42 protein-coding genes (1 of these 42 running past the window's edge) are annotated in these 46,502 nt (G+C 56.7%); 11 read left to right on the top strand and 31 right to left on the bottom strand.

What is annotated here, in order from left to right:
* Both tgt and queA read right to left on the bottom strand, forming a co-directional pair.
* Nucleotides 1-238, bottom strand: partial view of a tRNA guanosine(34) transglycosylase Tgt gene (gene tgt, locus C5687_RS00835; protein WP_025756203.1) — the 5' portion only. Its footprint begins 890 nt before the window's first position; the window shows 238 of its 1,128 coding nt (coding positions 1-238); it begins with the start codon at nt 236-238; its stop codon lies off the left edge, out of view.
* Nucleotides 239-293: 55 nt separating this feature from the next.
* A complete protein-coding gene (gene queA, locus C5687_RS00840; RefSeq protein WP_104556240.1) occupies nt 294-1,364 on the bottom strand; it encodes a tRNA preQ1(34) S-adenosylmethionine ribosyltransferase-isomerase QueA in 1,071 nt (356 codons plus the stop codon).
* 91 nt (nt 1,365-1,455) lie between these two features.
* On the opposite strand from queA, the gene acpH reads away from it, so the two are divergent.
* Nucleotides 1,456-2,037 (top strand): ACP phosphodiesterase, encoded by a 582-nt coding sequence (gene acpH, locus C5687_RS00845; RefSeq protein ID WP_095441159.1) that lies wholly within the window; start codon nt 1,456-1,458, stop codon nt 2,035-2,037.
* Between the two features lie 127 nt (nt 2,038-2,164).
* Nucleotides 2,165-2,767 (top strand): peroxiredoxin, encoded by a 603-nt coding sequence (locus tag C5687_RS00850; RefSeq protein WP_008503347.1) that lies wholly within the window; start codon nt 2,165-2,167, stop codon nt 2,765-2,767.
* A gap of 42 nt (nt 2,768-2,809) precedes the next feature.
* On the opposite strand, the gene C5687_RS00855 is transcribed toward C5687_RS00850, so the two are convergent.
* The 7 genes from C5687_RS00855 to phoB form a co-directional block, all read right to left on the bottom strand.
* The gene (locus tag C5687_RS00855; RefSeq protein ID WP_104556241.1) at nt 2,810-4,195 is read right to left on the bottom strand and encodes a DUF3999 domain-containing protein; all 1,386 of its coding nucleotides are present in this window, start codon (nt 4,193-4,195) and stop codon (nt 2,810-2,812) included.
* Complete coding sequence (locus tag C5687_RS00860; RefSeq protein ID WP_104556242.1) at nt 4,192-6,807, bottom strand: DUF2339 domain-containing protein; 2,616 nt, start codon at nt 6,805-6,807, stop codon at nt 4,192-4,194. Before C5687_RS00860 ends, C5687_RS00855 begins: the two co-directional genes overlap by 4 nt.
* A gap of 91 nt (nt 6,808-6,898) precedes the next feature.
* Nucleotides 6,899-8,716 (bottom strand): maltodextrin glucosidase, encoded by a 1,818-nt coding sequence (malZ, locus tag C5687_RS00865; RefSeq protein ID WP_104556243.1) that lies wholly within the window; start codon nt 8,714-8,716, stop codon nt 6,899-6,901.
* A 163-nt stretch (nt 8,717-8,879) separates the two neighbouring features.
* Nucleotides 8,880-10,253, bottom strand: coding sequence for a proline-specific permease ProY (gene proY, locus C5687_RS00870; RefSeq protein WP_045285210.1), 1,374 nt, complete (start codon nt 10,251-10,253; stop codon nt 8,880-8,882).
* Between the two features lie 80 nt (nt 10,254-10,333).
* Entirely contained in the window at nt 10,334-11,653 is a 1,320-nt protein-coding gene (gene brnQ / locus C5687_RS00875; RefSeq protein WP_104556244.1) for a branched-chain amino acid transporter carrier protein BrnQ, read from the bottom strand.
* A gap of 409 nt (nt 11,654-12,062) precedes the next feature.
* A complete protein-coding gene (gene phoR / locus C5687_RS00880; protein ID WP_047957865.1) occupies nt 12,063-13,358 on the bottom strand; it encodes a phosphate regulon sensor histidine kinase PhoR in 1,296 nt (431 codons plus the stop codon).
* A 21-nt stretch (nt 13,359-13,379) separates the two neighbouring features.
* Nucleotides 13,380-14,069 (bottom strand): phosphate response regulator transcription factor PhoB, encoded by a 690-nt coding sequence (gene phoB, locus C5687_RS00885; RefSeq protein ID WP_008503265.1) that lies wholly within the window; start codon nt 14,067-14,069, stop codon nt 13,380-13,382.
* 187 nt (nt 14,070-14,256) lie between these two features.
* Between phoB and sbcD the strand changes: the two genes are divergently transcribed.
* Together sbcD and sbcC are read left to right on the top strand one after the other, a co-directional pair.
* Nucleotides 14,257-15,462 (top strand): exonuclease subunit SbcD, encoded by a 1,206-nt coding sequence (sbcD, locus tag C5687_RS00890; protein WP_104556245.1) that lies wholly within the window; start codon nt 14,257-14,259, stop codon nt 15,460-15,462.
* Nucleotides 15,459-18,590, top strand: coding sequence for an exonuclease subunit SbcC (sbcC, locus tag C5687_RS00895; protein WP_104556246.1), 3,132 nt, complete (start codon nt 15,459-15,461; stop codon nt 18,588-18,590). The genes sbcD and sbcC overlap by 4 nt, the downstream gene beginning before the upstream one ends.
* Nucleotides 18,591-18,688: 98 nt before the next feature.
* On the opposite strand, the gene mak is transcribed toward sbcC, so the two are convergent.
* The gene (gene mak, locus C5687_RS00900) at nt 18,689-19,594 is read right to left on the bottom strand and encodes a fructokinase (RefSeq protein ID WP_032672414.1); all 906 of its coding nucleotides are present in this window, start codon (nt 19,592-19,594) and stop codon (nt 18,689-18,691) included.
* A gap of 123 nt (nt 19,595-19,717) precedes the next feature.
* Between mak and rdgC the strand changes: the two genes are divergently transcribed.
* Complete coding sequence (gene rdgC, locus C5687_RS00905) at nt 19,718-20,632, top strand: recombination-associated protein RdgC (RefSeq protein WP_025756213.1); 915 nt, start codon at nt 19,718-19,720, stop codon at nt 20,630-20,632.
* A 40-nt stretch (nt 20,633-20,672) separates the two neighbouring features.
* Here rdgC and ppnP read toward each other — a convergent pair whose 3' ends face one another.
* From ppnP to C5687_RS00930, 5 genes are all read right to left on the bottom strand, one after another.
* On the bottom strand, nt 20,673-20,960 hold the full coding sequence (gene ppnP, locus C5687_RS00910; protein WP_008503270.1) for a pyrimidine/purine nucleoside phosphorylase: 288 nt from the start codon (nt 20,958-20,960) through the stop codon (nt 20,673-20,675).
* 71 nt (nt 20,961-21,031) lie between these two features.
* Nucleotides 21,032-21,709 (bottom strand): AroM family protein, encoded by a 678-nt coding sequence (locus C5687_RS00915; RefSeq protein WP_008503271.1) that lies wholly within the window; start codon nt 21,707-21,709, stop codon nt 21,032-21,034.
* 237 nt (nt 21,710-21,946) lie between these two features.
* Nucleotides 21,947-22,138, bottom strand: a complete 192-nt coding sequence (yaiA, locus tag C5687_RS00920; RefSeq protein ID WP_008503272.1) for a protein YaiA — start codon at nt 22,136-22,138, stop codon at nt 21,947-21,949.
* A 44-nt stretch (nt 22,139-22,182) separates the two neighbouring features.
* Nucleotides 22,183-22,707 (bottom strand): shikimate kinase AroL, encoded by a 525-nt coding sequence (gene aroL, locus C5687_RS00925; protein WP_047957861.1) that lies wholly within the window; start codon nt 22,705-22,707, stop codon nt 22,183-22,185.
* Between the two features lie 144 nt (nt 22,708-22,851).
* Nucleotides 22,852-23,310: a YaiI/YqxD family protein gene (locus C5687_RS00930; protein WP_047957860.1), complete on the bottom strand. Its 459-nt coding sequence runs from the start codon at nt 23,308-23,310 to the stop codon at nt 22,852-22,854.
* Between the two features lie 97 nt (nt 23,311-23,407).
* Here C5687_RS00930 and proC point away from each other — a divergent pair, with 97 nt between their 5' ends.
* A complete protein-coding gene (gene proC, locus C5687_RS00935; protein WP_025756217.1) occupies nt 23,408-24,217 on the top strand; it encodes a pyrroline-5-carboxylate reductase in 810 nt (269 codons plus the stop codon).
* Nucleotides 24,218-24,233: 16 nt separating this feature from the next.
* Here proC and adrA read toward each other — a convergent pair whose 3' ends face one another.
* The 6 genes from adrA to C5687_RS00965 form a co-directional block, all read right to left on the bottom strand.
* Nucleotides 24,234-25,337 (bottom strand): diguanylate cyclase AdrA, encoded by a 1,104-nt coding sequence (gene adrA / locus C5687_RS00940; RefSeq protein WP_104556247.1) that lies wholly within the window; start codon nt 25,335-25,337, stop codon nt 24,234-24,236.
* A gap of 102 nt (nt 25,338-25,439) precedes the next feature.
* Nucleotides 25,440-25,760: a phosphate starvation-inducible protein PsiF gene (gene psiF / locus C5687_RS00945; protein ID WP_047957859.1), complete on the bottom strand. Its 321-nt coding sequence runs from the start codon at nt 25,758-25,760 to the stop codon at nt 25,440-25,442.
* Nucleotides 25,761-25,849: 89 nt separating this feature from the next.
* Entirely contained in the window at nt 25,850-27,265 is a 1,416-nt protein-coding gene (gene phoA / locus C5687_RS00950; RefSeq protein ID WP_104556248.1) for an alkaline phosphatase, read from the bottom strand.
* Between the two features lie 99 nt (nt 27,266-27,364).
* Nucleotides 27,365-27,625 (bottom strand): anti-adapter protein IraP, encoded by a 261-nt coding sequence (gene iraP, locus C5687_RS00955; protein ID WP_045285202.1) that lies wholly within the window; start codon nt 27,623-27,625, stop codon nt 27,365-27,367.
* 181 nt (nt 27,626-27,806) lie between these two features.
* Nucleotides 27,807-28,994, bottom strand: coding sequence for a multidrug efflux MFS transporter (locus C5687_RS00960; RefSeq protein WP_104556249.1), 1,188 nt, complete (start codon nt 28,992-28,994; stop codon nt 27,807-27,809).
* Between the two features lie 168 nt (nt 28,995-29,162).
* Nucleotides 29,163-29,846, bottom strand: coding sequence for an extensin-like domain-containing protein (locus tag C5687_RS00965; RefSeq protein WP_104556250.1), 684 nt, complete (start codon nt 29,844-29,846; stop codon nt 29,163-29,165).
* 103 nt (nt 29,847-29,949) lie between these two features.
* Between C5687_RS00965 and ddlA the strand changes: the two genes are divergently transcribed.
* Nucleotides 29,950-31,050, top strand: coding sequence for a D-alanine--D-alanine ligase (gene ddlA / locus C5687_RS00970; RefSeq protein ID WP_047957856.1), 1,101 nt, complete (start codon nt 29,950-29,952; stop codon nt 31,048-31,050).
* Here ddlA and C5687_RS00975 read toward each other — a convergent pair.
* Nucleotides 31,047-31,283: a DUF2754 family protein gene (locus C5687_RS00975; RefSeq protein ID WP_025756225.1), complete on the bottom strand. Its 237-nt coding sequence runs from the start codon at nt 31,281-31,283 to the stop codon at nt 31,047-31,049. The two genes, ddlA and C5687_RS00975, sit on opposite strands and share 4 nt — an antisense overlap.
* A gap of 249 nt (nt 31,284-31,532) precedes the next feature.
* On the opposite strand from C5687_RS00975, the gene C5687_RS00980 reads away from it, so the two are divergent.
* Nucleotides 31,533-31,832: a DUF2755 family protein gene (locus C5687_RS00980; RefSeq protein WP_025756226.1), complete on the top strand. Its 300-nt coding sequence runs from the start codon at nt 31,533-31,535 to the stop codon at nt 31,830-31,832.
* On the opposite strand, the gene C5687_RS00985 is transcribed toward C5687_RS00980, so the two are convergent.
* The 3 genes from C5687_RS00985 to C5687_RS00995 all read right to left on the bottom strand — a co-directional run bounded on the left by C5687_RS00985 (nt 31,829) and on the right by C5687_RS00995 (nt 34,809).
* On the bottom strand, nt 31,829-32,926 hold the full coding sequence (locus tag C5687_RS00985) for a DUF1615 domain-containing protein (protein WP_025756227.1): 1,098 nt from the start codon (nt 32,924-32,926) through the stop codon (nt 31,829-31,831). The genes C5687_RS00980 and C5687_RS00985 overlap by 4 nt on opposite strands.
* Before the next feature lie 14 nt (nt 32,927-32,940).
* Complete coding sequence (sbmA, locus tag C5687_RS00990) at nt 32,941-34,161, bottom strand: peptide antibiotic transporter SbmA (protein ID WP_059385573.1); 1,221 nt, start codon at nt 34,159-34,161, stop codon at nt 32,941-32,943.
* Between the two features lie 114 nt (nt 34,162-34,275).
* On the bottom strand, nt 34,276-34,809 hold the full coding sequence (locus tag C5687_RS00995) for a cysteine hydrolase family protein (RefSeq protein WP_059385572.1): 534 nt from the start codon (nt 34,807-34,809) through the stop codon (nt 34,276-34,278).
* Between the two features lie 203 nt (nt 34,810-35,012).
* Here C5687_RS00995 and ampH point away from each other — a divergent pair, with 203 nt between their 5' ends.
* The gene (gene ampH, locus C5687_RS01000) at nt 35,013-36,173 is read left to right on the top strand and encodes a D-alanyl-D-alanine-carboxypeptidase/endopeptidase AmpH (RefSeq protein WP_045285196.1); all 1,161 of its coding nucleotides are present in this window, start codon (nt 35,013-35,015) and stop codon (nt 36,171-36,173) included.
* Between the two features lie 2 nt (nt 36,174-36,175).
* Here ampH and C5687_RS01005 read toward each other — a convergent pair whose 3' ends face one another.
* Both C5687_RS01005 and C5687_RS01010 read right to left on the bottom strand, forming a co-directional pair.
* Complete coding sequence (locus C5687_RS01005; protein ID WP_104556251.1) at nt 36,176-36,748, bottom strand: helix-turn-helix domain-containing protein; 573 nt, start codon at nt 36,746-36,748, stop codon at nt 36,176-36,178.
* 144 nt (nt 36,749-36,892) lie between these two features.
* Nucleotides 36,893-39,649 (bottom strand): autotransporter outer membrane beta-barrel domain-containing protein, encoded by a 2,757-nt coding sequence (locus C5687_RS01010; protein ID WP_104556252.1) that lies wholly within the window; start codon nt 39,647-39,649, stop codon nt 36,893-36,895.
* A gap of 431 nt (nt 39,650-40,080) precedes the next feature.
* Between C5687_RS01010 and hemB the strand changes: the two genes are divergently transcribed.
* Together hemB and olsF are read left to right on the top strand one after the other, a co-directional pair.
* Complete coding sequence (gene hemB, locus C5687_RS01015) at nt 40,081-41,055, top strand: porphobilinogen synthase (protein ID WP_025756233.1); 975 nt, start codon at nt 40,081-40,083, stop codon at nt 41,053-41,055.
* A 72-nt stretch (nt 41,056-41,127) separates the two neighbouring features.
* A complete protein-coding gene (gene olsF, locus C5687_RS01020; RefSeq protein ID WP_047957850.1) occupies nt 41,128-42,828 on the top strand; it encodes a bifunctional ornithine lipid synthase OlsF in 1,701 nt (566 codons plus the stop codon).
* A gap of 79 nt (nt 42,829-42,907) precedes the next feature.
* On the opposite strand, the gene tauD is transcribed toward olsF, so the two are convergent.
* Genes tauD through tauA form a run of 4 tightly spaced genes read right to left on the bottom strand, consistent with a single transcriptional unit; the run spans nt 42,908 to nt 46,320 of the window.
* Nucleotides 42,908-43,759, bottom strand: coding sequence for a taurine dioxygenase (gene tauD, locus C5687_RS01025; protein ID WP_095441177.1), 852 nt, complete (start codon nt 43,757-43,759; stop codon nt 42,908-42,910).
* Nucleotides 43,756-44,583: a taurine ABC transporter permease TauC gene (tauC, locus tag C5687_RS01030; RefSeq protein ID WP_047957848.1), complete on the bottom strand. Its 828-nt coding sequence runs from the start codon at nt 44,581-44,583 to the stop codon at nt 43,756-43,758. Before tauC ends, tauD begins: the two co-directional genes overlap by 4 nt.
* Entirely contained in the window at nt 44,580-45,347 is a 768-nt protein-coding gene (gene tauB, locus C5687_RS01035; protein ID WP_104556253.1) for a taurine ABC transporter ATP-binding subunit, read from the bottom strand. The genes tauC and tauB overlap by 4 nt, the downstream gene beginning before the upstream one ends.
* Before the next feature lie 10 nt (nt 45,348-45,357).
* Nucleotides 45,358-46,320, bottom strand: a complete 963-nt coding sequence (gene tauA, locus C5687_RS01040) for a taurine ABC transporter substrate-binding protein (protein ID WP_025756238.1) — start codon at nt 46,318-46,320, stop codon at nt 45,358-45,360.
* Nucleotides 46,321-46,502: the final 182 nt, after the last annotated feature.

Genomic DNA, 46,502 nt, shown 5'->3' on the forward strand with positions numbered 1-46,502 from the left:
TGAAATCATGCAGATCGCCGTGGAGCTTCATGATCTCCTGGCCCGGGCGCAGCCACAGGTGGAAAGTATTGCCGAGGATAATCTGCGCGCCAGTGGCTTCCACCTCTTCCGGCGTCATCCCTTTGACGGTGCCGTAGGTGCCCACAGGCATAAACGCGGGGGTTTCCACCACGCCGCGATCAAACACCAGGCGGCCGCGACGCGCGCGGCCATCGGTGGTATCGAGTTCAAATTTCATTTTCTTTCCTCTGTGCCAGAAAAACAGTCCAACACATTATTCCGGTGCCGCGGACTTATTCCCCGACACGCTCATTCAAAGCCAGCGGATTGTACGTGATAAACATCGCGTCCCCGTAGCTAAAAAAGCGATATTTTTGTTCTACCGCAGACTTGTAGGCATTCATTGTATGCTGATAACCCGCAAACGCGGAGACCAGCATAATCAGCGTTGATTCAGGCAGATGGAAGTTGGTCACCAGCGCGTCAATCACTTTGTACTGATAGCCCGGATAGATAAAGATCTGCGTATCGCCAAAGAACGGCTCGATAAGACCGTTTTTCGCCGCCTGCGCGGCACTCTCCAGTGAGCGCACCGAGGTCGTACCGACCGCAACGACACGGCTACCGCGCGCTTTCGCCGCCAGCACCGCATCCACCACATCCTGCGGCACTTCAGCATATTCAGAGTGCATGATGTGATCTTCGATGCTGTCCACGCGCACCGGCTGGAAGGTTCCCGCCCCGACGTGCAGCGTCACAAACGCCATCTCAACCCCTTTCGCGCGCAGTTTTTCCAGCAGGGGTTCATCAAAGTGCAGGCCTGCCGTCGGCGCCGCGACCGCACCGGGCTTCTGGCTGTAGACGGTCTGGTACAACTCGCGGTCGGCCTCTTCGTCCGGACGCTCAATGTACGGCGGCAGCGGCATGTGGCCGATGGCGTTCAGAATGTCGAGCACGGAGCGCTCGTCGTTAAACTCCACTTCGAACAGCGCGTCGTGTCGCGCGGTCATGGTCGCGTTGATGCTTTCATCATCACCCAGCAACAGTTCCGTACCCGGCTTCGGCGCCTTAGACGCGCGAATATGTGCCAGAATACGTTTATCATCGAGCATACGTTCGACCAGCACTTCAATCTTGCCGCCGCTGGCTTTACGGCCAAACAGGCGCGCCGGGATCACGCGGGTGTTGTTAAAGACCAGCAGATCGCCAGGGTTGAGCTTGTCGAGCAAATCGGTGAAAGTACCGTGCGTCAGCTCGCCCGTTGGCCCATCCAGTGACAGCAAACGACAGCTACTGCGCTCAGGCATGGGGTAGTGAGCAATCAGGGATTCAGGTAGTTCAAAGGAGAAATCGGCGACGCGCATGACGTATACTCGTGACTTAAAAACAGGCGGCATAGTCTAGTGCTCACACCCTTTTGCTGCAACAACTAGCCGCCCCGGACAAATAAAACGCATGAATTTTCTCGCTCACCTGCATCTCGCTCACCTCGCTGACAGCTCCCTTTCCGGTAATTTGCTGGCCGATTTCGTGCGCGGCAACCCCGCTGAAAACTATTCCCCTGAGGTGGTCGACGGCATTTTTATGCATCGCCGCATCGACGTTCTGACGGATAACCTGCCGGAAGTGACCGAGGCCAAAGGGTGGTTTCGCCCCGAAACGCGCCGCGTCGCGCCGATCACGCTCGACGTGATGTGGGATCACTTCCTGTCGCGCCACTGGGGACAGCTGTCGCCGGAGATGCCATTGCCGGAGTTTGTACGCTACGCCCATCAGCAGGTGTCGATTATTCTGCCCGACTCGCCGCCGCGCTTTGTGAATCTCAATAACTATCTGTGGTCAGAACGCTGGCTGGAGCGCTACCGCGATATGGACTTCATTCAGAATGTGTTAAACGGCATGGCGAGCCGCCGCCCGCGGCTGGATGCCCTGCGCGACTCCTGGTATGACCTGGATGAACATTACGACGCGCTGGAAACGCGTTTCTGGCAATTTTACCCGCGCATGATGACCCAGGCGAAAAGCAAACAGCTCTGACAGATTTCACATTGATAGGTAAAAGCTGGCGGAACGATTGTTACCACCTCTTTGTCTTATCCCTGAACACTCTCTATACTGGCTCGCGTTGCGTTCCAAATAACCTTAGTATCTACAGGAGAATCATATGGTTCTGGTAACTCGTCCGGCTCCGGATTTTACAGCTGCAGCAGTTCTGGGCAACGGTGAAATCGTTGAAAACTTCAACTTCAAACAGCACACCAACGGTAAAGCGACCGTTCTGTTCTTCTGGCCAATGGACTTCACTTTCGTTTGCCCGTCTGAACTGATCGCGTTCGACAAACGTTATGAAGAATTTCAGAAGCGTGGCGTAGAAGTGGTTGGCGTCTCCTTCGACTCTGAGTTTGTACACAACGCATGGCGTAACACCCCTGTCGACAAAGGCGGCATCGGTGCGGTGAAATACGCAATGGTTGCGGACATCAAACGCGAAATCCAGCAGGCTTACGGTATCGAACATCCGGACGCTGGCGTTGCACTGCGTGGTTCTTTCCTGATCGACGCAAACGGCATCGTGCGTCACCAGGTTGTGAACGATCTGCCGCTGGGTCGTAACATCGACGAAATGCTGCGTATGGTTGACGCGCTGCAGTTCCACGAAGAGCACGGTGAAGTGTGCCCGGCTCAGTGGGAAAAAGGAAAAGAAGGTATGGCTGCTTCTCCAGACGGCGTAGCAAAATACCTGTCCGAGAACGTATCCAGCCTGTAATCGGCACGGTTTACGAGAAGGCCCGCTAATGCGGGCCTTTTTTTATGCCTTACGCTGCGTCTCTCGCCAGATGCGCCAGGCCATGCCCGCCAGCAGAACGACACCCGCAATCAGCACGCCCCAGACCAGTAGCGTGTTCATCCTACTTTCCCGCTCGGCCGCGGACGTGGCGGTTAAACGCCCCTCGCCGCCTAATGCGACATTATCCTGAATGTCAGCCTGCGGCAGATTTGCCAGATCATAGGTTTTGCGCAGGTCGGCAGGGATCAGCATGTCGGGCTCCACGCTGGCAGGCTTTGCTGCTCCGTTGCCCCAGGCGAGCACGTACGGCGCTTTCCCCTGCGCGTTGAACACGAGCTCATAGCGGTCGCGATGCCCCGTCACGACCGGCAGGTTTTCCGGCAGACGCGCATTCAGCGTCGTGATTTTCACTGCCTGGACCAGCCCGCCGTTGAGCGAAACCGGTGCCGATGTTTTCCCCTCCAGACGGTAAAGGACCTCTTTCTTCAGGGGGTGCCATGTGTCTTTTTCCGTACTCCGCCAGGCGATTTCCACGGGAAGGACACCGTCACCATTCAGGGTGATACTGACCGCGCTCAGGGGCTGCGGATGTGTCCAGTGCCATTGCGCTTCGCTTGCCGATAACGGTTCCGCCTCGCCCTCCAGACTCATTTCTTCAGACATGGCCTGCGCCGGTGCGCTAATTGCGTTTACGCCGGTCAGTGTCAGACCCGGGTGTTCAGAATTCAGCACCACCAGCAGATAGCGGTTCGCATCGGGAGACAGCACCATGTCGGTATCGATCCGATCGAGCTTAAGACGATCCTGACCGCTGACGACATCCAGCAAGGGCATATCCTCACGCAGGCTAAACCAACGCTTAAGATCCTCGCTGTAATAGACCGACGCGGTTCCCTGCCACGGTGTCCGGGGAGCATTCCAGAGCAGCTGAAGCTGGGACAGGGCAATCTCCCCTTCGTTCTGCTCCGGCAGCGTCAGGAGGTAATGTTGCCCTGAGGCGGCCGTGTTTTGCCCTTCCAGCACAATCTCCACGCCGTTGCGGGAACGGAGCAGGACCTTATCGCTATCACCGCCGTCTCGCGAAGGCGCAAGCGGCGAGGCGTCCAGAGGGAAGAGGCGCAACGCCGTGGATTGTGGGGCCGCCTGCGGACGCGTGGCGGTGACCAGGCTAAAAGGCACCGGCTCACCGGACTGATTAAAGACGCGAACATCATGCAGTTCTGGTGACGTGCTCTGTTCATAAACGGCGAGCGGGAGCATGACCCGATACCACTGGGAAGGGGCAGACGTATCGAGTGAACGACCAAAGGCATAGTCCCGTGGCGATTCCGTTTGTCCCTCGTCGCAAAGCGCCGGGCCGCAAAGCGCCAGCAGCGCGGTACACACTACCGCATTCATCCATTTCATTTTTCATCTCCTGTTTTGGGCGGCAGCGGTGAGAAATACCCCACAATCAGCACCAGTATCGCCACGCCGATAAACGCCACCGCGCGCGACAGACCGCCTCCGCCCGCGCTGTCTACCAGCATCAGTTTAACCATCACCACACCGAGCAGCACGGCGCCGCAGAGCCACTCCTGCCGGGAAGCCCGACGGGTGGCATGGATCATGACCACCAGCGCGCTCAGCATCCAGAACAGGGCAAAGCTGGTCTGGATAAGCCGCGAATCCCACAGCGATGCCATATTCCAGGCCACGTCGCCGTACCAGGCCAGGGCGCGCATCAGCGCACCGTTAAGCCACCAGAAGCCAAACGCCATCAGCGCGACAGCAGGCCACGGGCGCGCTTGCGCAAGCAATGCCGGGTAGTAGCGCTCCACCGCCCGATAAAAGACCACCAGCCCCAGCAGTGCGAACGCGGCACCTTCCTCAAGCGGATTCACCAGCGGCAGCCAGGTCTGACGATAGACCACGCCGTCCTGGAAATTGGTCACGACCAGCAATACCAGCAGCGCCACGACCACAGGGATCGGTGCCAGGCAGGCATAAAGCGCAGGCCACTCCCGGAAGGGCCAAACGCGACGCCGTACCGCAGCCCGGAGTGCCATAATCAAACCGCCACCCGCGGCCATCGCCAGTCCACTGCCCCAGGCCGCCATCCCCCACGGCAGCGACTGGGCAAACCAGTAAAGCTCCGCGGCCAGCGCCAGTAAAATCATCCAGAACAGCGACAGATGCAGCCCCATCGCGATACGCGGCAGGAGCCTTTCACCGTCGCGCCACAGCAGCATCAGCGCGGCAGGAAGCGCAACGCACCACGCCAGATTTGACCAGCCGGCGGCAAAGACCTGCTGATGCCAGAGCTGATAACCCACCATCAGCAGCATCAGCGGCCACAGCAGCCATTTGCTGGCATCCAGTTCCCGCCACGCCAGACGCGCGGCGGCCTGCCGCCAGCCCCAGACCGACACGGCCGAAAGCGCCAGCACGCCTGCCAGAACAGATAATTCCTGCTTCAGCATTAGCTGCGCCGCCCCCAGCTGCGCCACTATCCAGAACAACAGCCCGCCTGCCAGCAGCGCCCAGCTGACCGGCAGCAAGAGAGTCCGCCACAGCCAGGCCGCAGCCAGCCAGCAAAGGCTGAGGATGGTGAAGATCAGCAGCAGGCTCAGCGACGTCACACCATTCGTTTGCGCCCACAGCGCGCTGCCAAGCGCCAGCACCAGCAGCGCCGTCCCGCTATAGCTCATGCGCCGCTGCTGCTGTTGTACGCCCAGCCAGAGGATGCCCAGCCCCTCCAGCGCCCAGGCCATTGCCGTCCAGCGCGCCGACAGCGCCAGCGGAATGGCGAGCGTGGCAAACCCGCCGCCGATTGCCAGCGCCGCCATAACCAGCGGCCGTCCGAGAGAGGGATAGCGCCGCAGGGCGAGGAACGCGAGGGCAAGATAAAAGGCGCCATATCCGAGGGCACTCAGTGCCGGGCCGTAGGTCCAGTGCTGCGTCATGCCATACTGCATGCCAAAACCAACCAGCGGCGGGGCAAACAGCAGGACACCGTCAATAATCTGCTTGCCTTTCTCCTGCGCCCGCAGCGACAGCGCCACGCTCAGCACGCCGAATATCAACGTGTTGGCAATCAGGAACAGCTGGCAGACCCAATAGTCTTCTGGCCTGTAGTCGTTCAGCCCCCACAGGCCGCCCACGCCGAACGTAAACAGCAGCCCGAGGAGATTGAGCTCGCGCCAGTGCTGCCAGATGCTAATCGCGAGAATGCCGATGGAAAGCAGGAGATAGAAAGAGAACAGCGCCACAAAGCTACCGCCCCCGGTAGACAACAGCAGCGGCGCAAGATAGCCACCGAGGCTTGCCAGCATGGCCAGGCTCAGCGCCTTCTGCAGCACCGCCAGCCCGACGCTCGCCGCGCAAATCACCACCAGCAATGCAAAGGCCAGCGTCATCGGCAACATTTGCCAGAGCCGGAAAGCACCAAAGACGGTCAGATAGAGAATGCCTGTCGCGCCCCCCTGAAGGATCAGCGCATAGACGCGCTGTCTGTGCCGCAGCCGCCACCCGAGGGCCAGCAGGACTATAGCAAACAGCGCCGTCGCGGCCAGACGAAGCTCAAGCGGGAACAGGGAGTGCTCGACGGTATAGCGCAGCAGGAATGAAAGCCCAAGAAAGAGCAGCAGGATCCCCAGTTTCGCCAGCGGATTCCCCTGCATGAACCAGCGCACCAGCGACGACAGCATGCCGCCAAAGGCAGAAGGCTGTTTGGTCGCTGGCGCTGGGGGTGCAACGGGCGCTGCCGCAACGGCGGAACTCTCCGGGCGCCAGGGGTCGACAGGCGCGGGCGCGTCATCGACCACCGGTTCGGTCATTTCCGCCGGCGCAACGGCCAGTTCAGGCTCCGGTGCGTTCTCCGCCACGCCGCGCTGTTCAAGGGCCTCAATGCGCTGGCGAAGTCGGGCGATCTCCTGTTGTGCCGTCGAGCTTCGATTAAAGCCAATAACCGCAAGCACGGGCGCAACCACCAGCGCAAAAACCAGAAATAAACAGCCAAGGATGTAAAGCTCGTCCATGTTTCCACCTTCACCGTAAACGATCTGTTAAGATTGACACAACTCGTTGCATTTGCGCCATCTTAAAAGGTGAAAACCGTTCCGTTCGCGATTAACTGCCGAACCAGACCGTCGCGGAGATCGCCGGAAGCGAAAGCACGCCGTCCTGCAACGTCGCTTTACCCTCTTTACTCTTCCACGTCTTATCTGCCAGCAGCGGTGAATATTCCAGCACCACTTCGCAGGCCTCGCCCCGGTTAATCGCCACCAGCACGCGCTGCTGCTGATAAACCCGGACAAAGACCACCACGTTATCGTGAGCATACACCACCTGACAGCCGCCGTAGCGCAGGGCGAGACTCTGCTTGCGCAGCTTCGCCAGCCGCTGATACAGGCTGAACAGTACCTTGTCCTGCTGCTCTGGCGCCCACGGGAACGTTTTGCGGCAGAACGGATCGTTGTTCCCGTCCAGCCCCACTTCGTCGCCATAGTAGATGCACGGTACGCCCGGCCAGGTGAAGAGCCAGGTGACCGCCAGCGGCAGACGCGCGACATCCTTGCCGAGCAGGGATTTAAAGCGCGCGGTATCATGGCTATCGAGCTGGTTAAACATCCGCAGCTGCTGCTGATGGGACAGACCGGCGCGATAGTTTTCCATCCACGCCATGCAGGTTTCCGCATCGATATGGTTCGGATCGTAGGAGATGTCGGTGTTGGCGAGGAATCCCCACAACGGGAAGGTAAAGCCGCGGTAGTTCATCGCCGCGTCTTCCGCATCGGCCTGCAGCCACTGGCGCGCGTCGCCAAAGTGTTCGCCAAACACAAACGCCTCAGGCTGGGCCGCTTTCGCCGAGCGCGTGATCCCGGCGACGTGCTGAAGGTTATTCCGCGCCCCGCCCGCCTCACCGAGCATATGCACCACGTCCAGACGCCAGCCGTCCATATTCCACGGTGCCTTCAGCCAGTGACGGACGATACTGTTTTCACCGCCGTAAACTTCATCGATAAGAGAAGGCGACTGAAAATCCAGCTTCGGCAGGCTCGGGTAGCCCAGCCAGTCCAGCGCACGGCCCTCCTCGTTAAAGCTGTACCAGTCGCGCTGCGGCGAATCCGGGTTATGACATGCCCCGCCCATCGACTGATTATGGCGGTCAAACCAGGCGTGAGAATCGCCGCTGTGGTTGAATACCCCGTCGAGAATAAGGCGCATGCCTTCATTTTGCGTATTCTGACGCAGGCGCAGCAGCGCCTCATCACCGCCAAACTGCGGGTCAACGTGGCGATAATCTTCGGTATCGTATTTATGTACGCTCGGGGCTTTAAACACCGGGTTGAGATACAGCGCCGTTACGCCCAGTTTTTTCAGATACGGCAGCTTCTCGCTGATGCCGTCCAGATCGCCGCCGTAAAAAGTCGAGCCGCCAGCCTGCGCGGTTAACGGTTCATCCCACGCTTTCATAATGATGTCATGGCCCGCTGCATGGTGGTAATAGACCTTATCCTGTTCGGCAGTTCGCTTCTGGCTGCGGGCAAAACGGTCCGGGAAGATCTGGTAAAAGACCTGATCGTTAACCCACTGCGGGCCGTTATCCGGGTAATCAACGGCAAACTGTTCCAGCCGTGCAGGCGGGAAACGGCTAAATCCCTGTGGGGTAAACCACAGCTGACGGTTATTCCACAGCAGTTTGAAGCTGTAGCGACGGCGCGGCTGGCCGCTGCTCAGGTCGATATTCGCCCGCCACGCCGTGATCCCCGGCTGCGGCTGGCTGCGCTGTTTATGCATTTTCAGCGTGGTTTCTTCATTATCCACTTCGGCGCGGAGCGTCACGCGTTCAGGCTGGTTTTCCCCGGCCAGCCAGAGCGTAATCACAAGGTTGTCTTTGTTTTGCTTAACAAATGGCGCAACCGGAAGGTGCCAGGCATTTAACATCACGAATCCCCTTTGATGAAATTGACGTCACCTTGCCACAGGGTGGTTAAGGATAGCTCACCATGACGTGATTTATTGGGGGAGGAGGACGGGGGAGGAGTTTTTTTCGGGGGGAAAAGGGAGTGTAGGCCGGGTAAGCGCAGCGCCACCCGGCATTTTTACCTTACTGCGCTTCCGCCAGCTGGCGGTCGCGGCGGCACTTAAACATCCAGCCCACCAGCAGCAGCACGATCCACGCACAGCCGACGTAGAGAGAAATACGGGTATCCGGGTGGTAGCCAATCAGGCCAATGATAAACACCAGGAAGATCAGCCCGACGACGGTCGTTGCGACACCACCCGGAACTTTGAACTTCAGCGCTTTCGCCTCATCCGGCGAGAGACGACGGCGGAACGCAATCTGCGACAGCAGGATCATGATCCACACCCAGACGGTTGCGAAGGTCGCGAGAGACGCAATCACCAGGAAGACGTTCTCCGGCATGATGTAGTTCAGGTAAACCGAGAACAGCAGCGCAACGGTCATGACCACGACCGTCACCCACGGCGTGCCGCGGCGTGAGGTTTTAGCGAACACCTTCGGCGCACTGCCCTGCTCCGCCATGCCGTGGAGCATACGGCCCACGCCAAAAACGTCACTGTTGATCGCGGAAAGTGAGGCGGTCAGCACCACAAAGTTCAGAATACTGGCCGCAAACGCGATGCCCATATGCTGGAAGGTCAGCACAAACGGGCTACCGTTAGTGCCCACCTGATTCCACGGGTAGATGGACATAATGACGAACAGCGTCCCCACATAGAACACCAGAATACGCATCGGCACGGAGTTGATGGCGCGTGGAATGGATTTCTCCGGGTTTTTTGCTTCCCCGGCGGTGATACCGATAATCTCGATACCGCCGTAAGCGAACATCACCATCTGCAACGACATCACCATGCCGAGCCAGCCGTTGCTGAAGAAGCCACCGTTGCTCCAGAGGTTATGGATACCGGTTGGCTGACCGCCGTTGCCAATCCCCCAGATGATGATACCGAAACCGGCCACAATCATGATGATGATGGTGGCGACTTTGAAGAAGGAGAACCAGAACTCCAGTTCGCCAAACACCTTCACGCTCATCAGGTTAACGGCACAGATGATCAGCACCACGCTCAGGACCCAAATCCAGTGCGGCACCGCCGGGAACCAGACGCCCATATAGATGCCAAACGCCGTTACGTCGGCGATCGCCACAATCAGGATTTCGAAACAGTAGGTCCAGCCGGTGATGAACCCGGCCAGCGGGCCGAGGTTTTCCTGCGCATAGCGCGAGAATGAGCTGGCGGACGGATTGTGAACAGACATTTCACCGAGGGCGCGCATGATGATATACGCCGCCACGCCGCCGATGATATAGGCCAGCAGAACGCTGGGACCGGCCATTTTGATGGCATCTGCCGAGCCATAAAAAAGACCGGTACCGATAGCAGAGCCCAGCGCCATAAAGCGAATGTGGCGCGTGCTCAGCCCACGTTTGAGTTTGTTAGTGCTTTCCATTTAAATCTTGCCATTCAACACGAAAAAACAAAAAACCACGGGGCCTTAAGCCCCGTGGTTAAACAGTTTGTTGCCGTTGATTAATGGGCGTTTGATGTCATCTGACGCCCTGCAGCACGGTCCCAGATAATCGCCAGCACCAGTGCAACAACGGTAGGCATCAGCCAGGCCAGGCCCTGCTCGGACAGCGGCAGACGCTGTGTCCAGGCTGGCAGTATTTGCGCAAACGCTGATGCTTTAATCCCGTCAAGGATACCAAAAATCAGGCTAATAAACATGGCTGGCGCAATAATTCGTGAGGAGTTATTCCACCACGGGCGAGTAAAGCTCAGCACCACCAGCACGATACACGGCGGGTAAATCGCTGTCAGCACCGGAATCGAGACCTGAATCAGGTGGCTCAGACCGAGGTTAGACACCGCCATGGAGAAGATACCGAGGATAAACACCAGGGTGCGATAAGAGAGCGGCAGATACTGCGCGAAGAACTCTGCACAGGCGCAGGTCAGGCCAACCGCGGTCACCAGACACGCCAGGAAGATCAGCGCCGCCAGCAGCATACTGCCCGCGCCACCGAAGGTGTGCTGGACGTAAGCGTGCAGGATAGCCGCACCGTTCGCGTTCTGATCCACCAGCATGGCGCTGTCGGAGCCCAGACGGAACAGCGCCAGATACAGCAGCGTCAGGCCCACGCCAGCCATCAGGCCAGCCCAGATGGTATAGCGGGTCAGCAGGCGCGCTTCGGTCACACCGCGGGAACGTGCGGCGTTAACGATAACGATACCAAACACCATCGCCCCCAGCGTATCCATCGTCAGATAGCCGTTCACAAAGCCGTTAGAGAACGCGGCGTTTTTGTAGGCGTCCATCGCGTCGCTGATCGGGCCTGCAGGCCAGACAACCGCCGCTACCGCCAGGACAATCAGCGCCACAATTTTCAGCGGTGCAAGGAAGTTACCTACGGTATCCAGCAGCTTGCCCGGATAGAGGGAAACCAGAATCACAATCGCGAAGTAAATCAGGCTGTAGATAAACAGCGGCATCGCGCCGTCACCGGTCAGGGGAGCAATCCCCACTTCGAAGGAAACGGTCGCCGTACGCGGGGTCGCAAACAGCGGACCAACAGCCAGATAGCAGACGGTTGCCAGCAGAACGCCCGCCACTTTGCCAATCGGGGTGCTGAGGCTATCCACACCGCCACCGACTTTCGCCAGCGCGATGACGGTCAGCACCGGCAGACCCACGGCAGTAATCAGGAAACCAAACGCAGCCGTCCAGACGTGTTCACCCGCCTGTAAGCCAACCATGGGAGGAAAAATGATGTTGCCTGCGCCAACGAACAGCGCAAATGTCATAAAGCCCAGCGCGATGATGTCACGCGATTTTAAGTGATGGGTCATAAAACCTTACTGCCTGTGGATGTGGTGTTGAAAACATTGAGATTTTCGTCTTCCCTGACGGGACGATACAGCCGAAAAATTACTCAATTTCAGCGGGAAATGCTCCCGTCCTGGCGTGGAGAAGAATAGTTTTTCGATTTACCACGCAAATACAGTCGGTCTGACAGTATCTGGGGCGCAATTTAAACGCTTATAACGTTTAAAGGCAAGGAGGGATCGCAAAACCAGAACAATATGCCAGCATGAAAATACGGACCAGAATAATTCGCTAATTTCATGAAAAAGCCATGGCTAATCATGCGAACAAAAAAGCACCAACCGTATAAAATTCATCCGCGTTTCGCCTGACTGCAAAGCAAACGGGCCAGCAGAGGCTGACCCGTGGAAAGGTAAAATGACACACCGACTGTCAGGCGATCTTTTTGGCAATTAATCGTTCCGGAATCACGAAGCTGAAGCGGGTTCCTTTACCCAGCGTGCTCGCAATATCGAGACGGCTTTCGTGGTGATTCACCGCATGTTTAACAATCGCCAGCCCCAGGCCGCTTCCTCCGGTCTGCCGCGAACGTGCTTTATCCACGCGGTAGAAGCGCTCGGTGAGACGCGGAATATGCTCCGGCGCGATACCCGGCCCGTTGTCCTCCACGCTAAATTCGGCTCCCGTCGGGGTATGGTGCCAGCGCACCACGATGTCCGTCCCTTCCGGCGTATGGTTCACCGCGTTATACACCAGGTTTGAAATGGCACTACGCAGTTCATCTTCACTGCCCAGCACCTTTAGCGTGTTGTCGACCTCAAAGGTCAGGTGATGCCTGTTGTGGCTTAAGGTTTGCGCTTCACCCTCCACGACCCGCAGCATCATTGGCACATCGATGGTGTCATTCAGCGCAAGCGTTGGCGCGGCTTCAATCTTCGAGAGCGTCAGCAACTGCTTCACCAGGCCTTCCATCCGGTGCGTTTGCTCGCGCATGGTGTGCAGCGCTTTTTCGCGCGGCGCACCTTCAAGCGTTTGCTCCTGCATCATCTCCAGATAGCCCTGAAGCACGGTCAGCGGAGTCCGCAGTTCATGGCTGACGTTTGCAAAGAAGTTGCGACGCGCCCCCTCCAGCTGGTGCATCTGGGTAACATCGCGCGCCACCATCAGCCACTGCTTGTCGCTGTAGGGCATCACGCGGATTTCCAGATGGCGACCGTTATTGAGCTTCAGATTGTGCGGTCGGGTAAAATCACGCTTTTTCAGGTACAGCGTGAACTCGGGATAGCGCAGAAGGTTGAGGATATTCTGGCCATTATCATCCGGCCAGCGCAGGCCCAACAGCTGTTGCGCCAGACCATTACACCAGAAGATGGTCCCTTCTTCGGTGGTCAGGATGACCGCATCCGGCAGCGATTCCGCACCGCTGCGAAAACGCTTAATCAGGCTTCCCAGCTCGCGGCGGCGCTTTTTATTACGCATCTGCATCTGATGCAGACCGTACAGCAGCGGCTCCCAGCTGCCGCTTCCCGGCGGCGGCGTCATACTGCGGTCAACCCACAGCCACCAGGAGAGGCGCAGCAGGTTCCAGAAATGCCAGATCAGCAGCCCGGTGACCGACGCCAGCAGAAACCACGGCAGGTGTCCAAGAAAGGCCCCCAGAATGAAGGCCGGAATACAGCATAAGATCAGTTCAAAAACGAGCCTTTTCCATGACAGACGTTCCAGCACGCGTCACACTCCTGTCATTGTTCAGAAACGGGTAGAAAAACGATAACCCGTGCCGCGGACCGTCTGCACCATGCGATCGTGGCCGCTCAGTTCCAGCGCTTTTCGCAGGCGGCGGATATGTACGTCAACCGTCCGGTCTTCGACATACACGTTAGTTCCCCAGACGTTATTCAGCAACTGCTCGCGGCTGTAAACGCGTTCCGGGTGAGTCATAAAGAAGTGCAGGAGTTTAAATTCGGTAGGCCCCATGTCGAGGGGATTTTCACCGGTCATTACGCGGTGTGAGGTGGGGTCAAGGCTCAGTCCCTGCATCTCGATCACCTCTTCCACCGCCATCGGTGAAATGCGGCGCATCACGGCTTTAATGCGGGCCACCAGCTCTTTCGGTGAAAACGGTTTGGTAATGTAGTCGTCCGCGCCGGTCTCCAGACCGCGCACGCGATCCTCTTCTTCACCGCGCGCCGTCAGCATCACCACCGGGATGTCGCGGGTCAGCGCTTCACGCTTCAGGTGCTTGATAAACTGCAGTCCGGAACCGCCGGGCAACATCCAGTCCAGCAGAATCAGATCGGGCCAGGGTTCATTCAACTGGTTCACTGCGCTGTCATAATCTTCCGCTTCAACCGGCTGGAAGCCATTTTGCTCGAGCACGAAGCACACCATTTCACGAATTGGAGCTTCATCTTCTACGACCAGAATACGTCTCGCCATACTTTGCCCTGTCTTATCTTATGTACGTTACAAGTTTGTAATTCGGCGCCATTATGCGTCAGATTTATGACAGATTTATGAAAAACAGTACCACGACAATAGCCAAACTGTTGTTTTATTACAGCGGTTATTTTCCCTTCCCTGAAGGTTTATAATCCTGCTTTCTCTTTTTCGCCACGGATCAGCTATGCGCATACTTCACACCTCGGACTGGCATCTGGGTCAAAATTTTTACAGCAAAAGCCGTGCGGCTGAACATGACGCGTTCCTGAACTGGCTGCTGGAAATGGCCCAGGCGCATGAGGTAGATGCGATTATTGTGGCGGGTGACATCTTTGATACCGGCTCTCCTCCCAGCTATGCGCGAGAACTGTATAACCGCTTCGTGGTGAATTTGCAGCAAACCGGCTGTCATCTGGTGATTGTCGCCGGTAACCATGATTCCGTCGCGACGCTCAACGAATCCCGCGACATCCTGGCCTTTCTTAATACCACCGTCGTCGCCAGCGCCGGGCACGCCCCGCAGATCCTGAAAAAACGTGACGGTACACCAGGGGCGGTACTGTGCCCCATCCCGTTTTTACGTCCCCGCGATATCGTGCAAAGCCAGGCTGGGCTGTCAGGCGCGCAAAAACAGCAACATCTTTTACAGGCCATCACTGAGTATTATCACCAGCAGTACGCCGAAGCCTGCGCCCTGCGCGGCGAACAGCCGATTCCGGTGATTGCGACCGGGCATCTCACCACCGTCGGGGCCAGTAAAAGTGACGCCGTTCGTGACATCTATATCGGCACGCTCGACGCCTTTCCGGCGCAAAACTTCCCGCCAGCGGACTACATTGCGCTTGGGCATATCCACCGCGCGCAGGTTATCGGCGGCTGCGAACACATTCGCTACTGCGGCTCCCCCCTTTCACTCAGTTTCGATGAAACGGGTAAAGCCAAATCTGTGCATCTGGTGAGCTTCACCGGGGGCAAACTCAGCACCGTCGAGACGCTGGAGGTGCCGGTCACTCAGCCCCTGGCGGTGCTGAAGGGCGATCTCGATGCCATTACCGCCCAGCTGGAGCAGTGGCGCGGTGTCGAGCAGGATCCTCCCATCTGGCTGGATATCGAAATCACCACCGATGACTACCTGCATGATATGCAGCGGAAAATCCAGGCGTTGACTGAAGATCTGCCGGTTGAAGTCTTACTGGTGCGCCGCAGCCGCGAGCAGCGCGAGAAAATTCTGCTCAGCGCCCGGCGTGAAACCCTCAGCGAGCTGAAGGTAGAAGAGGTGTTCGAACGCAGGCTTTCGCAGGAGGAGATAGACGACGCGAAGCGCGCAAGGCTCAGCGAGTTGTTCTCCCATACCCTGCATGCGCTCAAAGATGAGGATGAAAACGCATGAAAATTCTGAGCCTGCGCCTGAAAAATCTCAACTCCCTCAAGGGCGAGTGGAAAATTGACTTTACCGCTGAGCCCTTTGCCAGCAACGGGCTGTTTGCCATTACCGGTGCGACCGGGGCAGGCAAAACCACCCTGCTCGACGCCATCTGCCTGGCGCTTTATCACGAAACCCCACGTCTGAGTAAGGTTTCTCAGGCGCAAAATGACCTGATGACGCGCGACACCGCCGAGTGTCTGGCCGAGGTTGAGTTTGAGGTAAAAGGGACGGCCTATCGCGCTTTCTGGAGCCAGAACCGGGCGCGCAATCAGCCTGACGGCAACCTGCAGGCGCCGCGTGTGGAGCTGGCGCGCTGCGAAGATGGCAAAATCCTGGCCGACAAAGTGACGGATAAGCTGGAGCAAACTGCCGCCCTCACCGGGCTGGACTATGGCCGTTTTACCCGCTCAATGCTGCTCTCTCAGGGACAATTTGCCGCCTTCCTCAATGCCAAACCGGGCGATCGGGCTGAACTGCTGGAAGAACTGACCGGCACCGAGATCTACGGCCAGATCTCCGCCATGGTCTTTGAGAAACATAAATCCGCCCGCAGTAGGCTTGAAAAGTGTGAGGCGCAGGCGGCGGGCGTCGTGCTGCTGAGCGAAGAGCAACAGCAGCAGTTACAGCAAAGTTTGCAGGCACTTACTGACGAAGAGAAAACCCTGCTGGTACAGCAGCAAAGCCAGCAGAAAGATTTTCAGTGGCTTACGCGCCATGATGAACTGGTGCGCGAGCAGCAGCGTGTCACCGAGATGCAGCAACAGGCGCAACAGGCACTGACGAACGCTGCGCCTGAACTGGCCAAACTCCAGCTTGCTCAACCAGCCGCTCAGCTCCGCCCGCTTTGGGAACATCTGCAGGAGCAAACCGCGCGTCTGACGCAAACCCGGCAGCGAATTATCGAAGTAAATACTCGCTTACAATCCAGAACTGCGCTGCGTGCGCGGATCCGCAATACCGCCCTGCGTAACCACGCGCAGCTTCAGACCGAACTGACCGCACTGGCGCAGTGGCTGGCGGAGCACGAACGCTATCGCCTGTTGGGCCAGGAAATTGCCGGCTGGCGCGCGCAATTCAGCCAGCTGACCCGCGATAAAACGCACATCGCCACCCTTGCCGCACGAATGGCTGAGCTACGCCAGAAGCTGGCAGAGATGCCGGAAAACACGCTGACGCTGACCGCCGATGAGGTGAGCGCCGCCATGGAGCAACAGTCCCGGACGCGCCCGCTGCGCCAGCGGCTAACGTCGCTTCATGCGCGCTATCAGCCACTGCAAAAACGTCTGCTGCAAAATGCGCAAATCCTGCAAAAAGCCCAGGCGGAACAGGCGAAGCTCACTGAAACGCTGACGCAGCGCCGCCAGCAGTACAAAGAGAAAAACCAGCACTATCTCGATTTGAAAGCCCTGTGCGAAACCGAAGCGACAATTAAGAAGCTGGAGCATTACCGTTCTCAACTTGAGGCAGGCAAACCCTGTCCGCTGTGCGGCTCCAGCGAGCATCCTGCCGTGGAGACATACCGCTCGCTTGAACTGACGGATAATCAACGCCGCCGTGATGCCCTGGAAAAAGAGGTCGCCTCGCTTAAAGAGGAAGGCCTGCTGGTGCTGGGACAGGTCAATGCCCTCACTCAGCAGATCCAGCGTGAGACAGACGACGCGCAGACGCTGTCTCAGGAAGAGCAAGCGCTCGCTAAAGAGTGGCAGGAAACCTGCGCGTCCCTGAATGTCGCGTTAACGATTCAGGACGATATCGCGCCATGGATGAATGAGCAGGAACACTACGAGCGCCAGCTTTATCAGCTCAGTCAGCGTCTGACCCTGCAAAATCAGCTTCATGAGCAGGAAGCGCAGGAGCGGCAGTATCAGCAGCAGCTGGCCGCCGCGCGACAGGCGCTGGAGCACACCCTGTTCTCATTATCACTTAACGTCCCGGAAGAGGGAGATGAAGCCGCCTGGCTGCAGGCCCGTGAGGCTGAATTTGCCCAGTGGCAGGAGAAGCAAACGCAGCAGGGTGTGCTTCAGGAACGAATGAACGCTCTGCAGCCGCTGCTCGACGCGCTGCCGGTAAGCCCGGGTGAAGACACTGAAGCGACTATTCCGGATGACTGGCGCGCCATCCACGACGAGTGCGTGTCGCTGCAAAGCCAGCTTAGTGCACAGCAGCAGCAGGAAGCGCTGGAGCAAGCGCGCCTGCAGCAGTCGCAGACGCAATTCACCGCGGCGCTCTCCGCAAGCTGTTTTGCCGACCAGGATGCGTTTCTTGCTGCGCTGCTGGACGAAGCCACGCTTCGTCACCTCGAACAGCTGAAACAGACGCTGGAAAACCAGATCCAGCAGGCCGCGGCGCTGTGCGGACAAGCTAACCAGCAGCTGCAGTCTCATCTGGCGCTGCGGCCGGAAGGGCTCGACGCCGACGCGCCGACGCTTCAAACCCAGCTGCAGCAGCTGGCGCAACAGCTTCGGGAGAACACCACCCATCAGGGCGAGATCCGCCAACAGCTTAAGCAGGACAGCGACAACCGGCAGCATCAGCTGGCATTGATGCAGCAAATTGAAGAGGCTGCGCGTCTGGCAGACGACTGGGGATATCTCAACGCGCTTATCGGTTCCAGCACCGGCGACAAATTCCGTAAGTTTGCGCAGGGGCTGACGCTGGACAATCTGGTCTGGCTCGCCAACCAGCAGCTTAACCGCCTGCACGGGCGCTACCTGCTGCAGCGCAAGGCCAGCGACGCGCTGGAGCTGGAAGTGGTCGACACCTGGCAGGCGGATGCGGTGCGCGATACCCGTACCCTCTCCGGCGGCGAGAGCTTCCTGGTCAGTCTGGCGCTGGCGCTGGCGCTTTCCGATCTGGTGAGTCATAAAACGCGGATCGATTCGCTGTTCCTGGATGAAGGGTTTGGCACGCTCGACAGCGAAACGCTGGATACCGCGCTGGATGCGCTTGATGCGCTGAACGCCACCGGGAAAACCATCGGCGTGATCAGCCATGTTGAGGCGATGAAAGAGCGTATTCCGGTGCAGATCAAGGTGAAGAAGATTAACGGGCTGGGGTATAGCAGGCTGGATAAGGTGTTTGCGGTGGAATAAATGGTGGGATGGTGCGGTCTGGTGCCCTCACCCTGGCCCTCTCCCACAGGGAGAGGGTACAAACATTAAAAACGGCAACTTGCGTTGCCGTTTTGCGTTCATTCCGGCCACAGCCACGCCGCGCCGCGCACGCCGCTGGAGTCACCGTGGACAGCTTTGCGGATAGGGGTTTCACACTCGCCACCAAAGACCCACTGCTTCACCAGCGTCGGTACCGTGGCATACAGCCGGTCGACGTTGCTCATGCCGCCGCCCAGCACAATCACGTCCGGATCGAGAATATTCACCACATGCGCCAGAGATTTCGCCAGCCGCATTTCGTAACGGCTCAGGGCCAGCTCCGCCACCGGATCCTGCTCCTCGACCAGACGCATGATCTCGTTGCCCTTGAGCGGCTGACCACTCAGACGGTGATAGTCGGTCGCAAAACCGGTGCCGGAGATAAACGTCTCAATACAGCCCTGTTTTCCGCAGTAGCACGGGACTTCAGTGCGGTATTTGAGTTCGTCTTCATCCATCCACGGTAACGGGTTATGCCCCCATTCGCCCGCGGTGCCGTTACCGCCGATATGGGCGCGACCGCCAAAGGCCACGCCCGCGCCGCAGCCGGTACCAATAATGACGGCAAACACGGTCTGGGCGCCGGCTGCCGCGCCGTCGATGGCCTCAGAGACCGCCAGACAGTTAGCGTCGTTAGCCAGACGCACTTCACGGTTGAGGCGCGCGCTTAAATCTTTATCAAATGGCTGGCCGTTGAGCCAGGTCGAGTTGGCGTTTTTTACCACCCCGGTATACGGTGAGATCGACCCTGGGATCCCCATCCCGACGCTGCCGGTTTGCCCTGTCGCCTGCTCTGCCATCCCGACCAGCGTGGCAATCGTCTCGATAGTCTGGTGATAATCATCGCGCGGCGTCGGCAAACGGTGGCGGAACAGCTGCTCGCCCTGCTCGCTCAGCGCGATGACTTCGGTTTTGGTGCCGCCCAAATCAATCCCAATACGCACAAGACTCTCCTCATTATTTTGATTATCAACAGAGTAGAAGCACGCTTCCCGATTAGCAATGCAAGCGATGCGACAATTCGTTATCATGCCCGCTGATTTAACGACAAGGCCGTGGAAATTATCATGCTGTGGTTCAAAAATTTGATGGTTTACCGTCTCAGCCGCGACGTTTCGCTGCGTGCAGAAGAGATGGAAAAACAGTTAGCCGCTTATACCTTTTCCCCTTGCGGTAGCCAGGATATGGCAAAAACCGGCTGGGTTCCGCCAATGGGTTCACAGAGCGATGCATTGACCCACGCCAGCAGCACGGGTCAAATCATCGTCTGCGCCCGTAAAGAAGAGAAAATTCTGCCCACGCCGGTGGTGAAGCAGGCGCTCGAAGCGAAAATTTTCAAGCTGGAAGCCGAGCAGGGCCGCAAGCTGAAAAAAACCGAAAAAGATTCGCTGAAAGACGAAGTTCTGCATTCACTGCTGCCGCGCGCCTTCAGCCGCTTCAGCCAGACCATGATGTGGATCGATACCGTTAACGGGCTGATCATGGTGGACTGCGCCAGCGCGAAAAAAGCGGAAGATACGCTGGCCCTGCTGCGTAAAAGTATCGGCTCTTTACCGGTCGTTCCGCTGGCGCTGGAGACGCCAATTGAGCTAACGTTGACCGAATGGGTACGCAGCGGTGCGGCGGCGCAGGGATTCCAGATCCTTGATGAAGCCGAGCTGAAAGCTCTGCTGGAAGATGGCGGCGTGATCCGTGCGAAAAAGCAGGATCTGGTGAGCGACGAGATCGCCGTACATATCGAAGCGGGCAAAGTGGTGACAAAACTGGCGCTCGACTGGCAGCAGCGTATTCAGTTTGTGATGTGCGACGATGGTTCCATCAAGCGTCTGAAGTTCTGCGATGAGTTGCGCGATCAGAACGAAGATATCGACAGGGAAGATTACGCCCAGCGCTTTGACGCGGACTTCATCCTGATGACCGGCGAGCTGGCCGCGTTGATTCAGAATCTGGTGGAAGGCCTCGGCGGCGAAGCGCAGAGATAATTCCACCTAACCCTCTCCCCATGGGGGAGAGGGAATAAAATCATTTCAGGTAGCGGCACAAATAAGAGGTCGGTTCAGCGACCTGCAGATGGAACTCACTGTGACCAGGCACGTTGAAAACCTGTCCGGCAGCGTAAACTTTCCATTCCGTTTCACCCGGCAGTAAGACGTTCAGCGCCCCGCTGACCACCGTCATCTCTTCCGCTTCCGCCGTGCCGAAGGTGTACTCCCCTTCCGCCATCACGCCAACACTGGCGCGGCCAGTACTGCTGCTGGTAAAACCAATGGATTTCACTTTACCGGAAAAGTATTCGTTACTCTGAAGCATGAACTGGCCCTTATATTTTTAGATAAAAATTCACTATAGGGGCCATGCTCATCACCTGTCACGCAAAATCATTACATCAAAAGCTCCGAGGCCAGGCGAGCCATCAGAACGTTGGATAACAGCACGGGCACATCCAGCGCTTTTTGCAGTAAATCACGGTGGTGCTGGTGGAAACCCAGGCAATCCAGGATCAAGACATCGGCCCCTCTTTCGAGCAGCTCCTTCCCGGCAGCAATGAGTTTGGCCTCACTGTCCCAGAACGGATTAGCCAGTGCGTATAAGGGCACTTTTTCAAGTACGTGCCATTTTGCTTCCTGATTGTCCATAAGCTCCTCGATGGGGACAATCACCCCCACCTGATGACCATCAACAATCGAGGCCACCAGCGGCGGTATGATCCGCATCGGCTCCAGCAAAATCGCATTGCGCGCCGTGAGTCCCTTAATGGGTGCGGTACTCATCAGCAAAATCACGTCATAACCCTGATTATCGAGCACTTCTATCACGCCCTGTAGCGATCGCTCGATCTTCTGGCGGGAAACATGCGCCAGTTTACCGTCACTTAATAACGTCGCCAGGGGATCCTCCCCCGCCTCTACAGCGTAGTCTTCCATGACCTCTTCCCGACTCATCTTGCCCAGCAGGCTGAGATGCGTTATCTGTTGTTCAGATACATGCTCGGTTAAGAGCGGTAACACTTCGCTTACAGGGACCACACCAATGGTGAGGATCGCCAACGTTGCCTTCATCTTTATCGCCTTCCATTACTCCAACATCGTGCACACAGGTACAGGCTCACTACGCTGCACAGTTCGTTTTTTCAACAAAACAGCACCAAGCGTAGCAGGTGATCCCGACATCGAAATGTAAAGATCGCCTGCCGATACCGGAGTTACTTGTAATAACTAAATATTAACTCCTGCTTAACTTTCCCGATGAGTAAAAAGTGTGATTCAGGCACGATTCTGGAGCGTTTAGGAAAACGTTCAGGTTATGTCGGGATCTTCGTAGCGCCGTTTCGCATCCAGCGCTTCCTGTTCAGTTTCGTGTTCACTGATCAGCGAGTCCGGTTTGGGGTGATCGGCACGCAGTTGATACCAGGTCACGGTATGACCCGTCTGGCCTTTTTCAACGGTAACAATGCGCGCTTCACGCGGATAGGGAGGTCTGGTTGGCATAGCTCATCCTTCTATTATGTCTGAGCTATAAGTATAGACGCCGCTTAGCTGGCACACGCCAATCGCAGGGCGGTAATAATCTGAATCACAACGTCTTCGGGCGTCGCTGACGCATCCACGATGTGATGAGCCGCTTCGCGGTACAGGGCATCGCGTTCGGCCAGCACTTCACTCACCTCTTCGTTGAGCGGTCTGGCGGTCAGCGCCGGGCGTTGCCCCTCTTCCGGAAACGCCTCCAGACGCCCGACCAGAGCCGACACCGGCGCGCTGAGATAGATAACAATCCCCTTCTCGCGCATAAAGCGACGATTGCACTCTGCCAGAACAATGCCTCCGCCGGTCGCAATCACCGCTGATGGCGTGGTGACTGCTTTCAGCGCGGCCGTTTCGCGTGCGCGAAAACTCTCCCACCCTTCCTGCTCAACAATGTCGGCGATGGTTTTACCGGCCTCGGTTTGCAGCCAGTGGTCGGTATCCACAAACTGGCGATGACACACGCGTGCCAGCTCCAGACCAACGGTGGTTTTCCCACAGCCGCGGGGGCCAACTAAAAAGATGGGTTGGGTCATAACCAGGTGTTCCCCTTGATGCCGGATGGCTGAAGAGTGTAAAGAAATAATTGCAGAAGATGTTGCGATTACTTTACTGCAAAGCGGTACGGGATGACAACCCTGTGGAGGTCACACTGCACCACAAATTGACAATAATTATCATTACGCAGTGCGGCGCTTCACTTCCAGCAGCCATTTATCCAGTTCGGCAGCGAACTGCTGGCGATCGCGCTGTGACAGGCTGTCCGGTCCGCCGGTCTGGACGCCGCTGGCCCGCATTGTCTCCATAAAATCGCGCATCGTGAGCTTTTCCCGAATGGTCGATGGCGAGTAACGTTCGCCGCGCGGATTGAGCGCCGCCGCCCCTTTCTCCAGCACTTCAGCGGCGAGTGGAATATCCGCCGTGATCACCAGATCGTCCGCGCTGCACAGACGCACAATTTCGTTGTCCGCCACGTCAAACCCCGCAGGAACCCGCAACGAGCGGATGAACCGCGATGGCGGTACACGAATATTCTGGTTCGCCACCAGCGTCAGCGGCATCTGAACGCGCTCGGCAGCGCGAAACAAAATCTCTTTAATCACATTCGGACACGCGTCCGCATCAACCCAAATCGCCATATTGTCTCCCCATAATGACTCTGCCGACTATTGTCGCCTGCATTTCGTTGTTAAGCTATCAATCAGAGAAAACAACGCATAATGACGGAGGATCGTGATGGACAAGAAAATCGGGTTTATCGGCTGCGGTAACATGGGCAAAGCCATTCTGGGCGGCCTGATCGCCAGCGGGCAGGTACTGCCGGGTCAGATTTGGGTCTATACCCCGTCACCGGACAAGGTCGCCGCGCTGCGCGATCAATACGGGATCAACGCCGCCGAAAGCGCGCAGGAAGTGGCCCAGGTCGCCGATATCGTCTTTGGTGCCGTTAAGCCGAACATCATGATCAAAGTGCTGAGCGACATCACCTCCAGCCTGAATAAAGAGACGCTGGTGGTGTCGATTGCCGCTGGCATCACGCTCGATCAGCTGGCGCGCGCGCTGGGCCACGACCGCAAAATCGTCCGCGCGATGCCCAATACCCCTTCACTGGTGAACGCCGGCATGACCTCCGTCACGCCAAACGCGCTGGTGACCTCAGAGGAAGTGGCCGATGTGCTGAACATCTTCCGCTGCTTCGGTGAGGCGGAAGTGATTGCCGAACCGATGATCCACCCGGTGGTCGGCGTGAGTGGTTCTGCCCCGGCGTATGTCTTTATGTTTTTAGAAGCGATGGCCGACGCCGCGGTGCTTGGCGGTATGCCGCGCGCGCAGGCGTATAAGTTCGCCGCCCAGGCCGTCATGGGCTCCGCCAAAATGGTGCTGGAGACCGGCAAACACCCTGGTGAACTGAAAGATATGGTCTGCTCTCCGGGCGGTACCACCATTGAAGCGGTGCGGGTGCTGGAAGAGCGCGGGTTCCGCTCGGCGGTCATTGAAGCGATGGCAAAATGCATGGAAAAATCAGAGAAGCTCAGTAAATCCTGATGACCTCCGCCGGGCGTCAGGCAGCCACTTCGGTGCGGCTGCGCCCGGCATTTTTCGCCCTGTACAACGCGACGTCAGCCGCCTTCAGCCATTCCCGATAATGTCCAAACTGCGGCCCCCAGGGGGCAACGCCTACGCTTATGCGCAGCGCTTCTTTTGGCGCGCACGGTAACGACAGTTTTTCCAGCCGCTCGTGTACCCGGGACATGACGGCGATGGCGCTTTCCGCCGCGGTCTGAGACATAATCACCGCAAATTCATCCCCGCCAAAGCGGCCGATAGCATCCCCTGCCCGCACCGACATCTGCAGCTGGCGCGTAATGGCAATGATCGCCTCATCGCCCACATCGTGCCCCCAGGTATCGTTGATGTTCTTGAAATGGTCGATATCAATCAGCAGTATCGTGGCGGTGCAGTGGTTGCGACGGCACTGCTCAAATTCATTTCGCAGCAGCATTTCCCAGTGCCGGCGATTAAAGACCCCGGTCATGCCGTCGCGGGTACTCATCATTTCCAGCCGCCGTTTATGCTCTGCAAGCCTGACGGCGGTGCGGTGGCTGAGCCAGGCAAACAGCATGGGATAAAGCACAAGTACGGGAAGCGTTAACCCCCACTCCACCGGATCGGGAGTGAAGAAAACTATCCGTCCGGCCAGCGGCAGCGTCACCAGCGCGGAAAGCAGTGTCAGGAAGATCCCCGGTACAAACAGACGACAACCGCCAGAGCCCATCATATTCATCCCCACCATCATCACCAGCGCGGCGGTGGGCAACGCATTCATCCCCATCAGACCAATCCAGACCCCGGCGATAATGGCATCGATCTTCAGATTGAAGATTTCCTGCTGATGCGGTGAAGCGGCACGGCAGGAAAGTTGCCAGGCGAAATGGGGCCAGACGAAGGACCACCCCACCAGTAACAGCCACCAGCCACCGGGTAAGAAATGGGTGACCAGCATTCCGGCAATGGGAAAAAACATGACTGCCAGCCCGACAGCGCGCGCCAGCCGAACCCGCCGGGCAAATTGAATGCCGGCTCGGTGAGGGTCATCCTGAGAAAGGGTTAAATTCCACTCTTCCCGAATGCGCTTTTTGTTGTAATACGTTTCATCATTCATCATTTTTGGGAATATTCTGAAACATTTTCCCAAATTATAGAGAGGGGGTCTGCGGGGAAAGTATGAAATTTCGGGTGAGCCGCCGGAGCCGCTCACCCGTTAGAACTACACTTTTTTCTTCAGACAGGCACTCATAAACTTGCTGCGGTCGTCCCCTTTCAGGGACTGCTCGGTTGCCTTCGCATTACACTCGCGCATTTTTTGCTGCTGCGGCGTCAGGCTTTTTTCATCAGGCTTCGAAGCACCGTTTTTGAGGCAGTCGCTCATATAGGTCTTACGGGCATCCCCCTTCAGACTTTGTGACGTCGCCTGTTGATTACAGGTGGTCATACGCTGTTGTTGCGGCGTTAACGTTTTCTCTTCCGCGTTCGCCGATGCGACCAGGAACAGACCAGAAAGCAGAGTGACCAGTAATGTTGTTTTCATTGCACCATCCTTTTGTGAACATTCCCTGTAAGTCTGGTTCGTGACAGGAAAAAAACCACCCGGCAGATGTGATTTCCGCCGGGCTTTTATCATTTAAGACCCAGTGCCGCCTTCATGGTGTAGAACAGATCCGTCTGATCGGTCAGCCCTACCACGTTGGCCGCATGCGGGCCGTAGGCGGCAATGCGCAGCTGGGTGCCCGTGTGCTCCATGGACTCTTCTTCCGAGTTACCATAGCTCAGCACCATGACGGCACCATCTTTGGTGTTCAGCGCCTGCGTCAGGCCCGGGGCTTTGGTATCCGCCGGTATGATCTGGCTGGCGTGCGCATGGTCCGCGGTGACGATCACCAGTGTGTTACCCTCTTTTTTCGCGAACGCGAGCGCCTTCTGCACCGCTTCGTCCAGATCGACCGTTTCGCCAATCTGGCCGCACGGATTGGCCGCGTGGTCCTGCTTATCGATCGACGCGCCCTCTACCTGCAGGAAGAATCCTTTTTCGCTCTTGCTCAGCAGCGAGATCGCTTTATCGGTCATCGCCGCCAGCGTCGGTACGCTGTCAGTACGTTTCGGGTTAGGCGTACAGGTTACGGCAGGCTTATCGATATTGCCGTGATAAGAGGCTTTGGGCCCTTCCCAGCGCACGGGCATGTTGCCGTCGGAGAAAAGCCCCAGCAGCGGTTTGTCCTGGTTTGCCTCGGTTATCGCCGCCAGAGAGCGGGCATCGCTCACCAGCTGATAGCCGCGAGCCTGTGCCTGCTCGCGCAGCGTTTTGCCCTGCCACTCGCCCGCCGTCGCGGTCTCCGCGAAGGTTTTCGCGCCGCCGCCCAGGGTGACGTCAGGACGCGCATTCAGCAGCTGTTCCGTAATGGAACCCTTGCCGCCTTTTTCCAGCGCGTTCGTGGAGCATTTTTCGCTGGTCACTGACGGGCCATAGCATTTACGGGAGGTGACGTGGGCCACCAGCGCCGCAGGTGTTGCGTCCTGAAGCTCAGCGGTGGAGACGTTGCCGGTTGCCAGCCCTGCTGCTTTTGCCATCTCCAGTATCGTTTGATGATCTTTTTCGTGAATATCGACACCCAGCGCGCCATTATAGGTTTTCACGCCCGTGGACCACGCCGTGGCCGAGGCCGCCGAATCGGTTACGTAATCCGGTTTACCGGTTTTTTTATCCAGCGAATAATGGGTATATTGTCCGGTCAGGGGTAATGCGTCGATACCTTTAAAAAAGCCGCCCGCACCTTCAGCATAATTTCGCGCCGCCGTGATTTCGGAATCACCCATTCCATCGCCGATAAGCAGAATAATATTTTTCGCGGGTTTTTCATTAAGCGAAGCGCGAATAGCGGCGGTTTGATCTTCCGACAATCGGCGCGCGCCGCCAGGCTGGGTGATATCCCCTTTGGCTGCACGATTATCCAGCACGTGAGTCTGGTGGGTGTCAGCATAAATGGCAGGGGTAAATAACAGGGGAAGTAATGCAATGAAAAGTGCGCTCTGTTTCAATTTATTTTCTCCATGTACAAATACATAAAAATAAAAACAGAGCGACTATAGGCATCCTGCATGACAATTCTATGACACGTCGTTACGTCCTGTGACGGTTTAGCTGCGCGGATGCCTTAACAGCTTCTTTACGTACTGATGAAGCATCTCTGCATCCTCAACCGGCACCTGCGATTCAGGCCTGACGCTCTCCAGCGCACCTTCCACGCTCTCAATCAACGCCTGTTGCTCGCTTTTCGCCATCTGTCGCAGCAGCGCGGTAACCACAATTTCCAGCGCTTCGACCTGGGCGACCAGCTCTTTTGATTCCTCTTCCTTTTGTGCAAGCTTGACCAGCAATTCCGCAATCAGATTTTTCATCGTGCTATTTCCTTATCAGTTTTGTCTGAAGTTAGCATTCTGAATCGGTTATGCAAAGAGAAGATATTTATTATGGTATGCAAAAGTGATGTGGGCATAAAAATAAATGCCCATCACGACCAGCGAAACGTTTTTCTATTAAAAAGCGATACGGTTATCTCGCCGATTTCGCCTCCGCCATTTATCTGCGGCGGCGCAGCGCAATTGCCAGCTGGATAATATTGATTAAAACAACCATCGCCGTGGCAGCAAATACCCAACGAAAACCCGCCATCGCCGAAACGGATGCGCCAATAAGCGGACCGGCAACATTCCCCAGATACATAAATGACTGGTTATATCCAAAAATACGCCCGGTCACCTGGTCACTGGAATATTTGACCAGCAAGGTCTGTACCGCAGGCAACATGGCACCATCGGCAAAGCCGAGCAGAAAACGCAGGACGCCCAACTGCAGCGGAGAGGTGACAAACGACATGGCGAAAAAGAGCACCACCGCAAAGCAAAGCGTCGCCATCAGAATGCGCGCGGTGCCGATCCGGTCACCCAGTTTTCCAAGACGTGGCGCGGAAATCAGCGCCGATACGCCCGGCACGGCGGCAATCATCCCGCTGAGAAACGCAATATTGTTGCTGTCTGGCTCCATCGATTTAATAAACAGCGCCAGAATCGGCCCCACCGAACCGTTACAGAGCTGGATAACCATGGTGGTCACAAACAGGCTGATCATCAACCCCGGATAAGGCAGCGAGGCGAACACGGCCTTACCGCTCAGGCGTTCAGACTTGCTGATAACCGGGCGGCCGCCCTCTTTGATAAGAAAGAGCGTCACCAGAAAACTGATCACCAGCAGAACCGCAGTGATGATAAATACCGCGCGCAGCCCGACGTGGTCCGCCAGAAAGCCTCCCAGCAGCGGGCCACCGATAACGCCGCTTATCTGGGCTGTGGAGAGCGTACTCAGCGCCCAGCCGCTCCGCTCACGCGGTACCTGAGAGGCGACCAGCGCCATGGCATTGGGAATATACCCGGAAGTCAGTCCCATCACCGCCCGCAGGAAGAACAGCTGCCAGACGTTGGTGGCAAAGGCCTGCAGCAGAATGGCGATCGCCATCCCGAGCGAAGCGCGCAGCAGCATCAGCTTCCGGCCCTTCCGGTCGGCCAGGCTGCCCCACATCGGCGACACAATCGCGGACACCAGAAACGTGACGCTGAAGGTCAGACCGGACCACATGGAAAGCGCTTCATGTGAGGTCACCCCCAGCTGTGAAACGTACAGTGGCAGGAACGGCAAGATCTGGCTGATGGCAAGCCCGGTAAAGAAGCAACCGAACCAGACCGAGATGAGATTAACTTTCCAGGATTCCATAAAGAAACAATCTTCATTTTTAGGCGAATTCGCCGACAGATTAGCAAGTTACGCGTGTTGACGTCGCACCAGAGATGCGGCCCGACAGACTTTGGTGTTTTATCTTCCCAGTCATCATATTTGTGAAATAAGTCACAATTCATCCATTTTCTGACGGAATATTATGCTTCAGCGGCAGAGCCCGAAACCGCGCATCCCCAGATGAAAGTGGTTGGCATGCGCCGCGTTATACTCCGGTCCCAGGCCGTTCCCGTAATAACCACAGCTCGCCGCCAGCATGGCCTTAAGCCATGGTTGCGTTTTTGCTCCCTTCCAGCCGTTCAGCACCGTGACGCGCTCTCCGTTTGCCAGCCGAAACGCGGCGATATCCAGCGCCTCCGCCGTGGCATGTTCACTGCGTCGCGCGTCGGGGCGGTGATAAATATTGCGGCAGGCAAAGCTGCCGAGGTGATCGATGCGCGTCAGGTCACTGCCCATAAAGCGTTTTGTCAGTGGCCGGGCCTGCTGATGGATATAGAGCGCTGAACCGAGCGCCAGCGGACAGCTGGCAAGGAAACTGCTGTTCAGGCTGACCGGGCCAAAATCGCGCACGCGCACGACGTTGTTAAGCGGGCACGCTCCGCCGCTGTCCGCCACCGGCTGGGAGCGGATTATCGCGCGTTGGTTAGCCTGGGACAGCAGACTCGCGCACGCCTCGGGGGTTAAACGCCGCAGCTTATACTGGGTGATTCGGCCGGGTGGGTCGTCAAGCGTCAGCGGTATGAAAGGGTTGTAGTAAGGCGGCAACCAGTGGTAACCCACCGTTGCGACTGCGATAAGAATCAAAACGGTCAGAAGCGTTTTTCCTTTCACTCTCCCCCCTCAACATTCCCCAAAACATTATGGCAGAAGGTCGCGAAACCCGCCGGGCATCGTGGTATGTTATTGGCTTTTCGTCAGACTGGAAGAGAGTGAGATGGCTAAGCAGCGCGTAGGTATTGTCTTTGGGGGAAAATCAGCGGAGCACGAAGTTTCATTGCAATCGGCCAAAAATATCGTCGATGCGATCGATAAAAGCCGTTTCGACGTGGTGCTGCTGGGCATTGATAAACAGGGTCAGTGGCACGTTAACGATGCCAGCCAGTATCTGCTGAATGCCCACGATCCGGCGCATATCGCCCTTAATCCTTCGGAAATTAGCGTCGCCACCGTACCCGGCGTCGTGAAGGGACAACTCATCGACGCAGGCAATGCGCAGGCTCTCGCCCAGATTGACGTTGTTTTCCCAATCGTTCACGGCACCCTTGGCGAAGATGGTTCTCTGCAGGGAATGCTGCGCATGGCCAACCTACCGTTCGTCGGCTCGGATGTTCTCGGTTCCGCCGCCTGCATGGACAAAGACGTCACCAAACGCCTGCTGCGCGATGCCGGGCTGAATATTGCGCCGTTCGTCACCCTGACCCGCGCCAACCGCGACAAACACAGCTTCGCGCAGATTAGCGAACAGCTGGGTCTGCCGCTGTTTGTGAAGCCAGCCAACCAGGGTTCCTCCGTGGGTGTCAGCAAAGTGACAAACGAGGCACAGTTTACCGAGGCCGTCCGTCTGGCGTTTGAGTTCGACCATAAAGTGGTGATTGAGCAGGGCATCAAAGGCCGTGAAATTGAATGCGCCGTTCTGGGCAACGATTTTCCACAGGCGAGCACCTGCGGTGAAGTGGTCTTAAACAGCGACTTTTACTCGTACGACACCAAATACATTGATGACAAAGGCGCCCAGGTCGTTGTGCCTGCGGCTATCGATCCGGAGATCAACGATAAGATCCGGGCGATCGCCATTCGCGCCTATCAGACGCTCGGCTGCTGCGGCATGGCGCGCGTGGATGTGTTCCTGACGCCGGAAAACGAGGTGGTGATCAATGAAATCAACACGCTGCCGGGCTTCACTAACATCAGCATGTATCCGAAACTGTGGCAGGCCAGCGGCCTGAGCTACTCAGACCTGATCACCCGCCTGATTGAACTGGCGCTGGAGCGTCACGCCGCCGACAGCGCGCTGAAAAGTTCCGTAAACGGTTAATCGGCTCTCTTCGCCGTTTCCGTCTCATCCGCTGTCGTCTCTTCAGGACGACGGCGGATAATCAACCCCGCCAGCCAGAAACTGATGACCCAGGTCACCAGTCCAACAGCATAGGTTTGCCACCCTTTTGCCTCAAATCCCAGCAGGCCCACGACACCGTTAAGAATAAAGATGAGCCCGATAGCAAAGGCGTAGTAGTGCCAGTCTCGGCGTAGTTTGGACGTGAGCTTCATAACAACTCCGGCAGGAAAAAAAGACATCCTCTCACAGTTTTACGGTCAGGTCTGTGGCAGATGCGGAAAATCTGAAACGCGACGCAATTTCACTTAAGTGACAAAATTGTGATGTGCTGCAGAAATCAACAATCCAGGAGAATTCCGGCAGGGAAATTACCACGATTCTGATATTGACAAATGCGATGACCTGTCAAACTCACCCCGTAAGAGGCTTATTGAAACAGAGTGATATTTTCGGGAGGTCATATGGCTGACTTTACATTGTCGAAACCGATTTTTGGCGGCAAACCAAAAACCTCCACGGCGGGTAATATCGCTTATGCCCTGTTTGTCCTGTTCTGCTTCTGGGCCGGCTCGCAGCTGCTCAATATGCTGGTCCATGCGCCAGGCGTTTATGAACACCTGATGCAGGTCCAGGACAACGGACGCCCGCGGGTTGAGATTGGATTGGGTGTCAGCACCCTGTTCGGTCTGATCCCCTTCCTCGCGGGGTGTATGATTCTCGGCGTGGTGGCGTTAGTTCTGCGCTTTCGCCGTCGCCATTAAAGGCCCATACAGCGAGCCCGGCGGTCATCCACGCGTTTTGCGAACCATGCGGTGGTCAGGTTACGCGTGATTTTCGGGCTTTCAAGCTGGATCCCCGGCAGGATAGCCCTCGGTAGCGTTTTCCCGCTTTTCTTCTCTGCCAGCGCAAACACCTTTCTGTACAGATCCGTTTTCTCAAATGCCAGGCTGTCGCCTTTCTCAAGCTGACGGCGGATGTCGCTGTTGCTCATGCCAAGCGTTGTCGATAATTTCCGCACTGCCAGTTCGGTGCTTCCCGCCTCGCTGCTTCCGTAAGCGATGAGATCGCCATCCAGCGCCAGCTTCACGCCGCTTGCGCGGCTGACCGCACTCTGAAATGCCGCATTACGGCTGGCATACCAGCCCGCGTTAAAGTCGGCAAAGCGGTATAGCGGCTCATCGTAGTTCGCCGGGTAGTTCAGCAGATGATATGTGCCAAACCACAGTCCACCGCGCAGGGAGAAGACCTCCTGGCGCACCGTACCGTCGATTTTCCACGGGTAGCCGTCAGTATGCTTCTCTGCGAACGCAATACTCACCTGCATCGGGCCGCCGGTATGCACCGGGTTAAGTGAGCCAAACAGCTTCTGCCCCATCGGCACCATGTTGATGAAATCATCGAAAATGGCGCTGAGCTGTTTTTCGGTTTTCACCGTATCCAGCCGGTCACTGTAGCTTTTGCCGTTCGGCGAGGTGATTTTAAGCGCGGTGTGCACGAGAAATACCGGGATATGCATGGATTCCGCGCGACGGTCGATCTCTTTCCAGGCAATTTTGTTCAGACCCGGCACAACCGGGTCTGACTGATACATCGACTCCTGCTGCGCCACCGCCAGCACCGAGCAGATATTCTCCTCAGTGGGGGCAATCTTTTGGCTCTCAAAGGTTTTTGCCAGAGCATCTGCCCAGGCGTTGCGATCCTTCACGCTGGCGGGCATTTTCTGCCGTACCACGCTTGCCACATCGACGGGCTTCTCCCCTTTTTTCAGCGGAGCGGCCCCTTTTTCGGCACAGCCCGCCAGGACAAGGGCGGCCAGTAAAGACAACGGTAACGCGCGCGGTACGGCAAAAGACATAGCAACTCCCTGTATTAGCTAAACGTATTGGTCACTTCCTGCAGGTCACGATCGTCCAGCTCGCGTTCAAAGCTGCGCAGACGTTTGTAGATGGACATCAACTCCACCAGCGTGGTCCAGGAGCTGATCAGGTACTGGAACGACCCGCGAACCTGACCGAAAACATTGGTGATCTGCGTCATCAGACCGAGGGTAATCGTACCCGCAACAATCGACGGAAACAGCAGGAACAAACCGAAAACATTATCCACCTGCAGGTACAAAATACGCGCAATGTTGAAATACATATAGTGGAAGTAGAGACGGAAATAGTTACGACGCACGGCGCCAAACAGCTCGCGGACGGTCGGCGGCGAGGCGCGGCTGGCATCGTCTTCACCGTAAACCAGCTCTTTACGGTATGCGGCTTCGACGCGTTGATTTTTAAACTCCAGTCCCGGCAGTTTGATCCCCACCACCGCCAGCAAACCCGTTCCCATCAGCGACCAGACAATCGCGGCAATCACCAGACCATACGGCAGATGACCAACAATCGGTAGATCCGGCACGTGCGCCGAGAGCGTTACCAGCACGGGCAGGAAAGCAATCAGCGTCATGATGGCATTGATAAAGCTGACACCCATGTCTTCAAGGGTGGAGGCGAAACGCATGGTGTCTTCCTGCACACGCTGCGCGGCGCCTTCGATATGGCGCAGGTGCTGCCAGTGCGCCATGTAATGTTCGTTCATAGCGGTACGCCAGCGGAAAACGTAGTGGCTGACGAAAAAGTTGTTCATCACGCCAATGACCACCGCAATAAGAGCGATACCGAGGAAGATCCCCACTTCATGGTAGAACTGGTTGATGGTCACCTTATGCGGTGAACTGAGGGCAGTCTGGATCAGATCGTAGAACGGCGCATACCAGGCGTTCACCGCCACGCCCACTTCCACGAGGAACCAGGTCACAAAGATAATCAGCGATGTGCCGAGAATTGACCAGTACTGCCAGCGGTGCGGAGAATAAACAAACCAGAACAGCGCAAACAGCCCCACGCATACCATGTAATAGGCGTAAAACAGCAGGTAGCTCAGCGACCAGAAGCGCGCGGCGCTAATCGGTACTTCGCCCGTCGCGCCGGTAATGCGAGCCAGCCACGCGCCGCCGCCCGCCTGCCAGAAAATGACAGCGATCAGTGCCCAAATAAATGCCGACAGGAAAAAAGGCCCCGGCTTTGGGAAAAAAGACTTAAACATAATGCTTCCTTCTTGTTGTTATGGCTGTTGCTGTGTACAACACATCACCACACGAAAATCTGCCTGAGCCAGTCTCCCGACTCAGGCAAAAAGGTCAGACCCAGGGGTTGATAATTAGTTCGCTTTCCAGTTTTCGAGAATTGTTTCGGTGCGTTTCACCGCGAGAGGATTCGCTGGCGCAATGAAGTTACGCCAGACGTCGTTGTGGTGGTTGATCAGGATCCGTGCTTCTGCAGCCGGGCGGTTGGATGTGGTATGGGCATCCTCTGCGACAGTGATGTGATACCCCCGACTGACGCCGTTCTTGATCGTCGCGTCAACACAATAATCCGTGGCGCAGCCGCAGATCACAAACTCGCGAATGCCCTGCTCACGCAGCAGCGTCTCAAGCCCGGTGTTGTAAAAGGCATCACAGGCGGTCTTCGTCACGTAAAACGCGCCGGCTGGCTGGTCCAGCTCGGGAAGCAGGGCAAACCCTTCGCTCCCCTCCTCAAGCCCACCTTCTTCCGTGTGCTGAATAAAGATGACGGTATCGGCCGCCTGCGTAAGCTGGTTAATACGCGAAACACATATTTCTCGCTGAAGACGAGGGGTCTCAAACACCCCTTGCTGCATATCGACAACCATCACCACACGCTTCTCAGACATACCGTTCTCCGTAAAATTGAGTGACACTGGTGCCTATCATAAGCCCGATGTCACAAAATGGGAGATGGCGCCTGAGTAAATTGTTTATATTTACCCATGGTTACGTTTTTCTCGCTATGTTATGTAATTCGGGGCATTGCGCGACATCGATTAGTAGTATAAATACCCATTACTTTCCTCATTCACTTCATGGATGCTCTTCGTTGAAACGTTGTCTGCTCTTTTTTGCCGCGCTGTGTGCGGTGAGCTTTTCTACCGCCCAGGCAGCCCAACCGCTGACGGCGCCGGTTTTAGCTTCTGATATTGCCGATCGCTACGCGAATTTAATCTATTACGGCAGCGGCGCGACCGGGATGGCGTTGGTCGTGATCGACGGCAACCAGCGAGTGTTCCGCAGCTTTGGCGAAACGCGCCCGGGTAATAACGTTCGCCCGCAGCTGGATTCCGTTATCCGCATCGCGTCCTTAACCAAGCTGATGACCAGCGAAATGCTGGTGAAACTCCTCGACCAGGGCGTGGTGAAACTCGACGACCCGCTCAGCAAATATGCGCCCCCGGGCGCGCGGGTACCGACATATCAGGGGACACCGATCCGGCTGGTGAACCTTGCCACCCATACCAGTGCCCTGCCGCGTGAGCAGCCTGGCGGCGCGGCGCATCGTGACGTCTTTGTCTGGCCTACGCGCGACCAGCGCTGGAGTTACCTGAGTACCGCCACGCTGAAGGTGGCGCCGGGTTCGCAGGCCTCTTATTCAAACCTGGCATTTGACCTGCTGGCGGATGCCCTCTCAACGGCGGCCGGCAAACCCTACCCTCAGCTGTTTGAAGAGCAGATCACCCGTCCGCTGGGGATGAAAGACACCACCTTTACCCCTTCCCCGGATCAGTGCCGTCGTCTGATGGTGGCCGAGAAAGGCGCAAGCCCCTGTAATAACACGCTGGCAGCCGTGGGCAGCGGTGGGGTGTATTCCACCCCTGGTGATATGATGCGCTGGATGCAGCAGTTCCTCTCCTCGGATTTCTACACTCGCAACAGCCAGGCCGATCGGATGCAGACCCTGATTTATCAGCGTACGCAGTTGAACCGCGTCATCGGGATGGACGTGCCGGGTAAAGCCGATGCTCTCGGCCTGGGCTGGGTCTATATGGCGCCGAAAAATGGCCGTCCGGGTATTATCCAAAAAACGGGCGGCGGCGGGGGCTTCATTACCTATATGGCAATGATCCCACAGTCAAACGTGGGGGCGTTTGTGGTGGTCACCCGCTCGCCGCATACGCGTTTCGTCAATATGAGTGACGGTATTAATAACTTAGTGGCTGAACTGAGCGCCAATAAAGCCCAGGTGCTCACCGCGTCGAACTGATCTTAATACTCCATGGGCAAGCGGTTGATGCTAACCAGCTTGCCCCGGCTCATGTTGATGTAGTTTCCTTGCCGAAGCGCGGCGAGAACCTCTGCCACCACCGAGCGCGAAATTCGGGTGCTTTGTTGAATATGATTCATTACACCAATTTTTGAGCGCAGCGTTTCATCCCACTCCGCCATATTCAGCAGCATGGCGCGGATCTGGTGGTAGGAATTATTTCCCACCAGTTGCATATCGCGTTTCGCAAGAAGGTAATTTATCCACGATAACCAACTGAAGGCCTCTTTCCAGAGCGCATTCTGTTGTATGAGTTGCCGGGTGGTGTCAGACGATAAATAAAATCCCGTGCAGGGTGTTTTGGCGACCACGTTGTATTTCTGGCAATGTTTAATCATCACGGTGGACAGGCCCAAAATAAATGGCGATTTTGCCATACCCACCAGCAATTCATCAGAATGACGATAAATATCAATTATACCGGTTTGTAATACGATCGTGCGGGGCTCATTACACTCACCGGATAGAATGAATTGTTGTGGCGCAGATTGAAAAGGGGTACTGGCTGCTATCAGACACTGTTCGAGCCGGCTTAATTCAGCAAGTGGTTTCGCATTAACGCTCGTGCAGACCTCAAGACATCCGTATTTGTCGGTTCAATATTATTTTTTATTTTTATCGATAAAAAAGCGGGGGATAATTCCCCCCGCTGACAGACATTACCAGGTATATTTCACGCCCACATTGGCGCCCCAGTTCTGGTCAACGTCGCCGCCGCCCAGATAAGTGGCATCCGTGTAAGCACTGAAGTTCTTCGTGAAGCTGAACTGTGTCCCCAGTCCCACGCGCACAGCGGAACCTTCTACGCCGTTATCGATGCTGTCACCGTTAATATCAGCATTGTTATCAGCGTCATCATAGACCCAGGCCAGTTTGAAGTATGGCGTCAGAGCCTGGTCACCGCTGTAGTTGAAGGTGTATCCCGCATCAAGGCCGAGTTCATAACGCAGGCTATCGTAAGATTGCCCGTCAACGCGCATGTCGTTACTCAGACGGTAATCATCACCCGACTGGAACAGGCCCGAGACGGCAGCGTATGGCGTCACGTAGCCAGACAGGCTGGGTTTCCAGTCATAGCCCAGTTTCATTCCAAAGCCTACCGCATCTGTCGTGGTATTACCGTCCACGTACTGACCGTTGCTCATATTTGCGGAAAGATCATTATTGAAACGGGTATAGCTCAGTGAGCTGTCGAGGAACATATCGTTCGCAAACTTCGCTGAGGCATAGATCATCGCCGTCTGGCTATCCTGATCAACCTGACCGGTACGATCGCTGATATCCCCCTTCGCGAACCCTGCCGCGCCACCGACGATCCACTTCGCGTTATTACCGTCGATCTGCGTATCCAGACCCACCATAATGCCGCTGACGTCCTGATCGTAGCTGATAACGCCGTTGTCACCGTCGAAGTTGCCGCCAAAGTAGCTCACCCACGCCCCGCCGTTATCCGCCAGACCGTGACGGCTGTTGGTCAGACGCGTCCCTACGGTATCCTGCTGCAAGTTCCAGATGTTGGTATTAGCAGAAGGAATGCTCAGCGCCATATTGGCGTAGTCGGTTAGCTCTTTCTGCTGCAGAACGACAGTGTCCCCCTGCTGCTTCGCCTGATAGGTATAAGCACCTAAATCGGCTTTGTTGGCGGCAGTGAAGCTGGCCGCTGTATCCGCGTTATTGTCATAGACACGGACGATCTCTCTGTTTTTGTAATCGGCAACGGAACCGGCCCCCGTCGCATCGTCGATACGCACCTTGTAGTTGCCTGCGACATCACCGTTCACCGCCAGATGGCCGTCAGAATTCAGCGCCACAACACCATAGTCGTAATCGGCTTTGTGCGTATCGTTAGTGGTATAGCGTGCGTTGTTCAGATCGCTGTTCAGCACGTAATCACGGCTGGCTACATTCAGCACACCGCCATCGGTCAGTACCATATTGTGCGTATCAACCTGACCCAGTCCCAGTGCCAGCTCAGCACCGTTATCGACGGTGATGGTGTTGGCATACAGTTCCGCCGTTTCTTCCGTCAGTGCCGCACGGCTATAGCTGTCCAGATACAGATGGTCGGTCGCCACGCCACCGCTGTCGCCCACGTTCAATGATGAGGCATTGGTCAGGGTGATGGTATCCGCCAGCAGGCCAGAGTTTTCAACATTCACCTGCGACTGGTTGTTTACCTTCAACGTATCGATATTCGACTGCTTACGGGTATCCCACTCAGAGCCGTTATCCAGCGTGACGTTAAACAGACCGCTCTGATAAACCTCCTCCCCTGCAACGTGACCGTTGCTGTCGTAGGTGGAATCCGGCCAGATACTGTTCGGAGAGAGCGCTCGCCAGTCAACATTGCTGTATCCCTGGCCATACATTTGTGACGTGCTGATGGCTTCCACGCTGGACTGCGCAGCACCCACCCATTTGCTGCCGTTGGTCAGCGTGACATCCAGTTTATCGGTGCCATCCCAGCCGTTGGTGGTTGGGTTATACACGCCGTCTGCGGTGGTATCGGTTACCGGATCCCCATTCTCGTAGAAGTTATTGTCGAAGGTGCTGGAGAAGAGAATATCGCCCGTCACGGTGGAGTGATCAAACGTCGCGGTCGTTTGCATCGCGTTGTCAGACGCACCGGCAGCAACGATCAGCGCCGCGTCGTCTGCCGCGGTGGCATTATTTTCACCATAATCACTCGGCTTCGCCGTCTGGCCGTAGAACCCGCTGGTGCCCAGATCGCTATAGGCGCCAGATGTCAGAACAGAGTCTTTTACCACCAGGGTATTGGTGAAGACATTGCTGCTGTTGGCCACCCCTTCAACGTTATCATACGGTGTGTTGTCTCGTTCCTGCGTTCCCTGCGTCAGCGTAATACCCGCTATGTGGGAATTATTCTGAATGACAATATCCGATTCAACATCAAGCGTGATGGCATTACCCAGCGCGTAAGTATCCAGAGAGTGCGCTTCAGTGCTATTACCGTCAACCACATCATAAGCATAGTGCTCATAGGCATCGTTGATGGTCGTGTTATCCACCGTCAGGCTAAAGCGATCGTACTGAGTTCCATCATTTTCGGTACAAGTGGTATCCATGCAGGCAGAAGTGATCATGCCATTAATCGTGCTGTTAGATATACTCAGCGAATGCGTTTGTCCATTAGCACCATCGTTCAGATGGTACGTTGAAATAACGCCATTCACGGTGGATTTATTAATCACCGGATAAATATCACCGTCATGGCTGTCACCAGCGTAATCCCAGTCAGCATACCCATAATACCAGGGTGTCGTCACGGTATTATCATATCCATAAATATTATATGTCGTGCCGGAAATATCTTTCGCATTGGCCTGAGAAGCGATAGCCAGGGTACAGGCTAATGCAAGTTGAGATACAACCAGTTTCTTTTTCCATGTTTGCATTGGGTCATCCCTCCTCAGGGACGTAAGCAAGTTTGTCCATCAAATCATTTGGCAATATTTTATTGCGCAGCGAATTATGCATTTTCATTTCGAAAAGGTTCAATGAATGATTCAATTAAGTCCGGATACAGACAAACAGCATCAAAAACGGGTAAACAAACACGACAAAACAGTCACATGGAAAATAAACGCCATAAGCACAGGGAATATTTTAAAGAATAAGAAATCATTATTTATGATATATCTATTTCAATACAGAAATTTCACCAATACTTCACGCCGTTAAAACCGCGCTTTTCTCGTTATATAAAGTCATCGCCTGAAACATCGCAGCGCGCATTTCGCATTAACAAAAAGCCCACTTTCGTAAAACCACAGCCGCCACTTTGATGTACACTAGCCCTCTTTGTTCCACAAACATCAGGCATACCATGACCGATTTAATTGCACGCCCCCGCCGCCTGCGCAAGTCACCTGCACTGCGCGCCATGTTTGAAGAGACAACCCTGACCTTAAACGATCTGGTGTTGCCGATTTTTGTCGAAGAAGAGATTGATGACTACAAGGCCATCGAAGCCATGCCTGGCGTGATGCGCATTCCTGAGAAGCATCTGGCGCGTGAGATCGAACGTATCGCCAACGCGGGGATCCGCTCGGTGATGACCTTCGGCATCTCCCACCATACCGACGCGACCGGCAGCGACGCGTGGAAAGAGGATGGCCTCGTCGCCCGCATGTCGCGGATCTGCAAAGAGACCGTGCCGGAAATGGTGGTGATGTCCGACACCTGCTTCTGCGAATATACCTCGCACGGCCACTGCGGCGTGCTGTGCGATCATGGCGTGGATAACGATGCCACCCTGTTGAACCTGGGCAAGCAGGCTGTCGTCGCGGCCGCTGCAGGAGCCGATTTCATCGCCCCTTCAGCCGCGATGGACGGACAGGTTCAGGCAATTCGCCAGGCTCTGGATGCGGCGGGCTTTACCGACACCGCCATCATGTCCTACTCCACCAAATTTGCCTCTTCCTTCTACGGCCCGTTCCGTGAAGCTGCCGGTACCGCGCTGAAGGGCGATCGTAAAACCTATCAGATGAACCCGCTGAACCGTCGGGAAGCGATCCGCGAATCCCTGCTTGATGAAGCCCAGGGTGCTGATTGCCTGATGGTGAAACCGGCTGGCGCGTATCTGGATATTCTGCGCGACATCCGCGAGCGTACCGAGCTGCCGCTGGGCGCTTACCAGGTCAGCGGTGAATATGCGATGATCAAGTTCGCCGCGCTGGCGGGTGCGATTGACGAAGAGAAAGTGATCCTGGAAAGCCTGGGGGCGATCAAACGCGCGGGTGCGGATCTGATCTTCAGCTACTTCGCACTGGATCTGGCTGAGAAAAAAATCCTCCGCTAATCTTCACCAAACTGCAATACAACCGACATCTCCTCCTTCTACTGTCTGGGCAAGACGGCAGGAGGAGTGACCATGTTTAGCCTCGATAGCGTTCTCGACGATCTTTGGCCTCAGGCGAGGCCTGCACCCTGGCAAAAAAGTCTGTTAAAAAGACTGTTTTACGAAGACGAATTTCAGCAGTTTGCCGCCGCCCACCGCCACCTGAAAGGGCTGGATATGGTGGAGCAGGTTCTGGAACATCTTGATATCGTCTGCACCATTTCCGCCCGCGACCTCGAACAAATCCCCGAACATGGCCCGCTGGTCATTATTGCCAACCACCCGACAGGGACGCTGGACGGGCTGGCGTTGCTGTACGCCGTTTCCCGCGTGCGGCGCGACGTTAAAGTCGTCACTAACCGGATGCTGACCCACCTTGAGCCCCTCAGCTCGCTGTTTATCCCGGTAGACAATATGGGCGGCAGGACGGCGAAAACGTCTCTGGTGCAGATGGAACAGCATCTGCAAAATGCGGGCGTGCTGATCTTCTTCCCGGCGGGCGAAGTCTCTCGCCCCACGCGCAAAGGCATTCGCGATAAAAAATGGCACCCAGGATTTATTAAACTCGCCGGCAAGCTGCGCGTCCCGCTGCTTCCGGTACATATTCAGGCCCACAACAGCCTGCTCTTTTATGCCAGCACGCTGCTCTCCCCGACGCTGTCGATGCTGCTGCTGATGCAACAGATGTTTCGCCGCCGTCACAGCCAGCTGCCGATAAAAATCGGCCAGCAGATTGCATGGCATCACTGGCATAGCGCCACCCTTTCGTCGCGTGAGATGGCCGAGCAGTGTCGTCAGCACGTGATGCGTCTTGGCAAGGGAGTGCCTGGCGTCTTTAAAACCCAGTGCGCCATTGCCCGTCCGGAAGATCGTGCCACCCTGAAACGCGCGCTGGCGCAGGCCGAATGTCTGGGCAAAACCAGTGACGGTAAAACGATCTATCTTTGGCAGCGCAACGGCCAGGAAGATGCCCCGCTGCTGCGCGAACTGGGCCGTCTGCGCGAGATTGCTTTTCGCGCGGTGGAGGAAGGGAGCGGTAAACGTCGGGACACTGACCGTTACGATGATGATTATCTGCACCTGATCCTCTGGGATGATGAGGATCTGGAGATCGTCGGCGCATATCGCTTTATGCCAACCGCCAGCCAGGTTGAACGTCGCGGTCTGGAAGGGTTGTACAGCTACAGCCTGTTCCACTACGACGATAAAATGCAGGACGTGCTGGAACACGGCATTGAGCTGGGGCGCAGCTTTATTCAGCCGCGCTACTGGGGTCGCCGCGGCCTGGATTATTTATGGTCCGGCATTGGGGCTTACCTGGCGCGCTATCCGCACTATCGCTACCTGTTTGGCCCGGTCTCCATTTCCGGCGGCTTACCGCCTGCCGCACGGGATCTGCTGGTGGCCTTTTACCGCCTGTGGTTCCCGGCGACGCATCCGCTCGCCGCGTCACGTCAGCCTTACCCGGCCTCCCTGCCGGACGTTCTGGCGCAGTTTGGCGGCGTGGATTACGTGGACGATCTGACGAAGCTGAAATCCCTGCTCGGCAATCTTGGCTGCGGTATTCCGCCACTCTACAAGCAGTATTCCGAGCTTTGCGAACCCGGCGGCGTGCAGTTTATTGATTTTGGCAGCGACCCGTCGTTCAGCGACTGCGTCGACGGGCTGGTGCTGGTGGATTTGTGTTATCTCAAGGCGAACCGCTATCAGCGGTATATTGAGGCGCACCTTTAACCCCATTGCCCGGTGGCGCTACGCTTACCGGGCCTACATTCAAACGTAGGCCGGGTAAGGCAACGCCGCCACCCGGCAATCAAGATGCACGGTAAAACGGTTTATCCCCTAAAATCGTCGCCCGCTGCATAATCCGCCGCTGGGGCAGATAGTCTGCATTGGCATAGTGCTGTGTCACGCGGTTATCCCAGATTGCCAGATCGTTCTCCTGCCAGCGCCAGCGCACCTGGAACTCCGGTTTGGTGATATGCGCGAACAGGAAACTTAACAGCGCCTCACTCTCTTTTTCCGTCACGTCCACAATGCGCGTCGTGAACCCTTCGTTCACAAACAGCGCCTGCTTGCCCGTGACCGGATGGGTGCGCACCACCGGGTGCAGCAGCGGCGGATGTTTCGCAACCGCCTCCAGCCAGCGCTGATGCTCCGCCTCGGTTTTCCGGTACTTGTATTCCGGGAACGACTTTTTGAAGTCATGCTCCGCCCGCAGGCCGCTCAGCAACGTCCGGAACGGTGCCGACAGCGCCTCATAAGCCGCGATACCGCTGGTCCACAGCGTATCGCCTCCCGTTTCCGGCAGCTGCTTCGCCGCCAGAATCGCCCCGGCCGGTGGCGTCTCGATAAAGGTCACATCGGTATGCCAGTTATCGTTATCCGGCGGGTTATCGTTGTGGGTATCCAGGACGATAATCTCCTCTACCCCTTCGGCATGCGGATAAACCGGATGAATATGCAGATCGCCAAAGCGCAGGGCCAGCGCACGCTGCTGCTGCGGGGTGATCGCCTGCTCGCGCAGGAATACAACCTGATGGCGCAGCACCGCATGGTACAACTGCTCGAACTGGTTGTCACTCAGGGGACGGGTTACATCCAGGCCCGACACCTGCGCGCCAATAAACGGCCCCAGTGGGGTAATGGTCAGACGTTCACTCATTGTATTTCTCCATGCCAGGGCGTCAGACGGCGCTGTAACGCGCGCAGCCCCAGTTCTAATCCGAAGGCGATCACGGCGATCACCGCGATCCCTGCCAGCACCACGTCAGTCGCCAGAAACTCTCCCGCCGACTGCACCATAAACCCTAATCCCCGCGTGGCGGCGATCAGCTCAGCCGCCACCAGCGTTGACCAGCCCACGCCAAGTCCAATGCGTAACCCGGTTAAAATCTCCGGCAGCGCGCCCGGTAAAATCACGAACAGCAGCACCTGCGTTCGGCTGGCACCCAGCGACTGCGCCGCGCGGATCCTTACCTGCTGGGCGCTTTTCACCCCCGCCAGAGCGGACATGGCAACCGGGGCAAAAATCGCCAGATAGATCAGCAGGATCTTTGACGTTTCACCAATGCCGAACCAGATCACCATCAGCGGCAGATACGCCAGCGGCGGCACCGGGCGGTAAAGCTCAATCAGCGGGTCAAGAATGCCGCGCACCGTCGGGCTTAACCCCATCGCGATGCCGACCGGAATACCCAGCACCACCGCCGCCAGCAGCGCCACCAGAATGCGCGTCAGGCTTGCACCGAGATGCTGCCAGAGCGTGGCATCCATAAAGCCCTGCGGCCCGGCGATGGTAATCAGTTTGGCCAGCACCTGTCCCGGCGGCGGCAGGAACAGCGGGCTGACCCACGCCTGCGCGGCAACCAGCCACCACACCGCGAGTAACGCCAGCAACGTCCCCACGCTGAGCGTGATCTGGCGGGAGAACGGCCAGCGTAAGCTGAGGCGCGTGCGGCGCGTTTTTTCACTGAAGACAATGCTCATGAGAAAGCCTCCCGTTGGTCAAACACGCGGCTTAAGACGTATTCACGCTGTTCAATAAACAGCGGATCGGATTTGATGCTGCGCACGGGTTCCCCCGCAACGTAGCGGCGGGCAAAATCCAGCGGTAAGCGCTCCCGCACGCGACCCGGCCCCGGTGATAGCAGCACCAGTTCGGTGGCCATAAATACCGCCTCTTCAATATCATGGGTGATCAGCAGCACCTGCTTGCCCGTTTCATGCCACAGGCGTAAAAGCAGGGTTTGCATCTGCTCCCGGGTGAACGCATCCAGCGCGCCGAACGGTTCATCCAGCAGTAACAGCTGCGGGTTGGCCGCCAGCGCGCGGGCAATGCCGACCCGCTGGCGCTGGCCGCCGGAAAGCTGCCAGATAAACCGCTTTTCGGCCCCTTCGAGCCCCACCTTTTTCAGCATCTCCCGCGCGATGGTCAGCCTTTTTTCACGACTGACGCCCGCAAGCTGCAGCCCAAATGCCACGTTTTCCTGCACGTTGCGCCAGGGGAGCAGCCCTTCGTTCTGGAACACCACGCCGCGCTCGGCGCCCGGGCCCTCCACCCTTTTGCCTTCCAGTTGAATGGTGCCATGCCGATACGGCACAAACCCGGCGATCAGATTCAGCAGCGTGGTTTTCCCGCACCCGGACGGACCCAGCACCACCAGCAACTCCCCGCTGTCCAGCGTCAGGTTGATCTCTTCTAACGCGGGTTTACCACCGTAATCGGCAGACAGATTTGTAATATTCAGCATGGCGGACTCCTTATTTCACAAAGCGGTCGGTCACATACTGGCTGTAATCCGTCGCCACAGCGGGCACTTTGCCCTGCTCTTTCAGGAAAGTGGCCGTATCCACAATCGCTTTGTTTACCGGCCCGGTCAGCTGTTGTACCTGCTGCGCGGGGGTCAGATAGGTATTACCCTTCACCAGCCCCGGCACGTCCGCTTCCGGCACGCCGCTCAGGCGGGAGAGTTTTTCCAGGTTGGCAGGCTGCTTCAGCCACTCATCCGGGTTGCTGATGTAGGGCTGCTGGGCGTCAATGGCGCTTTTGGCAAAGGCCTTCACCACCTCAGGATGCTTCTCAGCGAAGTCTTTACGCACGACCCATACGTCGAGGGTTGGCGCCCCCCACTGGCCCACTTTTTCGGAGTCGGTCAGCACGGTGCCCTCTTTTTCCAGCTCGTTCACGGCCGGTGCCCAGACGTAAGCCCCGTCAATATCGCCGCGCTGCCAGGCCGCGATAATGGCCGGCGGCTGCAGGTTGATAATTTGTACCTGACCCGGTTTGATGCCCCAGTGTTTGAGCGCCGCCAGCAGGCTGTAGTGAGTGGTGGAGATAAACGGCACGGCGATACGCTTGCCGATCAGATCTTCCGGTTTGGTGATGTTTTTCTTCACCACCAGCGCTTCGGAGTTACCGAGCTGTGACGCCAGCAGGAACACCTCAATCGGTACCTGCTGGCTGGCCGCGACCGCCAGCGGGCTGGATCCGATATTGCCGATCTGCACATCGCCGGACGCCAGCGCGCGCACCACGGCCGCCCCGCTGTCGAACTTACGCCAGTCAACTTTTGCGCCGCTCTCTTTGGCAAAGGTGTTATCCGCCTGCGCGACTTTCGCCGGTTCCGCAGAGGTTTGATACGCGACGGTGACGTCCACCGCCTGCGCCTGAAATGCCCACAGCGCCAGGGCGCCGAGTAGTGTGATTCGCGATGAAATTGCCATAATGCCTGCTCCCCTTGTTGTTATGAGGGCAGTATTTCCGGCGGAGGAATTTTGATAAAGGAATTAAAATGAATCGCTAATAACCATTCGTTTTTAGATAAAAAGCGGGAAAGGATAGTGAATTTTGTGCGGTGTTTTTTCTCTCTCCCTGTGGGCTGAGGGATCCCCAGTAATTTTTTTAA

The sequence above is a fragment of the Enterobacter sichuanensis genome (assembly GCF_002939185.1).
GTDB lineage: Bacteria > Pseudomonadota > Gammaproteobacteria > Enterobacterales > Enterobacteriaceae > Enterobacter > Enterobacter sichuanensis.

What these genes read in the sequence shown, in the direction of transcription:
- queA (WP_104556240.1), bottom strand. Translation starts at nt 1,364, where the DNA reads ATGCGCGTCGCCGATTTCTCCTTTGAACTACCTGAATCCCTGATTGCT.
- acpH (WP_095441159.1), top strand. Translation starts at nt 1,456, where the DNA reads ATGAATTTTCTCGCTCACCTGCATCTCGCTCACCTCGCTGACAGCTCC.
- C5687_RS00850 (WP_008503347.1), top strand. Translation starts at nt 2,165, where the DNA reads ATGGTTCTGGTAACTCGTCCGGCTCCGGATTTTACAGCTGCAGCAGTT.
- C5687_RS00855 (WP_104556241.1), bottom strand. Translation starts at nt 4,195, where the DNA reads ATGAAATGGATGAATGCGGTAGTGTGTACCGCGCTGCTGGCGCTTTGC.
- C5687_RS00860 (WP_104556242.1), bottom strand. Translation starts at nt 6,807, where the DNA reads ATGGACGAGCTTTACATCCTTGGCTGTTTATTTCTGGTTTTTGCGCTG.
- malZ (WP_104556243.1), bottom strand. Translation starts at nt 8,716, where the DNA reads ATGTTAAATGCCTGGCACCTTCCGGTTGCGCCATTTGTTAAGCAAAAC.
- proY (WP_045285210.1), bottom strand. Translation starts at nt 10,253, where the DNA reads ATGGAAAGCACTAACAAACTCAAACGTGGGCTGAGCACGCGCCACATT.
- brnQ (WP_104556244.1), bottom strand. Translation starts at nt 11,653, where the DNA reads ATGACCCATCACTTAAAATCGCGTGACATCATCGCGCTGGGCTTTATG.
- phoB (WP_008503265.1), bottom strand. Translation starts at nt 14,069, where the DNA reads ATGGCGAGACGTATTCTGGTCGTAGAAGATGAAGCTCCAATTCGTGAA.
- sbcD (WP_104556245.1), top strand. Translation starts at nt 14,257, where the DNA reads ATGCGCATACTTCACACCTCGGACTGGCATCTGGGTCAAAATTTTTAC.
- sbcC (WP_104556246.1), top strand. Translation starts at nt 15,459, where the DNA reads ATGAAAATTCTGAGCCTGCGCCTGAAAAATCTCAACTCCCTCAAGGGC.
- rdgC (WP_025756213.1), top strand. Translation starts at nt 19,718, where the DNA reads ATGCTGTGGTTCAAAAATTTGATGGTTTACCGTCTCAGCCGCGACGTT.
- ppnP (WP_008503270.1), bottom strand. Translation starts at nt 20,960, where the DNA reads ATGCTTCAGAGTAACGAATACTTTTCCGGTAAAGTGAAATCCATTGGT.
- C5687_RS00915 (WP_008503271.1), bottom strand. Translation starts at nt 21,709, where the DNA reads ATGAAGGCAACGTTGGCGATCCTCACCATTGGTGTGGTCCCTGTAAGC.
- yaiA (WP_008503272.1), bottom strand. Translation starts at nt 22,138, where the DNA reads ATGCCAACCAGACCTCCCTATCCGCGTGAAGCGCGCATTGTTACCGTT.
- aroL (WP_047957861.1), bottom strand. Translation starts at nt 22,707, where the DNA reads ATGACCCAACCCATCTTTTTAGTTGGCCCCCGCGGCTGTGGGAAAACC.
- C5687_RS00930 (WP_047957860.1), bottom strand. Translation starts at nt 23,310, where the DNA reads ATGGCGATTTGGGTTGATGCGGACGCGTGTCCGAATGTGATTAAAGAG.
- proC (WP_025756217.1), top strand. Translation starts at nt 23,408, where the DNA reads ATGGACAAGAAAATCGGGTTTATCGGCTGCGGTAACATGGGCAAAGCC.
- adrA (WP_104556247.1), bottom strand. Translation starts at nt 25,337, where the DNA reads ATGATGAATGATGAAACGTATTACAACAAAAAGCGCATTCGGGAAGAG.
- psiF (WP_047957859.1), bottom strand. Translation starts at nt 25,760, where the DNA reads ATGAAAACAACATTACTGGTCACTCTGCTTTCTGGTCTGTTCCTGGTC.
- iraP (WP_045285202.1), bottom strand. Translation starts at nt 27,625, where the DNA reads ATGAAAAATCTGATTGCGGAATTGCTGGTCAAGCTTGCACAAAAGGAA.
- C5687_RS00960 (WP_104556249.1), bottom strand. Translation starts at nt 28,994, where the DNA reads ATGGAATCCTGGAAAGTTAATCTCATCTCGGTCTGGTTCGGTTGCTTC.
- ddlA (WP_047957856.1), top strand. Translation starts at nt 29,950, where the DNA reads ATGGCTAAGCAGCGCGTAGGTATTGTCTTTGGGGGAAAATCAGCGGAG.
- C5687_RS00975 (WP_025756225.1), bottom strand. Translation starts at nt 31,283, where the DNA reads ATGAAGCTCACGTCCAAACTACGCCGAGACTGGCACTACTACGCCTTT.
- C5687_RS00980 (WP_025756226.1), top strand. Translation starts at nt 31,533, where the DNA reads ATGGCTGACTTTACATTGTCGAAACCGATTTTTGGCGGCAAACCAAAA.
- C5687_RS00985 (WP_025756227.1), bottom strand. Translation starts at nt 32,926, where the DNA reads ATGTCTTTTGCCGTACCGCGCGCGTTACCGTTGTCTTTACTGGCCGCC.
- sbmA (WP_059385573.1), bottom strand. Translation starts at nt 34,161, where the DNA reads ATGTTTAAGTCTTTTTTCCCAAAGCCGGGGCCTTTTTTCCTGTCGGCA.
- C5687_RS00995 (WP_059385572.1), bottom strand. Translation starts at nt 34,809, where the DNA reads ATGTCTGAGAAGCGTGTGGTGATGGTTGTCGATATGCAGCAAGGGGTG.
- C5687_RS01010 (WP_104556252.1), bottom strand. Translation starts at nt 39,649, where the DNA reads ATGCAAACATGGAAAAAGAAACTGGTTGTATCTCAACTTGCATTAGCC.
- hemB (WP_025756233.1), top strand. Translation starts at nt 40,081, where the DNA reads ATGACCGATTTAATTGCACGCCCCCGCCGCCTGCGCAAGTCACCTGCA.
- olsF (WP_047957850.1), top strand. Translation starts at nt 41,128, where the DNA reads ATGTTTAGCCTCGATAGCGTTCTCGACGATCTTTGGCCTCAGGCGAGG.
- tauD (WP_095441177.1), bottom strand. Translation starts at nt 43,759, where the DNA reads ATGAGTGAACGTCTGACCATTACCCCACTGGGGCCGTTTATTGGCGCG.
- tauC (WP_047957848.1), bottom strand. Translation starts at nt 44,583, where the DNA reads ATGAGCATTGTCTTCAGTGAAAAAACGCGCCGCACGCGCCTCAGCTTA.
- tauB (WP_104556253.1), bottom strand. Translation starts at nt 45,347, where the DNA reads ATGCTGAATATTACAAATCTGTCTGCCGATTACGGTGGTAAACCCGCG.
- tauA (WP_025756238.1), bottom strand. Translation starts at nt 46,320, where the DNA reads ATGGCAATTTCATCGCGAATCACACTACTCGGCGCCCTGGCGCTGTGG.